The 56,463-nt window shown below is 73.2% G+C and carries 57 protein-coding genes, 1 tRNA gene and 2 pseudogenes (2 of these 60 running past the window's edge); 32 read left to right on the top strand and 28 right to left on the bottom strand.

The window, feature by feature from the left end; genetic code table 11:
* From BLASA_RS06245 to BLASA_RS25815, 3 genes and pseudogenes are all read left to right on the top strand, one after another.
* On the top strand, positions 1-765 hold the end of the coding sequence (locus BLASA_RS06245) for a heavy metal translocating P-type ATPase (RefSeq protein ID WP_014375201.1). It extends 2,511 nt beyond the left edge of the window; the window shows 765 of its 3,276 coding nt (coding positions 2,512-3,276); its start codon lies off the left edge, out of view; its stop codon occupies positions 763-765.
* Between the two features lie 97 nt (positions 766-862).
* A pseudogene (locus BLASA_RS26520) lies at positions 863-970 on the top strand (FAD-binding protein); the annotation flags it as partial.
* A gap of 14 nt (positions 971-984) precedes the next feature.
* On the top strand, positions 985-1,155 hold the full coding sequence (locus BLASA_RS25815; RefSeq protein WP_014375200.1) for a putative flavin-binding monooxygenase involved in arsenic resistance: 171 nt from the start codon (positions 985-987) through the stop codon (positions 1,153-1,155).
* 573 nt (positions 1,156-1,728) lie between these two features.
* On the opposite strand, the gene BLASA_RS06235 is transcribed toward BLASA_RS25815, so the two are convergent.
* The 4 genes from BLASA_RS06235 to BLASA_RS06225 form a co-directional block, all read right to left on the bottom strand.
* Entirely contained in the window at positions 1,729-2,022 is a 294-nt protein-coding gene (locus tag BLASA_RS06235; RefSeq protein ID WP_197536268.1) for a VOC family protein, read from the bottom strand.
* Between the two features lie 298 nt (positions 2,023-2,320).
* Positions 2,321-2,815: a zinc-binding dehydrogenase gene (locus tag BLASA_RS25810; protein WP_269446691.1), complete on the bottom strand. Its 495-nt coding sequence runs from the start codon at positions 2,813-2,815 to the stop codon at positions 2,321-2,323.
* Between the two features lie 39 nt (positions 2,816-2,854).
* On the bottom strand, positions 2,855-3,352 hold the full coding sequence (locus BLASA_RS25805) for an alcohol dehydrogenase catalytic domain-containing protein (protein ID WP_014375196.1): 498 nt from the start codon (positions 3,350-3,352) through the stop codon (positions 2,855-2,857).
* A 62-nt stretch (positions 3,353-3,414) separates the two neighbouring features.
* On the bottom strand, positions 3,415-4,122 hold the full coding sequence (locus BLASA_RS06225) for a DUF4386 domain-containing protein (protein ID WP_014375195.1): 708 nt from the start codon (positions 4,120-4,122) through the stop codon (positions 3,415-3,417).
* Positions 4,123-4,262: 140 nt separating this feature from the next.
* Between BLASA_RS06225 and BLASA_RS06220 the strand changes: the two genes are divergently transcribed.
* From BLASA_RS06220 to BLASA_RS06210, 3 genes are all read left to right on the top strand, one after another.
* Positions 4,263-7,094, top strand: coding sequence for a BTAD domain-containing putative transcriptional regulator (locus BLASA_RS06220; protein WP_041775640.1), 2,832 nt, complete (start codon positions 4,263-4,265; stop codon positions 7,092-7,094).
* A gap of 63 nt (positions 7,095-7,157) precedes the next feature.
* On the top strand, positions 7,158-7,394 hold the full coding sequence (locus tag BLASA_RS06215) for a type II toxin-antitoxin system VapB family antitoxin (protein ID WP_014375193.1): 237 nt from the start codon (positions 7,158-7,160) through the stop codon (positions 7,392-7,394).
* Entirely contained in the window at positions 7,394-7,720 is a 327-nt protein-coding gene (locus tag BLASA_RS06210; protein WP_041775639.1) for a type II toxin-antitoxin system PemK/MazF family toxin, read from the top strand. The genes BLASA_RS06215 and BLASA_RS06210 overlap by 1 nt, the downstream gene beginning before the upstream one ends.
* 617 nt (positions 7,721-8,337) lie before the next feature.
* Here BLASA_RS06210 and BLASA_RS06205 read toward each other — a convergent pair.
* The 5 genes from BLASA_RS06205 to BLASA_RS06185 form a co-directional block, all read right to left on the bottom strand.
* On the bottom strand, positions 8,338-8,856 hold the full coding sequence (locus BLASA_RS06205) for a hemerythrin domain-containing protein (RefSeq protein ID WP_014375191.1): 519 nt from the start codon (positions 8,854-8,856) through the stop codon (positions 8,338-8,340).
* A gap of 318 nt (positions 8,857-9,174) precedes the next feature.
* On the bottom strand, positions 9,175-9,990 hold the full coding sequence (locus BLASA_RS06200) for an FAD binding domain-containing protein (RefSeq protein ID WP_014375190.1): 816 nt from the start codon (positions 9,988-9,990) through the stop codon (positions 9,175-9,177).
* Positions 9,991-10,063: 73 nt separating this feature from the next.
* Positions 10,064-10,558, bottom strand: a complete 495-nt coding sequence (locus BLASA_RS06195) for a (2Fe-2S)-binding protein (RefSeq protein WP_014375189.1) — start codon at positions 10,556-10,558, stop codon at positions 10,064-10,066.
* Positions 10,558-12,837, bottom strand: coding sequence for a xanthine dehydrogenase family protein molybdopterin-binding subunit (locus BLASA_RS06190; protein WP_014375188.1), 2,280 nt, complete (start codon positions 12,835-12,837; stop codon positions 10,558-10,560). Before BLASA_RS06190 ends, BLASA_RS06195 begins: the two co-directional genes overlap by 1 nt.
* 328 nt (positions 12,838-13,165) lie before the next feature.
* The gene (locus tag BLASA_RS06185; RefSeq protein ID WP_014375187.1) at positions 13,166-13,768 is read right to left on the bottom strand and encodes a Crp/Fnr family transcriptional regulator; all 603 of its coding nucleotides are present in this window, start codon (positions 13,766-13,768) and stop codon (positions 13,166-13,168) included.
* A 62-nt stretch (positions 13,769-13,830) separates the two neighbouring features.
* On the opposite strand from BLASA_RS06185, the gene BLASA_RS06180 reads away from it, so the two are divergent.
* The 8 genes and pseudogenes from BLASA_RS06180 to BLASA_RS06145 all read left to right on the top strand — a co-directional run bounded on the left by BLASA_RS06180 (position 13,831) and on the right by BLASA_RS06145 (position 19,828).
* Positions 13,831-14,220: a hypothetical protein gene (locus tag BLASA_RS06180; protein ID WP_014375186.1), complete on the top strand. Its 390-nt coding sequence runs from the start codon at positions 13,831-13,833 to the stop codon at positions 14,218-14,220.
* A gap of 22 nt (positions 14,221-14,242) precedes the next feature.
* Positions 14,243-14,542: a glutaredoxin family protein gene (locus tag BLASA_RS06175; RefSeq protein WP_014375185.1), complete on the top strand. Its 300-nt coding sequence runs from the start codon at positions 14,243-14,245 to the stop codon at positions 14,540-14,542.
* Complete coding sequence (locus BLASA_RS06170; RefSeq protein ID WP_166486484.1) at positions 14,539-15,117, top strand: TlpA family protein disulfide reductase; 579 nt, start codon at positions 14,539-14,541, stop codon at positions 15,115-15,117. The genes BLASA_RS06175 and BLASA_RS06170 overlap by 4 nt, the downstream gene beginning before the upstream one ends.
* 205 nt (positions 15,118-15,322) lie before the next feature.
* Positions 15,323-15,982, top strand: a pseudogene (locus BLASA_RS06165) (hypothetical protein); the annotation flags it as partial.
* Positions 15,979-17,184, top strand: coding sequence for a DUF3179 domain-containing protein (locus BLASA_RS06160; protein WP_014375182.1), 1,206 nt, complete (start codon positions 15,979-15,981; stop codon positions 17,182-17,184). The pseudogene BLASA_RS06165 and the gene BLASA_RS06160, both read left to right, overlap by 4 nt.
* A 60-nt stretch (positions 17,185-17,244) precedes the next feature.
* Complete coding sequence (locus BLASA_RS06155) at positions 17,245-17,877, top strand: hypothetical protein (RefSeq protein WP_014375181.1); 633 nt, start codon at positions 17,245-17,247, stop codon at positions 17,875-17,877.
* 33 nt (positions 17,878-17,910) lie between these two features.
* Positions 17,911-18,210 (top strand): hypothetical protein, encoded by a 300-nt coding sequence (locus BLASA_RS06150; protein WP_041775637.1) that lies wholly within the window; start codon positions 17,911-17,913, stop codon positions 18,208-18,210.
* A 55-nt stretch (positions 18,211-18,265) separates the two neighbouring features.
* The gene (locus tag BLASA_RS06145; RefSeq protein WP_014375179.1) at positions 18,266-19,828 is read left to right on the top strand and encodes an MFS transporter; all 1,563 of its coding nucleotides are present in this window, start codon (positions 18,266-18,268) and stop codon (positions 19,826-19,828) included.
* Between the two features lie 133 nt (positions 19,829-19,961).
* Here BLASA_RS06145 and BLASA_RS24525 read toward each other — a convergent pair whose 3' ends face one another.
* The 3 genes from BLASA_RS24525 to BLASA_RS06130 form a co-directional block, all read right to left on the bottom strand.
* Positions 19,962-20,327: a hypothetical protein gene (locus tag BLASA_RS24525; RefSeq protein ID WP_014375178.1), complete on the bottom strand. Its 366-nt coding sequence runs from the start codon at positions 20,325-20,327 to the stop codon at positions 19,962-19,964.
* 72 nt (positions 20,328-20,399) lie between these two features.
* Positions 20,400-21,383 carry a sigma-70 family RNA polymerase sigma factor gene (locus BLASA_RS06135; RefSeq protein ID WP_014375177.1) on the bottom strand — a complete coding sequence of 328 codons (984 nt, stop codon included), beginning with the start codon at positions 21,381-21,383 and terminating at the stop codon, positions 20,400-20,402.
* A gap of 73 nt (positions 21,384-21,456) precedes the next feature.
* Positions 21,457-23,157, bottom strand: coding sequence for a hypothetical protein (locus tag BLASA_RS06130; RefSeq protein WP_014375176.1), 1,701 nt, complete (start codon positions 23,155-23,157; stop codon positions 21,457-21,459).
* A gap of 323 nt (positions 23,158-23,480) precedes the next feature.
* Here BLASA_RS06130 and BLASA_RS06120 point away from each other — a divergent pair, with 323 nt between their 5' ends.
* On the top strand, positions 23,481-24,725 hold the full coding sequence (locus tag BLASA_RS06120; protein WP_014375175.1) for a GNAT family N-acetyltransferase: 1,245 nt from the start codon (positions 23,481-23,483) through the stop codon (positions 24,723-24,725).
* Positions 24,726-24,729: 4 nt separating this feature from the next.
* Here BLASA_RS06120 and BLASA_RS06115 read toward each other — a convergent pair whose 3' ends face one another.
* A complete protein-coding gene (locus tag BLASA_RS06115) occupies positions 24,730-25,221 on the bottom strand; it encodes a ribose-5-phosphate isomerase (protein WP_014375174.1) in 492 nt (163 codons plus the stop codon).
* 26 nt (positions 25,222-25,247) lie between these two features.
* On the opposite strand from BLASA_RS06115, the gene BLASA_RS06110 reads away from it, so the two are divergent.
* Positions 25,248-25,925 (top strand): DUF429 domain-containing protein, encoded by a 678-nt coding sequence (locus tag BLASA_RS06110; protein WP_014375173.1) that lies wholly within the window; start codon positions 25,248-25,250, stop codon positions 25,923-25,925.
* Between the two features lie 59 nt (positions 25,926-25,984).
* Here BLASA_RS06110 and BLASA_RS06105 read toward each other — a convergent pair whose 3' ends face one another.
* Positions 25,985-26,746, bottom strand: a complete 762-nt coding sequence (locus BLASA_RS06105) for an SDR family oxidoreductase (RefSeq protein WP_014375172.1) — start codon at positions 26,744-26,746, stop codon at positions 25,985-25,987.
* A gap of 58 nt (positions 26,747-26,804) precedes the next feature.
* Positions 26,805-27,467 (bottom strand): DsbA family protein, encoded by a 663-nt coding sequence (locus BLASA_RS06100; protein ID WP_014375171.1) that lies wholly within the window; start codon positions 27,465-27,467, stop codon positions 26,805-26,807.
* Positions 27,468-27,609: 142 nt separating this feature from the next.
* On the opposite strand from BLASA_RS06100, the gene pepN reads away from it, so the two are divergent.
* A complete protein-coding gene (pepN, locus tag BLASA_RS06095; protein WP_014375170.1) occupies positions 27,610-30,168 on the top strand; it encodes an aminopeptidase N in 2,559 nt (852 codons plus the stop codon).
* Between the two features lie 228 nt (positions 30,169-30,396).
* On the opposite strand, the gene BLASA_RS06090 is transcribed toward pepN, so the two are convergent.
* The 6 genes from BLASA_RS06090 to BLASA_RS06065 form a co-directional block, all read right to left on the bottom strand.
* A complete protein-coding gene (locus BLASA_RS06090) occupies positions 30,397-30,855 on the bottom strand; it encodes a DUF5130 family protein (protein ID WP_014375169.1) in 459 nt (152 codons plus the stop codon).
* Positions 30,856-30,907: 52 nt separating this feature from the next.
* Complete coding sequence (locus BLASA_RS06085) at positions 30,908-31,318, bottom strand: hypothetical protein (protein WP_014375168.1); 411 nt, start codon at positions 31,316-31,318, stop codon at positions 30,908-30,910.
* A gap of 29 nt (positions 31,319-31,347) precedes the next feature.
* On the bottom strand, positions 31,348-32,790 hold the full coding sequence (locus tag BLASA_RS06080; RefSeq protein ID WP_014375167.1) for an amidase: 1,443 nt from the start codon (positions 32,788-32,790) through the stop codon (positions 31,348-31,350).
* Between the two features lie 161 nt (positions 32,791-32,951).
* Positions 32,952-33,623 (bottom strand): class F sortase, encoded by a 672-nt coding sequence (locus tag BLASA_RS06075; protein ID WP_014375166.1) that lies wholly within the window; start codon positions 33,621-33,623, stop codon positions 32,952-32,954.
* A complete protein-coding gene (locus tag BLASA_RS06070; protein WP_014375165.1) occupies positions 33,611-34,744 on the bottom strand; it encodes a hypothetical protein in 1,134 nt (377 codons plus the stop codon). The genes BLASA_RS06075 and BLASA_RS06070 overlap by 13 nt, the downstream gene beginning before the upstream one ends.
* A 438-nt stretch (positions 34,745-35,182) precedes the next feature.
* Positions 35,183-35,710: an HNH endonuclease gene (locus BLASA_RS06065; protein ID WP_014375164.1), complete on the bottom strand. Its 528-nt coding sequence runs from the start codon at positions 35,708-35,710 to the stop codon at positions 35,183-35,185.
* A 222-nt stretch (positions 35,711-35,932) separates the two neighbouring features.
* On the opposite strand from BLASA_RS06065, the gene BLASA_RS06060 reads away from it, so the two are divergent.
* The 9 genes from BLASA_RS06060 (at position 35,933) to BLASA_RS06020 (ending at position 45,064) form a co-directional block, all read left to right on the top strand.
* Entirely contained in the window at positions 35,933-38,002 is a 2,070-nt protein-coding gene (locus BLASA_RS06060) for a prolyl oligopeptidase family serine peptidase (protein WP_014375163.1), read from the top strand.
* 78 nt (positions 38,003-38,080) lie between these two features.
* Complete coding sequence (locus tag BLASA_RS06055; RefSeq protein WP_041775635.1) at positions 38,081-39,088, top strand: mechanosensitive ion channel family protein; 1,008 nt, start codon at positions 38,081-38,083, stop codon at positions 39,086-39,088.
* The gene (locus BLASA_RS06050) at positions 39,085-40,395 is read left to right on the top strand and encodes an MFS transporter (protein ID WP_083878137.1); all 1,311 of its coding nucleotides are present in this window, start codon (positions 39,085-39,087) and stop codon (positions 40,393-40,395) included. Before BLASA_RS06055 ends, BLASA_RS06050 begins: the two co-directional genes overlap by 4 nt.
* The gene (locus BLASA_RS06045; protein WP_014375160.1) at positions 40,392-40,790 is read left to right on the top strand and encodes a globin; all 399 of its coding nucleotides are present in this window, start codon (positions 40,392-40,394) and stop codon (positions 40,788-40,790) included. Before BLASA_RS06050 ends, BLASA_RS06045 begins: the two co-directional genes overlap by 4 nt.
* A gap of 89 nt (positions 40,791-40,879) precedes the next feature.
* Positions 40,880-42,466, top strand: a complete 1,587-nt coding sequence (locus tag BLASA_RS06040) for an alpha-amylase family glycosyl hydrolase (protein WP_014375159.1) — start codon at positions 40,880-40,882, stop codon at positions 42,464-42,466.
* Between the two features lie 102 nt (positions 42,467-42,568).
* Positions 42,569-43,132 (top strand): biotin transporter BioY, encoded by a 564-nt coding sequence (locus BLASA_RS06035; RefSeq protein ID WP_014375158.1) that lies wholly within the window; start codon positions 42,569-42,571, stop codon positions 43,130-43,132.
* Positions 43,129-43,863: an energy-coupling factor ABC transporter ATP-binding protein gene (locus BLASA_RS06030; RefSeq protein ID WP_014375157.1), complete on the top strand. Its 735-nt coding sequence runs from the start codon at positions 43,129-43,131 to the stop codon at positions 43,861-43,863. Before BLASA_RS06035 ends, BLASA_RS06030 begins: the two co-directional genes overlap by 4 nt.
* A complete protein-coding gene (locus tag BLASA_RS06025) occupies positions 43,860-44,513 on the top strand; it encodes an energy-coupling factor transporter transmembrane component T family protein (RefSeq protein WP_014375156.1) in 654 nt (217 codons plus the stop codon). The genes BLASA_RS06030 and BLASA_RS06025 overlap by 4 nt, the downstream gene beginning before the upstream one ends.
* Positions 44,514-44,527: 14 nt before the next feature.
* The gene (locus tag BLASA_RS06020) at positions 44,528-45,064 is read left to right on the top strand and encodes an MOSC domain-containing protein (protein WP_014375155.1); all 537 of its coding nucleotides are present in this window, start codon (positions 44,528-44,530) and stop codon (positions 45,062-45,064) included.
* A gap of 138 nt (positions 45,065-45,202) precedes the next feature.
* On the opposite strand, the gene BLASA_RS06015 is transcribed toward BLASA_RS06020, so the two are convergent.
* From BLASA_RS06015 to BLASA_RS06005, 3 genes are all read right to left on the bottom strand, one after another.
* On the bottom strand, positions 45,203-45,619 hold the full coding sequence (locus BLASA_RS06015) for an acyl-CoA thioesterase (RefSeq protein ID WP_014375154.1): 417 nt from the start codon (positions 45,617-45,619) through the stop codon (positions 45,203-45,205).
* A gap of 471 nt (positions 45,620-46,090) precedes the next feature.
* The gene (gene ettA, locus BLASA_RS06010) at positions 46,091-47,761 is read right to left on the bottom strand and encodes an energy-dependent translational throttle protein EttA (protein WP_014375152.1); all 1,671 of its coding nucleotides are present in this window, start codon (positions 47,759-47,761) and stop codon (positions 46,091-46,093) included.
* A gap of 103 nt (positions 47,762-47,864) precedes the next feature.
* On the bottom strand, positions 47,865-48,407 hold the full coding sequence (locus BLASA_RS06005) for a single-stranded DNA-binding protein (protein WP_014375151.1): 543 nt from the start codon (positions 48,405-48,407) through the stop codon (positions 47,865-47,867).
* 187 nt (positions 48,408-48,594) lie between these two features.
* Between BLASA_RS06005 and BLASA_RS06000 the strand changes: the two genes are divergently transcribed.
* Positions 48,595-48,667 (top strand) — tRNA-Arg (locus tag BLASA_RS06000).
* Between the two features lie 520 nt (positions 48,668-49,187).
* Positions 49,188-49,847: a hypothetical protein gene (locus BLASA_RS23340; RefSeq protein WP_014375148.1), complete on the top strand. Its 660-nt coding sequence runs from the start codon at positions 49,188-49,190 to the stop codon at positions 49,845-49,847.
* On the opposite strand, the gene BLASA_RS25505 is transcribed toward BLASA_RS23340, so the two are convergent.
* From BLASA_RS25505 to BLASA_RS25495, 3 genes are read right to left on the bottom strand one after another with little or no spacing between them, the layout of a single operon-like run.
* A complete protein-coding gene (locus BLASA_RS25505; protein WP_014375147.1) occupies positions 49,796-50,641 on the bottom strand; it encodes a hypothetical protein in 846 nt (281 codons plus the stop codon). The genes BLASA_RS23340 and BLASA_RS25505 overlap by 52 nt on opposite strands.
* Positions 50,642-50,647: 6 nt before the next feature.
* A complete protein-coding gene (locus tag BLASA_RS25500; RefSeq protein ID WP_014375146.1) occupies positions 50,648-51,718 on the bottom strand; it encodes a hypothetical protein in 1,071 nt (356 codons plus the stop codon).
* A 15-nt stretch (positions 51,719-51,733) separates the two neighbouring features.
* Entirely contained in the window at positions 51,734-51,928 is a 195-nt protein-coding gene (locus BLASA_RS25495; protein WP_014375145.1) for a hypothetical protein, read from the bottom strand.
* A gap of 147 nt (positions 51,929-52,075) precedes the next feature.
* Between BLASA_RS25495 and BLASA_RS05985 the strand changes: the two genes are divergently transcribed.
* A complete protein-coding gene (locus BLASA_RS05985; RefSeq protein WP_014375144.1) occupies positions 52,076-52,438 on the top strand; it encodes a hypothetical protein in 363 nt (120 codons plus the stop codon).
* A 29-nt stretch (positions 52,439-52,467) separates the two neighbouring features.
* Here the strand turns inward: BLASA_RS05985 and BLASA_RS05980 are convergent, their stop codons facing one another.
* On the bottom strand, positions 52,468-53,187 hold the full coding sequence (locus BLASA_RS05980) for an NrtR DNA-binding winged helix domain-containing protein (protein WP_051004843.1): 720 nt from the start codon (positions 53,185-53,187) through the stop codon (positions 52,468-52,470).
* Between the two features lie 62 nt (positions 53,188-53,249).
* Between BLASA_RS05980 and nadA the strand changes: the two genes are divergently transcribed.
* The 3 genes in view from nadA to nadC are tightly spaced (each overlapping or abutting the next) and all read left to right on the top strand, a layout consistent with a single transcriptional unit that may run on beyond the window.
* Positions 53,250-54,263, top strand: a complete 1,014-nt coding sequence (gene nadA / locus BLASA_RS05975) for a quinolinate synthase NadA (RefSeq protein ID WP_014375141.1) — start codon at positions 53,250-53,252, stop codon at positions 54,261-54,263.
* The gene (locus tag BLASA_RS05970) at positions 54,260-55,966 is read left to right on the top strand and encodes an L-aspartate oxidase (RefSeq protein WP_014375140.1); all 1,707 of its coding nucleotides are present in this window, start codon (positions 54,260-54,262) and stop codon (positions 55,964-55,966) included. Before nadA ends, BLASA_RS05970 begins: the two co-directional genes overlap by 4 nt.
* Positions 55,963-56,463, top strand: the 5' portion of a protein-coding gene (gene nadC, locus BLASA_RS05965) for a carboxylating nicotinate-nucleotide diphosphorylase (RefSeq protein ID WP_014375139.1). The gene runs 399 nt beyond the window's last position; the window shows 501 of its 900 coding nt (coding positions 1-501); the start codon lies at positions 55,963-55,965; its stop codon lies beyond the right edge, outside the window. The genes BLASA_RS05970 and nadC overlap by 4 nt, the downstream gene beginning before the upstream one ends.

Genomic DNA, 56,463 nt, shown 5'->3' with positions numbered 1-56,463 from the left:
ATGACCGCCGAGGTCGACCCGGCCAGCGCCGAGAACGCCGGCATGGACGTGCACCTCGACGTGCCCGACAGCACACGTCCCGGCGTGCCGTCCCGGGTCACGGCCACGGTCGTCGACGCCGAGACCGGCGAGCCGATCGAGGACATCACCCGCAGCCACGAGGCGTGGATGCACCTCATCGCCACCCGCGACGACCTCGGCACGTTCGCCCACGTGCACCCGGAGCCGACCGGCAAGGCGGGCGAGCTCGCCCTCGACATCACCTTCCCGACCGCCGGCCGGTACATAGTCAACACCGAATTCCGGCAGCAGGGCCAGATGAGCGATGTCCACCAGCGCCAGTACGTCACCGTCACCGGCGACGCCCCGGCGCCGGTCGTCCTCACCGAGAGCCCACGGGAGGTCGTCGTCGACGGCGTCCGCGTCGAGCTCGGCGGTGACGCCGTCGTCGGTGGGCCCAGCGACCTGCACTTCGAGTTCACCGACGCGACCAGCGGCGAGCCGATCGACAACCTGCAGCCGTTCCTCGCGGCTGCCGGACACGTCGTCGTCATGCGGGCCGACGGAACGACCTTCGCCCACGAGCACGCCGAGGTCGAGGACGGCGGCGGTCGGCCCGTGTTCGCGATGCCGGGCACCACGTTCGGGCCGGAGCTGAAGGTGCACGCGCAGTTCGACACCGTCGGCACCTACCAGCTGTGGGGCCAGTTCCGCACCGCGGACGGCGACGTGCTCACGGTGCCGTTCACCGTCGACGCCCGCTGACCCACCGCACAAGCTCCCGGCGGCCGGCCGCATCCGCACCGGCCGGCCGGCCGCCGGGCCACCACCCACCCGTCACCGCTGCCCTCTGGGGATCGCCATGCCCGAGTACGACGTCATCGTCATCGGCGCCGGCCAGGCCGGACTGGCCGCCGGTCACGCCCTCCGCACCACCGGCCTCAGCTTCACGCTGCTCGAGGCCGACGAGCAGCCCCGTGGGTCGTGGGCGCCTCCTACGACTCGCTCACCCTGTTCCCCCCGGCCAGGTACTGCGCCCTGCCCGGTCTGCCGTTCCCCGGCGACCCGGCGCGGTATCCGCACCGCGACGAGGCCGCCGCCTACCTGCGGCAGTACGCCGACCACTTCGCACTTCCGGTCCTCACCGGCTCCTGAGTCGCAGCAGTCCGCCGGCACGCCGATGGTCTCGTCGTTGAGCTGACCGGCGGCGAGCAGCTGACCGCCTGAGCGGTCATCGCCGCGACCGGGCCGTTCGGCGCCCCGCAGGCCCCCGACCTGCCCGGCATGGGGATTTACAACGGCGAGCTGCTGCACACAGCCGTGTACCAACGGCCCGAGACATACACCGGACAGCGCGTGGTCGTCGTCGGCGCGGCAACTCCGCCATCCAGATCGCCGTCGAACTCGCCCAGGTGGCTGAGGTGTCGCTCGCGACCCGGTCGCCGCTCAAGACCCGACGTCAGCGGACCAGCTCGGCCACGCCAATATCTCCATGACCAGCGACGCGTACTTCGGGCGCAAAGTGCTGGCCACCGGCGCAGCCGCCATGCTGGAGATCATCGGCACTTGAGGTGCCGTACCGCGCAGTGCCGGGCCGGTATCGCTGGACGTTCGAACAAGCATGCTCATACCACTGTGCCTGCAGCCGTCCCTGTAGCGCGAAGCCCAGGACCTCATACCCGGGAATCACAATGGTGCGCCGCTGGGCTGCTCACTCATTGCCCCGCGCTACAGCCGTTCGACGAGTTCGTACACCTGACCGTCGGGGGCCGTGAAGTGGACGTAACGCTCGCGCTCGTTGCTCGACACATGTGCGTCTACGGTGACTCCCGCCGACGTGAGCTCCGCTACCGCCTGATCAAGATCGTCGACCAGGAAGCCCAGGCTCCTGTCGATGGCGCCCATGCCCTGCGGTGACGCCACTGCGAAAGACGACCCGTCCGGCAGATCGAAAAGGTCTGCCTCGACTCCCTCGACCGAGGCGGGCACCATCCCGAGGACCTCCTGCAGGAACTGCCGCATCTCCGGGCGTGCACTCGTCGCCGTCCCAGCGAAGACGATTCCCTTGACGATCAACGCTCCCCCGTCGTTAGCTGCTCTGCTGACCGTAGTGGCCTGATGCACTGCACGAGAAGCAGCCGGTCGGGGGTCGGGGTCGCCTGCGTCGGCCCTCTCTCGCGTCAGCCGGCTCCGCCGACGAGCAGGCGGACGCGCAGCCTCGAACTCCTCTTGCCGATCGCCCAGGCCCACCAGAGCCCGCTGGACGAACGATTCGGCACCGGCATCCCCAGCCGACAGCGTCCCCTGCGTTGCCGCCGCTTCAGACGACGATGACGACCTTGCCGCGTGCGCGGCCAGCTCGCAGGTGACGGATCGCCTCCGGCACCTCGTCGAGGGTGAACCTCCGGTCTACGACCGGTACCACGCGGCCGTCTGCGAGCATCACCGCGAGGAGTTCGAGGTCGGTGCGGCGCGGGCTGGAGAAGACGACGCCGAGTCTCTGACGGACGAACGGGGACAGCGCGATCGCCTGCAGCTGCCGGGACAGGCCCAGCACCTGACCGCCCCCTTCTCCCCCGACGATCACGATGGTCCCCGTGGAGGTGAGGGCAGCGCGCAGCTGGCCGACGCTCCGGTCCCCTCCGGTGTCGATGACGACGTCGTAGCGGCAGGGCCGATCGGCGATGTCCTCGCGGGTGTAGTCGATGACGTCGTGGGCACCGATGGACCGGACCAGATCGACCTTGGAGGTGCTGCACACACCGGTCACCGTGGCCCCGGACGCTGTCGCGAGCTGGACCGCGAACGTGCCCACCCCGCCTCCGGCGCCGATGACGAGCACCCGCTGGCCGGCCTAAACGCGGCCGGCATCGCGGAGCGCCTGCAGGGCCGCCGTCGCGGACGACGGGGTGGCGGCGGCTTCCTCGAAGGTCACGTCCGGCGGCTTGGCGACCAAACCGCTCTCAGGGGCGGTGGCGTACTCCGCGTACCCCCCGGTGCCTGTGCCGAATACAGGGTCCCCGATCTGGAAGCGCGTCACGTTCCGACCGACGGCCGCCACGGTTCCGGAGACGTCGAGCCCGGGCACGGGGTTCTTCGGTGCGCGCAGGCCGAACCCTGCTGCCCGGATCCCGTAGGGCAGGCCGGTGACGGTGTGCCACACACCCTGGTCGAGTCCTGCGGCGCGGACCCGGACCAGTACGTCCCCCTCCCCGACGGCGGGACGGTCGACGGTCTCGACGGCCAAGAGGTCTGGTGAGCCGTACGAGCGGCCCACGACGGCCCGCATGGTCGCGGCTGGAGGTGCGGGGTTGCTGCTCGAGCTCTGAGTGCTGAGCGGGGTGGTGCGCATGGGAGACCTCTTCACGTGTGGCTGGGACAGCGTGCGGGACGGCGGGTTGGACGGGTTGCGGCTCATGCGTCGACCAGGGCGCGGTCGGCCGGCAGCCGGTTCAGGACCCCCTTGGCGAGCAGGAACACGAGCAGCGAGACCTCGGCGAGGATGAACAGGCCCACGAGTGCGGGGTTGACGGCGTCGGCGGCGGCAGGTGCGAGGAACTGCAGCAGGACGTCGACGAGATAAGACGTGGACGCCGCGACGAGGAGGGCGGCGATGACGCGCGGGAACATCCCCGAGCGCCAGGCGAGCAGGCCGAGGGGGAAGAGCCACAGGCCGAAGAAGATCTGGGCGATGAGGTAGCCGTGGTGCTGCAGGTCCAGCAGGAGCATCACCAGCGCGTCGGCGCCCTCGACGCCGAAAGCCGCGGCGTAGGACGGATCGGTCGCGACGAGCAGCGCACCCAGCTGGTTCACCATGTTGAGCGTGGTGATGGCCACGGCGATCACGACGAAGAGGACCATCGCCCGCGCCAGCCGGGTGTCGACGTGGTGCAGGAGCCGGTGGAGCGTCAGCACGACGAAGACGAGGAACGTCGCCTGCACCAGGTCGGCGACGAGGCTGTACCTGACGAGATCGGCGCTCTCCAGCACTCTGGCGGCCGTGGTCATCGCATCCCCGGGCACGTAGACCTGGCCGCGGACGATGTGCGCGAAGGCGCCGAGCACGGCGACGACGAGGTAGTACAGACCTGCCGTGCGGGCGAGCCGCTGGGTGGGCTTCATGACGTGCTCCTGTGGTCGGTGGGGCCGTGCTGTCCTCCGACCGTGGCAGCCACCGGTTGAGCCCGGGTCGTGCCGTGGTTGAGCGCGGCGAGCACCGACAGGAACCGTGCGAAGATCGGTCCGACCAGGAGGGACCTGCCGTGGTTCGGATCCGGCTCTTCGGTGAGGTCGGCGCCACCGACGACCGTGGTCGGCCGCTCGATCTGGGTCCCGCGAAGTGTCTGGCGGTCCTGGCGGTCCTCGCCCTGGCGCCTCGGTCGGCGATCCCGGTGTCCCGGATTGCCGAGGCTGTCTGGGGTGAGGCCCCGCCGCGGACCGCTGAGAAGACCCTGCAGTCGTACGTCACGCGGCTGCGCAAGGCCCTCGGCAACGACTCGATCGTCCGCGCCGGTGCGGCCTACCGCCTGGACCTGCCCGGCGAGGCGGTCGACGTGGTGCGCTTCCGCAAGCACCTGGACGCCGGGGACGTCGAGGCGGCGTTGGCGGAGTGGACCGGGACGCCGCTCGCCGGCCTGGACGTCCCCGGCCTCACCGCCACGGTCGACGGTCTGGTCGAGCAGCGACTCGGGGCAGTGGAAACGGCGCTCGGGCGTCAGGTGGACGACGATGCCGCCGCCGCGATCGGCGCGCTGACGGAGCTGACGGCGGACCACCCGTTCCGCGAGGGCTTCTGGGCGCTCCTGATGACCGCGCTCTACCGACTGGGCAGGCAGGCGGACGCCCTGGCCGCGTTCCAGCGGGTCCGGAGCCACCTCATCGACGAGCTCGGCGTCGAGCCCGGCCTGCGGCTGTGTGAGCTCGAGACCCGCATCCTCGACCAGAGCCCGTCCCTCGGCGATGTGCAGAGATCGCCCTCAGAGCGGGACGACACCACGCGCCGCGGGAACTTGCCGGTGCGGCTCGACCGCCTGATCGGCCGCGCGTCCCTCGTGCAAACCCTCGCGGCCGCGTTGTCGACCTCGGCGGTCGTGACGCTCGTCGGATCCGGGGGAATCGGCAAGACCCGCCTGGGCCTGGCCGGGGCGCAGGCCTGGGGAGACGGCTCGGGTGAGGCCTGGTTCGTCGAGCTGGCAGGCCTCGCCTCCTCCGCGGACGTGCCGCATGCCGTCGCCGAGGTCATCGGGGTCGCCGAGGGCCCAGGCAGGACGACGACGCAGGCCGTCGTCGCGGCACTGCGTCCCCGACGGGCACTGGTGGTGCTCGACAACTGCGAGCACCTGCTCGACGGCGCGGCCGCGATGGCCACGGCGCTCGCCGAGGGCTGTCCCGACCTCCGCGTCCTCGCCACCTCGCGCGAGAGGCTCGGGGCACGCGGTGAACAGCTGCTGGCGGTGCCCCCGCTGGACACCGCCGGACCGGCCGCCGAGCTGTTCACGGAGCGGGGCCGCGCCGCGTCCCGAACGGTCGACGCCGAAGCCCACCGCGCCGAGATCATCGACATCTGCCGCGCCCTCGACGGGGTGCCGCTCGCGATCGAACTCGCGGCCGCCCGCACCACGACGCTCACCGTCCCGGAGATCGTCGAACGATTGGACGACCGGCTCCGGCTCCTGACGCGGGGCCCACGGACGAACGCGGACCGGCACCGGACCCTGCGCGCGACCATTCAGTGGTCGGTCGACCTCCTCACCCCGGAACTCCGCACGTTCTTCGCCCGGCTCTCCGTCTTCGCCGGCGGGTTCGACCTCCCGGCGGTCCACCGAGTCTGTGCCGAACCAGGCCTCGACGAGGCGCAGGTCGAGGACCTGCTGGAGGACCTCGTCGACCAGTCGATGCTCGGCGTCGAGCCAGGTCCGACCGGGCGTCGCTTCCGGCTGCTCGAGACCCTGCGGGAGTTCGGAGCGGCCGACCTCGCCGCCGCCGGCGCGACGGATCAGGTCGCGCGACGCCACGCCGAGTGGTGCATGGAGGAGGTCGCCCACATCCATCACCGGCTGGTCGGCCGAGCCGAGGTGGAGGGAGTGGCGCAGCTCGGTGCCCTGTGGCCCAACCTGCGGGCGGCCGTCGACCGCGCCTGCCGGATCGGGGACCATCTCCTCGCGGATGCGCTAGTCCGGCCACTCGCCGCCGAGGTGACGCTGCGCCGTCAAGGGGAGATCGGCGAATGGGCCGAACGGATCCTCACCGTCGTCCCGGCCGACGACGTGGACCGGGTCGTGTTCTGGCTGACCTGGGCCGCGCACCGCTACATGCACAGCGGTGACCGGCAAGGCTACGAGCTGGTCGTCGACCGCCACGGCCACCGCGACCACCCGCTGATCGCGTACACACGCGCCTACCTGTACGAGGACAGCACCGCACTGAGCAGCGTCTCACCCGCGGCGGTCGCAGAGCTGAGACGGATGGGCGAGCCGCACCTCGCATCGCTCGTCGAGCTGGCCGGGGTGGCGTCCGGGTTGATGGCCACCGGACAGCTGGCCGCCTTCGACACGTTCGTGGCGCCCCTCGCGGCCCGGTACCGAGCGGACGGCCCACCGGCGATGCTCCACCTCACGCTCCTGGGCCTGGGGTACTCAGCCCTCTTTCAAGGCAGGACGCAGGACGCGGACGACCTCTTCGATCAGATGTCCCACATCGATGTGCCTGAGCGGACCTTCTCGGTGAACCGGCCCGTCGAGGCGCGTGCGGCGTTCCGATGCGGCAACCGGTCGCGCGCCTACGCCATCCTGCGAGACCACGCCGATGACCTGCTCGAGACCGATGTCATGGACACCGCCCGACTCGCAGCCCTGGAGTTCGTCACGATGCTGTCGGCGCTGGGCCGTGCAGGTGACGCGAGGCCGGTCCAGCGCTATCTCGAAACGACCGGTGGCTTCGGTGAACTGGCCGCCCTCGCCGTCGCGGCCGATGGTGACCCGCTCATGACGGCTCCAGCCCGCGAGGCGATCGCGCCGCCGGAGAGCGCGGACACCGGCGCGCGCGGCGCGCTCGAGCACATGCGTGGAGTCCTCACGTCCCTGCTAGCCGGCTGACCGATGAGTCGCGGCGCGAAGTGGCGTGGATGGCAGCATGGACCGTCGTGGCATGATGGTGGCATGAGTAGAACACGGCTCAGCACCACCGTCGACGAGGATCTCCTCCAGGCCGCTCGACGTGTGCGATCCGGTAACACCGACGCCGCCATGATTGATGAAGCGCTCCGCGCGCTGCTGGCGCGCCACCGTTCGGCCGAAGTCGAGGCGAGCTACACCGCGTACGACGAGCACCCGCTCGACGAACCGGACGAATGGGGAGACCTGGCGTCGTTTCGCGAAGCCGCCGGACGGTCGTGATGGCGATGCCCGCGCGCGGTGAGGTCTGGTGGTGCGAGATGGCCGAGATCGGGCGCCGCCCGGTCGTCGTCCTCTCCCGCGACGCAGTGATCCCCCGACATCGGCGCGCACTCGTCGCACCATGCACCACCACGATCCGCGGCCTCGTCAGCGAAGTCGGCCTCGAGCCCGGCGAGGACCCGGTACCCCGCTGCTGCGTGGTCAACATGGACTCGGTCGAGAGCGTCTCTGTCGCGATCCTCGTCGAGCGGCTCGGACGGTTGGCCGACACGCGCATGCGTCAGATCTGCGAAGCCCTCGCCGTCGCGGTCGACTGCGCGGACTGACGCAGTTTCGGTGGAGGAACACCCACCGGAACATCGCAGGACGGAGCACGTGCCCTCTGGCTCCCGTCCCACAAGACCTGTCCGGTGAGCCGTCCCGCACCGGGAGGACAACCGGGACTCCCCCTTCTCGGCCAGCGGGATTGCCATGTCGCGGACCGTGGAGCCGGCGACGGCACAGAGCAGCTCGTCCATCGAATCGCGGCGGTAAGGCACGTGAAAGGCACGACGGTCACATGACACGTCCTTGACCAGGGCATTTGCGGCTGGAGCAACCAAGCCTTCCCAGCTGGCCATGCCGGTTCGATCCCGGTCACCCGCTCCACGCATAACCGCAGGCTGACCGGCTTGTCAGGTTCTCTGGAGGAGTACCGGAGAACGCCCTGGAACGGCGCTTTCTCCGTGCCTGAGACCCCTCGTTCTCCCTACGCGGGCCAGCGGGTTGCGCCCGTAGATGCATCGCCGCGCGCCCGGAGCCCTCTCGCCGGGCGACCGCTGGATCGAAGGCTCGCTCGCGCCGCAGTTGATCTCACCAGCCGCGAAGGAGGTCCCCCCGACCGGCCGCGCCGATCGAGGGGGTCGGACCCGCGCGACCCGCGCAGCCAAGTGGGGCGGCGTCCCTAGAGCGACGGGTCACCCTCCGGCACCTCGGTCGCGACCACCTCGGCCACCTTCGCGTCGTCGCCGGACAGCCCGTCGGCCTCCTCGTGCTTGTCATGGAAGGCCAGCCACTGCATCCCGAGAGCCTCGCGCTGCTCCTCGTCGACCGCCTCCTTGAAGGGAGGGAAGAAGTCCGTCTCCTCCTCGGCCATGTGGTCGGCGTTGACCTGTCGCGCGTTGCGCACCGCCTCCCACCAACCGTCGCTGCCGACCTGCTGCTCCCCGACGGCGGCCGCGGCGTGCCGGATCTCGTTGTGGTCGTGCACGCCCTCCGCCGTCTCCTGCTCGCCGTCCGCCTCCTGGGCGAGCAGCGGGTAGAACAGCTGCTCCTCGGCTACGGCGTGCACCTCGAGCTTGGCGTGCAGCCCCTCCCAGGCCGCGGCGAGCTCCTCGCCGGGCAGGTCATCGAGCGCGGTGAACTCCCGCCGGAAGACTTCGTGCTCGGCCAGGACGAGGGCAGTGATCTCGAAGTCGGACATGGCGGACCTCTTACCCGCAGCTACTGCAGGCACGCTGTGCGCGAGCAGTAGGACCGCCGGGGCCGACATCTGGTCGGCGGGATGTGTGGTGGCGTGACCAAGCGACAGGTGATCGAAGTGATCACGTGGCAGTCCGAGACCGGGGCGCCGTGGCGTGACTTCTCCGAATCGCCGGCCGCCATGGGGGGAGACATTCCCCGCCGTGGGCCGGTGCACGGGTGAGCCCTCAGGTCAGACCGTCATAGAAGTTGTCTCCCGGTCGTTTCTCCAGCTCGCCGGGCATGGTCTCCGGGCTCCTGACCGCGATCCGACCGACGCTCAGGCCGCAGCGGCCCGCTCCAGGGCACGACGGGTGAGCAGCCGGGCCAGGTGCCGGCGGTAGTCGGCGTCGGCGTGCATGTCGGCTCCGGGCGAGGTGCCCTGGTCGGCGAGCTCGGCCGCCTCGGCTATCGAGGCGCCGCGGGCCAGCGCCTCCTCGGTCGCCGTCGCGCGGAGCACCGTGCCGGCCATGTTGGCCAGCGCGACCCGTCCCTCGACGGCGGCCGCGGCCACGATCGGCCAGTCGTTCTCCCGCCGGGTGAACTTCTCGTAGCCCCATCCGGCGGAGCCGGTGCGCGGCACCCGCAGCTCGACGACCATCTCGTCGGGCGACATCGCCGTCTCGAAGAAGCCGGTCCAGAAGTCGGTCACCGGTACCTCGCGGCGTCCACCGGGCCCCTGCAGGACCACGGTGCCACCGAGGGCGAGCAAGGCGGTGGGCAGGTCGGACGCCGGGTCGCTGTGCGCCGTGGTGCCGCCGATCGTGCCGCGGTGCCGGACCTGCGGATCGCCCACCCGGCTGGCCACGCGCGGCAGGAGCGGCACCTCGGCACGGGCGACGTCGTCCCGTTCCAGCTCGTGGTGGCGAGTGCAGGCACCGATCGCCACCTCGTCGCCCTCGACCCGCACGTAGGACAGGTCGGCGATCCCGCCGATGTCGATCAGCACGCTCGGGACGGCGAGCCGCAGCTTCATGATCGGCAGCAACGAGTGGCCACCGGCGAGCAGCTTGGCGTCCTCACCGTGCTCGGCCAGGGCCGCCAGCGCCTCGTCGACCGAGCGGACCTTCACGTAGTCGAACGGGGAGGTGATCACTCCTCCACCTCCCTGCTGCTCGGCGGGCCCGGAACCCGGGATGCAACGCTCGTCGACGACCTGGCGCACCCGGTCATGCCTGCGCCTGCGGGACCTGGCCGGCGGCGGGACCGGCCTGTGCCGCCGCCCGGACGGCGCGGACGATGTTGTGGTAGCCGGTGCAGCGGCAGAGGTTGCCCTCCAGCCCCTCCCGGACCTCCCGGTCGGTGGGGTCGGGGTTGTCGGCCAGCACGCCGACGGCGGCCATCACCATGCCGGAGGTGCAGAAGCCGCACTGCAGCCCGTGCTCGGCCCGGAACGCCGCCTGCACCGGGTGCAGCTCGCCGTCCGGACCGGCCAGGCCTTCCAGCGTCGTGACCTGCGCCCCGTCGGCCTGGGCAGCCAGCACGGTGCAGCTCTTCACGGACAACCCGTCGACGATGACGGTGCAGGCGCCGCAGGACGTGGTGTCGCAGCCGATGTTGGTGGCGGTCAGCCCGCACGCCTCGCGGAGGTAGTGCGCGAGCAGCAATCGCGGCTCCACCTCGTCGGTGCGCTGCGTGCCGTTGACCGTGATCGACACCTGCATCAGTTGCCTCCCTGCTGGGCCCGCTGGATCGCTCGGAACACCCGCATGGGCGTGGTGGGCATGTCGATGTGTCGCACGCCGAGATGGGCCACGGCGTCGATGACGGCGTTCTGCACCGCCGGGGTGGAGCCGATGGTTCCCGCTTCGCCGATGCCCTTGGCACCGAGGGGGTTCATCGGCGTCGGGGTGGCCATGTCGACCAGCTCGAAACTGGGCAGCTCGGTGGCGGAGATGAAGGGGTAGTCGGCCAGCGTGGAGGTGGTCGGGTTGCCGTCCTCGTCGTAGAGCACCTCCTCCAGCAGCGCCTGGGCGACGCCCTGGGCGTAGCCGCCGTGCCGCTGGCCTTCTGCGAGCAGCGGGTTGAGGATCGTGCCGGCGTCGTCGACGGCGATCAGCCTGCTGACCTCGGCCTTGCCGGACTCGACGTCCACCTCGACCACCACCACGTGGGCGCCGAAGGGGAACGTCGGGGCCGCGGCGTCGAACCTTGTCTGCACCAGGAGCTGCTCGTCGGCGGCCAGCTCGGCGAAGGTGACCCCCGCTCCCGGCGTGCCCCGGACGGCGAGCCCCGCGAGACCCAGGTCGACGACGAGGTCCGCGAAGTCGACCTCCAGCTTCTGCGCGGCCCGCGCACGGGCCAGGTCGATCAGCTCATCGGCTGCCTGGTGCACCGCAGCCCCGCCCTGCTGCAGGCTGCGGGACCCCATGGTCCCGCCGCCTTGAGGCACCCGGTCGGTGTCGCCGTGCACCACGGTGATCTTCTCCACCGGGATGCCCAGCTGATCGCTGGCGATCATCGCCCACGCGGTGGCGTGACCCTGGCCGTGCGGCGAGGTTCCGGTGAGGACCGTGGCCGTGCCGTCCGGGTGGACCTCGAGCTCGGCGGCCTCCCCGGTGCCGGCACCGTTGTCGGCCCCGGTGATCTCCACGTAGACCGACATCCCGATGCCCAGCTGACGCACGTCGCCGCGCTCCCGCCGCCGGGCCTGCTCGGCCCGCAGTTCGGCATAGCCGGCCGCCTCCAGCACCTTGTCCAGGGCCACGACGTAGTCGCCGGTGTCGTACCTCGCGCCCATGGGTGTGGTGTGCGGCTCGCTGAACGCCGGCAGCAGGTTCTTCCGGCGCACGTCGGCCGGGTCCATCCCGATCTCGGCGGCGAACCGGTCGACCGCGCGCTCCAGCGCCGCCGTCGCTTCCGGCCGACCGGCGCCGCGGTAGGCGCCGATGGACGTCGTCGTGGTCGCCAGAGCGCGCGCCTTGGCGTGCACCCGCGGAATGCCGTAGACGCCAGGGGCCATCAGCATGGTGAGCCGCGGGAGGGTTGCGCCGATCCGTGGATAGGCGCCGCAGTCCTGGTCCGCCACCAGGCTGTACGCCTCGATGGTGCCGTCCCGGCGACCCCCGATGGTGACCACCTGGTCCTGGCCCCGCCCGTGCAACATGCCGATCAGGTTCTCCGACCGGCTCTCCGACCAGCGGACGGGCCTGCCGACGTGCCGGGCCATCCAGGCGACGAGGGCGTACTCCGGGTCGGCACCGATCTTGGCCCCGAAACCGCCGCCGACGTCGGGGGTGATCAGGTGGATCAGGTCCGGGTCCATCTTCAGCCAGTCCCCGAGCTGTCCCCTGGCCTGCTGGGCGCCCTGGTTGGTGCACCAGACGGTGACCCGGCCGTTCTCGCCCCAGGCGGCCGCGGCGGCGCGGGTCTCCAGCGGTACCGGTGCCACCCGCTGGTTGACCATCGGCTGGGTGACGACGACCTCGCAGCCGTCGAAGAAGTCCGCCGGCGCCGGTTCACCGAAGGTGGCCATGACGTTGGTGCCCGCCTCGGGGAAGAGCAGCACCTCGTCCCTGGCCGCCTCGGCCGTGCCGACCACCGCGGGCAGGGGGTCGATGTCGACCGAGACCAGCTCGGCGGCGTCCTCCCCTTGATACCGCTCCTCGGTGAGGACGACGGCGATCGGGTCGCCGACGAACCGGACCAGGTCCGACGCCAGCCACGGACGGGTCATGGCCGGGTTGACGAAGGGGAAGGGCGGTGGCAGCGGGATCAGCTCGGCGACGTCCTGCGCCGTCACGACCGCCACCACACCCGGCGCCTCGAGTGCTGGGGAGGTGTCGACCGACAGCAGCCGACCGTGCGCGACGGTGGACCGCACGAACGTCGCGTGCAGCGCTCCGGCGAGCCGTTCGTCCACGAGGTCGTCGGTGTAGATCGCGCCGCGGGTGAGGAAGAGCGGGTCCTCGGTGCGGACCACTCGAGTGCCCAGGATGCTCATGCGCCAGCCTTCCGTCGTCCCAACGAGCACACTGAACCAGACTTCGCGAGGGGCGACACGAGGACCCTGGATGGGTCCTGCGCGCCGCCGGCGGAGGTCTCCGGGAGCCTCCCTCGACGGGCCGCAGTCCGCCGACACGTTCCTGATGCTCCGCCGTGGACCACGATCTCTGCTGTTGTGGACCGCGCGCCTGGCCAGCCGGGGGGCGGGCGGGCTGCCCGCCGTCGCCCGGAGAACGAGACCCTGCCACGGGCCCACACGCACGAATCGGACCACAAGGCCGGTTCCTACGGGCCTGCCCCGTGCAGCGAGCGGCGCGCCCGGGTGATCAACCGTGGTCGGCGACGGCGCGCAGCCGGTCCCGGTCGAGGACAACCACCCCGCCACGACGCAGTCCGACCAGACCCGCCTCCCGCAGGTCGCCCAGCAGCTTGGTGGTCGTCGCCCGGGTGGTTCCCACCAGGTCGGCGATCTGCTCGTGGGTCAGCCGGATCTCCGGCCCGCGGTAGGCGAGGAGTCCCGCTCGCGGAGCGGCCTCCACGAGCTGGCACAGGACGGCGGCCAGCCGCTGGGGAGCAGGTTTCAGCACGGTGTCGGCGAGCCGCTGCTCGACCTCGGCCACCCGCCGGCCGAGGCCGCAGATGATCCGGGCGGCGATGCGGCTGTCGGCCAGCAGCATGCTCCGGACGTCGTGCTCGCTCATCAGGCAGAGCACGCTGGGCTCGAGGGCCTCGGCGAACCCGTCCCCCATGCGCTGACCGACGAGCTCCATCTCGCCGAACAGCGCTCCCGGGCCGAGGACAGCCAGCGTCAACCGCCTGCCCTCCGGCGACAAGCGGTAGAGGCCCACCGACCCGGCCTTCACGATGAACAACACCGTGTGCGGGTCGTGCGGCGACCACAGCAGCGTGCCGGCCGGAACCGTCCGCATCGGGGCGGCTGCGGCCAGACCTGCCAACTCCTGAGCGGTCAGGTCCTCGGGGAACGGCGGGGGTGGCCGGTGGACTGGCCGGTGGTCTGGTCTTCGGGCTGATGATGCAGGCCTGGGGCATGATCCCGATGGTCGCGGCGCTGGTGGGGAGCAGCTCCCCTGCGGTGGGCTGGGTCGTGCACCTGCTGATCTCCGCCGTCTCCGGCCTCGCGTTCGCGGTGCTGCTGGGCCCGGTCCTCAAGGGCGTGGTCCTCGCGACGCTGCTGGGGCTCGGCTACGGCGCCGTCCTGTGGGTGGTGGGACCTCTCCTGCTGATGCCGGCCCGCATGGGGATGCCCGTCTTCGTGGTCAACGACATGGCTGTCAACAGTCTGATCGGGCACCTCGTCTTCGGGCTGCTGCTCGGCGCGATCGTCGGGGCGATGCTCCGCCACCGCACCGCGCGACCGTAGGACGGGCCGTTCGGTGAGGGATGTGTCGAGTCCGCGGCGGGAGCCGGAGATCGCCCATCCGCCGCCGGACCCGGTCCTGCAGGTATACGTCGCCGACGGCTGCGGCAGCTGCCGACGGGCCAGGGAGCTCGTCGCGCAACTCCTGCTCAGGCACCCCGGTGCCGCCGTCGAGGTGGTGGACCTCAGCCGGACCCCGCTGGAGCGAGCACTCCCGGCCGGGCTGGTCGGAACCCCGACGTACACGGTCGACGGGCGGGTGCGCTGGCTGGGCAACCCGTCGCCGGCGGAACTGCTCGCCTTGGTGGAGAGGCGCCGAAATTGACCGAGCACAGGGAGGACGTCGTGCGCCACGACCGACGGGTGCGAGGGCGGTTGTTGGCCATTCTCGCGGCACTCGCCGTCGCGTCGGCCGCCTGCTCTCCGGGCACCGGGAGCGGCCCGGCCTCGCCGGCCGGCGGAACGGTGGCGGAGGGGCCGCAGCAGGGGACCGCCCCGGCCCTGGCCCCCTCGGGCACCACGCTGGACGGCGGGAACGTCGACGCCGCCGAGCTGGCCGGCACGCCGGTCGTGCTCTGGTTCTGGGCGCCCTGGTGCACCGTCTGCCGGGCCGAGGCGCCCGAGGTCGCCGAGGTGGCGGCCGAGTACGCGGGCCGCGTCGAGGTGCTGGGCGTGGCCGGCCGGGGCGAGCTCGAGGCGATGCAGGCCTTCGTGGACGAGACGGGCACCGGTGGTCTCCGGCACCTCGTCGACGAGGACGGCAGCCTGTGGCAGCGCTTCGGGGTGATCACCCAGCCGGCGTTCGTCTTCGTGACCGGCGACGGCACGACGGAGAGCTTCATGGGCTCGCTGGGTGGCGAGCAGCTGCGCGCCATGGTCGAGGAACTGGACCGGGAGTAGACCGTCATGGACCCCGGACTGCTCACCCTGGCACTGCTGGCTGGAGCGGTGGCTGCCTTCAACCCGTGCGGGTTCGTGCTGCTGCCCGCCTACCTCGGCCTGCTCGTGGCCGCACCCGAGCCCGACCGCGGCGCAGCCGCAGGCAGAGCGGTGCGATTCGCACTGGGGATGACCACCGGCTTCGTCCTCGTCTTTCGGCACGGTCGGCCTCGTCCTGATGCCCGTCCTGTCCACGCTGCAGCAGTACCTGCCGGTGCTCACGGTGGCGATCGGCGTCGCCCTCGTGCTCATCGGGCTGTGGCTGGCAGCCGGCCGGAGCGTGGCCGTGCCGGGATTGGCCGGCCGCGGCAGGCCACCGACGTCGCGGTGGACGACGCAGGTCGGCTTCGGGGTGTCGTTCGCCCTGGCGTCCCTGTCCTGCACGCTGGCTCCCTTCCTGGCCGTCACCGCCGGTGCCCTGCGGGCCGGCGGTTCGTTCGGTGTCGTCCTCACCTTCGTCGTCTACGCGGTCGGCATGGGCACGGTGGTCCTCGCCCTGAGCGTCGCCGTCGCGCTCGCCCGTACGTCCGTCGTCCGTTCGATGCGCCGTGCCGCGGCGCTGATCAGCCGGGGCAGCGGTCTGCTGCTCGTGCTGGCCGGCGCGTACGTCGCCTGGTACGGGTGGTTCGAGATCCGGGTGCTCTCGGGCCGGTCGACCAGCGACCCGGTCGTGTCGGCCGCCGTCCAGGTGCAGGCCGCGCTCAGCCGCTGGGTCGCCGGCCTCGGTGCGGAAGGGCTGGTCGCCGTCGCTCTGGTCACAGTCGTGGTGCTGGTGCTGCTGCTCCGCCGATCCCGGAGCCGCCGGGCCGTGGAGTCCCTCCGATGAGCCGCCGCGCGTCTTTGCTGGCGACGGCGCTGCTGCTGCTGGCTGCCTGCGGCAGCCCGGCCGACGACCCGACGGATGCGAGCGCCGGCACGGAGACGGGCATCGTGTCCACGAACTCCGTGCTGCTCGAGGAGGTCACCGGCTCCCCGCCGGAGGAGGTCCCCTCCGCACTGGAGCGCATCGACGACCCGGCGCTGCCCGAGCCGCTGGTCGATCCGGCCGAGGTGATCAGCGGAGGTCCACCGCCGGACGGGATACCGCCGATCGACACTCCCCGTTTCGTCCCGGCCGCGAGCGTCAACTGGCTGACCCCCGACGAGCCCGTGCTCGCCCCCGCCATCGGCGAGACGGCCCGGGCCTATCCCGTGCGGATCATGATCTGGCACGAGGTCGTCAACGACAGCATCGACGGCCGGCCCGTCGTCGTCACGTACTGCCCGCTGTGCAACTCGGCGCTGGCGTTCGACCGGCGGCTCGGCGACCGGGTGCTGACGTTCGGCACCTCCGGCCTGCTCTACCGCTCGGACCTGGTGATGTACGACCGGCAGACCGAGTCGCTGTTCTCCCAGATCGAAGGCCGGGCGATCGCCGGGGTGCTCGCGGGCGCCGAGCTCGAGCGGATCCCCGTGCAGACCGTCACCTGGGCCCAGTGGCAGCAGGCCAACCCGGACGGATGGGTGCTCAGCCGGGAGACCGGCGTCTCGCGTGACTACGGCGCCAACCCCTACACCGGCTACGACTCCCCCGACGGATCCCCGTTCCTCTTCGAGGGCGAGCCCGACCCCCGGCTGCCGGCCATGCAACGGGTCGCCGGGCTCGGCGCGGCGGAGGACCCGGTCGCGGTGCCGCTGGCCGATCTGGTCGAGACCGGCGTGGTGGAGCTGACCGTCGGCGGCGGTCCCGTCGTCGTCTGGGCCGTCGAGGGCCTGCGCTCGCCTCTGGACGAACAGCGGGTGCACCAGGGCCGCTCGGTCGGTGCCACCGGGGCGTTCGACCCGGTCGTGGACGGGGACCCCCTGCGGTTCACCCGGGACGGCGACCACTTCGTCGACGCCGGGACCGGCTCCCGGTGGAACGTCCTGGGCCAGGCGGTCGACGGACCCCTGGCCGGCACCCGCCTGGAACCGGTGGACCACCTGGACACGTTCTGGTTCGCCTGGGCCGCCTTCCATCCCACGACCCGGATCGCGGACCTCGGTTGAGGCCGGTGGATCTCCCGCTCCCCTGGTGACCCAGGGGAGCTGTGCGGCAAGGTGTCGCAGGTGGCGTTCGAGCTGACCGGTGCCGGGCTGCCCGTGCCCGACGGGGTCCGGGCTGAGCTGCGCCGCGAGTGGGTACGACTGGCACGGCCCGGGACCTGGCTGTCAGGACGCGAGCGGGTGGCCGTGGCCCGGGAGGCGCGGGCCGCACGCTCGTTCACCGACGCCGACACGGACCTCCCGCCGCTGCTGACCGAGGCCGCGCACTCGGTGTCGGCCGCCGCAGACCTCATCACGCGGGAGTGGGTGTCCGACCTGCGCGCCCGGGGTCTGGAGACCGAGCAGTACGTCGAGGTCGTCGGCGTCGTCAGCAGGCTGGCGGCAGTGGACTCCTACGTCCGAGGAGTCGGATCCGCGGAGGAGCCGCTCCCCGACCCCGTGCCGGGCGAGGCCAGCCGCCGGCGCAACGGGCAGGTCCGGTGGCGAAATGCGTTCGTCCCCACGGACCCCGAGGACGGCGCCCTGTACGCCCTCTCGGCTGTCCCCGCGGAGAACGAGGCCCGGAACCGGCTCCATGCCGCCCTCTACCTGAGCACGGAGCAGATGGCCGATCTCGCGTACCAGGACGGGCTGTCCCGCGCACAGATGGAGCTCCTGGCCGCACGTGTCTCGCTGCTCAACAACTGCTTCTACTAGCTGCTCGCGCACGCCGACATGCTCCGTGCGAGTGTGCAGACGACGACCGGGACCTCCGTGGATCTCCGCGCGGTCGCGGACGCCGGCATCGACCCCGGAATCGCCTGGGGAGCCGAGCTCCGCGATCTCGCGACGGCCATGGCGACCGGTGAACGGCTCGACGAGAGCCGTTCCGCACTGATCCGCGTGGCCGACAGGCGGGTGACCGCCGCTGCGGTTGGCGTGTGCGCGAACTTCGAGATGATGAACCGCATCCTGGATGCGACCGGATGCCCCGTTCCCGCGCGCCTGCGCCACCTGGAAGGACTGCTCGGCATCGCCGGTCCCCAGTGAGCGAGCGGCGACCAACGCGCTGATGCTGTCCGAAGCCGGCGGAGGAGGTGCCCTCATGGCTGTGCCGCCCCCGGTCGGCACGGGTCTGCGCATGGGTACGCCCCAGGCGCGCTGGGTCCTGCTCGCGACCGTCCTGGGCTCGGGCGTGGCCATGCTGGACGCGACGGTCGTGAACGTGGCCCTGGAGCGGATCGGGGCCGATCTCGGTGCCGACTTCTCCGGCCTGCAGTGGACGGTCAACGCCTACACCCTCACGCTCGCCGCGCTGATCCTGCTGGGCGGTTCGCTCAGTGACCGCTACGGGCGCCGCCGGATCTTCCTCATCGGGGTGTGCTGGTTCGCCCTCGCCTCGCTGCTGTGCGGGCTGGCCCCTGACATCGGCACCCTCGTGGCCGCCCGCGCGCTGCAGGGCGTCGGCGGTGCGCTGCTCACCCCGGGCAGCCTGGCCCTCATCTCGGCGTCGTTCTCCGGATCCGACCGGGCCGCCGCCGTCGGCGCGTGGTCCGGCCTGTCCGGCGTGGCCGCCGCGATCGGCCCGTTCGTCGGCGGCTGGCTGGTGGAGTGGAGCTGGCGGGCGGTCTTCCTGATCAACCTCCCGCTGGCTGTCCTCGTCGTCGCCGTCACGGCCCGGTACGTACCCGAATCCCGCGACCCGGCGGCCGCCGCCCGGCTGGACTGGGCCGGGACGGCGCTGGTCGCCGCGGGGCTCGGCGCCCTCACCTACGCCCTCACCGCCGCCGGGGACGACGGCGCCGGAGCGGGGATCTGGCTGTGGGGCGGGGCCGGGCTGCTTGCCCTGACCGCCTTCGTCCAGGTCGAGCGGCGGTCCCGGCATCCCTTGGTGCCGCCGACGTTGTTCGCGAACCGGCAGTTCACCGCCACCAATGCCGCGACGCTGTTCGTCTACGCCGCCCTGGGCGCCGTCTTCGTGCTCCTGGTCCTGCAGTTGCAGGTGGTCTCCGGGTTCAGCCCGCTGCTGGCCGGCACCGCCCTGCTCCCGGTCACCGCGCTGATGCTGCTGTTCTCCGCGCGGGTCGGGGCGCTGGCCCAGCGGATCGGACCGCGTCCGCTGCTCACCGCCGGGCCGCTGGTGGCCGCCGCCGGGGTGCTGCTCATGCTGCGCATCGGCCCGGACGCCTCCTACCTGTTCGACGTGCTGCCCGCCGCCGTCCTCTTCGGTGCGGGTCTCACCCTGCTGGTCGCCCCGCTGACCGCGACCGTGCTGGCCTCCGCCGAGGACCGCTATGCCGGCGTCGCCTCCGGGGTGAACAACGCCGTGGCCCGTGCGGCCGGCCTGCTCGCGGTGGCCGTGGTCCCGGTCGCCGCAGGCCTCGGCGGCGACGACTACACCGACCCGCCGGCGTTCGCCGACGGCTTCCGGACCGCCCTGCTCATCCTGGCCGGGCTCCTGGCCGCCGGGGCGCTGGTCGCCGTGGCCTTCGTCCGGCACCCGCTGGGTGGCGTACCGGCCCCGGCGCCGACGGACCCCGCCGGGTCAGAGCGCACCCCCATGGAGGAGCGCCCGCAGTGCGGCATCACCGGCCCGGCCATGCACCCACCGGCGCAGGCGCCGACGGAGGGACCACCGCCGGACGGCGTCCGCCCGGATGCGTCCTGAGCGGGATCGGGGCGCACCGGGCACATGTCACGGCTTCATCGGTCGAGCCCCCACTGGTGCCCATCGATCTGCTGCACGACCACGTCGCGGTGAACCAGTTGGCCGGACCCCGGTGCCTGAGCGGGGAGTGCGGTCAGCCTTTCGAGCGGACCGCAGCGCGGATCCCCCAGCCGGTGACGGCGTCGGCTGCCCGGCGCCACACCGGCTGCCGCCGGCGCTCGAGAACCGCCAGCCGGGCCTCCAGGTCGGCCACCCGGGTGGCATCCGGGCCGACCACCCGCGGGCGGGCGGCGAGTGTGGCCAGGCCCTCGGTCAGCCCGGTGACCAGACCCGCCACGTCGTCGGGAGCGAGCCGCGCGGTGCCGACACAGGTCTCACCGCGCCACAGGCTGAGGTTGACCAGACCTTGCTCGACGTGGGTCGAGACCCGGACCGCTCGTCCCTCACCACGCGCATCCCACGTCCAACGCCCGTGCACGGGCAGCACCGCAGCCGTCATCACCCCAGGCTGGCCGCGCAGCGGCCCGGGGTCAAGCGGAAGCGGAACGCGGCGGACTCGCCGGTGACCCGTTCAGTCCAGCGCGGTCGGCAGGCCGAGCGCGGCGAACAGCTCGCAGTCGAGGTTGAGGAAGCTGGAGATGTGGACGATCCGGCCGTCCTCGATCTCCAGCACGTGCAGGCCCCACGGCACGTGACCACCGCCCTCCGCAGGCCGGTACTGCGCGAACGCCGGCGTCCCGTTGGCCGAGGTCTGGATCAGCCGTGACCCGCGGCAACCGGCGCCCGGGCCGAGCATCCAGGTGGCCAGGTCGTCCCGGCCGCGCAGCCACATCTCGAACGGCGGCATGTGCTGGGTGGCGTCGTCGTGCAACAGCTGTACGAACGCGTCGATGTCGTAGCGCTCGAAGGCGTCGAGGTAGCGGGCCAGCAGCGCCCGGTCGTCGTCGTCGAGGGTGCGCGGCGCCGGCCGGCCGCCGACGTCGGCGAGCGTGGCCCGCGCCCGCTGCAGCGCGCTGTTCACCGACGCCACCGTGGTCTCGAGCAGCCCGGCGACCTCCTCGGCCTTCCAGCGCAGGACCTCGCGGAGGATCAGCACGGCCCGCTGCTTCGGGGGCAGGTGCTGCAGCGCGGCCACGAACGCCAGCCGCACCGATTCCCGCGCCACCGCCTGGTCGGCCGGGTCGCCGTCCTCGGGCAGGACCTGGCGGTCGAGCACCGGCTCGATCCACGCCGCCGCCGGGCGACGCCCGGCCAGCGACGCCTCGACCGGCGGGTAGGGCGAGCCGGCGAGGTCCATCGGCAGCGCCCGGCGCTGCCGGCCGTTCAGCTGGTCGAGGCAGACGTTCGTGGCGATCCGGTAGAGCCAGGACCGGACCGCCGACCGTCCCTCGAAGTCCGCCAGCCCGCGCCACGCGCGGACCATCGTCTCCTGCACCGCGTCCTCGGCGTCGAACACCGACCCGAGCATCCGGTAGCAGTAGCCGGTCAGCTCGCGGCGGTGTTCGAGCAGGCGCGGGTCCAGTTGGTCGGTCGGGCCGAGCGCGACGCTGGTCACCTGAGTCCCCTCCCGGTCGGTGTGCGCGTCAGCAGACCACAGCCCACCGACAGAACGGGAGGGGGCACGGCGCCTACTGGTAGGTGATCAGCTCCGGGTCGGGCTCCACGTCACTGATCGTCTGCTCCGGGGTGAGCATCGGGATGTCCTCGTCGTAGAAGTTCTTCCATCCCCACCGCAGCCCCTCGGGCGCATCCCGGCGCAGCACCTCCCAGGTGCTCTGCTTGGCACCCTGCCCACCCTGGCCGTCGGCGTGCACCATGATCGCCAGCTCGTCGCGGCTCATGTCCAGCCGCTCGCGGCCGGGGATCATGTCGAGCCGGAACTGGTGCAGCACGAGCAGCTTCTGCGGCAGCCGGTTCTCCCTCGTCAGGTCGGCCAGCCAGTGCACCACCCGGTTGACCTCCTCGATCCCGACCGAGCCGATCTGGACCAGGTGCACCTCGTTCGGCCCCAGCCGCCACTCGGGATCGAGGGCCAGCCCGACGTGCGGCATCTCCAGCAGCGGCCGGTACAGCTCCGCCTGGGTGACGAAGTCGGTGCGCCCGGGCTGGAGGTCCAGGACGACGTACATCCCGGCCTCCCCCGCCGCCTCGACCCAGGGCCGGAGCATCTCGATGTCGGCCTCGTTGGAGTAGTCGCCGTCGGCGCCGGCCGACGACGAGGCGATGGTCGCGATGATCTCGAACGTCGGCACGACGGTCTCGTCGACCAGCGGTTCGTACGGGGCGGCGTGCGCCCGCGCCCGCTCGATGGCCGCCTCCAGGGGCTGCTCCCCCATCAGGCCGAGGGCGCCGGTGCCGGGGTGCCCGTAGAGGGCGACCAGCAGCCGGCCGGGGAAGAGCAGCTGCCCGCCCCCCGGGAGCTCGACCCCGGTGGCGGCCGTGGCCACCTTCCAGTCCAGCCCGTCCTCGGCGGCGAAGCCCGCCCCGAGCGCGACGACCGTTTCCGGCGACTGCTCGGCCATGGCGTCCACGACCGCCTCGGACGCACGCGGGTCGGTCGTCCCCCCGGTCAGCAGCACGCGCGCGCCGGCCGCCCGGGCGGTCGCGATCCCGGCCACCGACTCCGGAAGACCCGTCGCCAGCACCATCGTGTCCTCGAGCGGCTCGGGACGGTCCACCTCCGGCAGGACCTCGTCCGTGGTGGCCGGCTCGGTCTCCTCGGCCTCGGTCGTCTCGGCCTCGGTCTCGGTCTCGGCGTCCGGGGCCCCGGCGTCCGGCTGCAGCGCCACGGGAGCCTCCGCATCGAGCGCCGCCACGGCCCCGGCCGCTCCGTCGGCCGGCACCGGCTCGCCCTCGGCCAGGTCCGTCCCGATCACCGCGGCGACGGCGCCGGCGTCCGCGTCGACCACCACGACCTCCGGGCCACTCTCCGGCACCGCACCGGCGGCCTCGCCGACGGCGAGCAGCGTGTCGACACCGAGCCGCTCGAGCTCGGCGGTCACCGGCTCCGGTGCCGCCTGGCCGGTGGTGACCAGCAACGGGACGCCGAGCGCCACCGCCGCCGAGGCGCCCAGCAGCATCCCGGGACGGTCGTCCTCGGCCGCGAGCACCGCCACGTCGGCGGAGTCGAACAGCGCCCGGCTGGTGCCGATCGCCGAGCCGACCGGATCGGTGTCGGCGACGACGGTCAGGGCCTCGTCGGGCGCGGAGACCGCGACCTCGGCGACCGGGGCCTCGGTCGCGCCCTCGTCCGGCTCCTCTCCGGACGAGGACGTGCAGGCGGCGAGCAGGGTGGCGCTGAGCACGAGCGGGAACGCGCGAGAGCGCACGGGAGCCTCCGTCGGTCGGGCACGCCGACGGTGCGCGGAGCACGGCGACGACGGCGTCGGAGAGTCCGAGCCTAGCGGGCGATGGCAACCGGCCCGGTGGCTGGACACCGCCCCCGCGCGGCGGGGACCATCCGCGCCGAGATGACGACGGAGCGGCAGTCGGGTCAGCCCGACCCGGAACCGGCCGGCCACCGGGATGGGTCCCTCCGCCCGCCGGTGCCAGGCCTCAGCCACCGCCGCTTCCCGGCCACGCTCGCCGATCTCCGGGGCTGACCGCCGGAACTCGTTGGCATCCTGTCGGCCCCGCCAGGTAGACAGCACCCGTGGCCGACGACGTCTTCTCCCAGCTGCGCCCGATCACCGCGGACGAGTGGCCGGCCTTCACCGAGGCCATGCATGCCGTGTTCGCCGAGGATCCGCCCGCCGACTTCGCCGAGCGCCCGTCGCCGGTGGCCGAGCTCGACCGGTCCCTGGCACTGTGGGACGGCGACCGGGTGGCCGCGACCGCCGGCATCTACAGCCGCACCCTCACCGTCCCCGGCGCGGTGGTGCCCTGCGCCGGGGTCACCTGGGTCACGGTCGCGCCGACCCACCGCCGGCGCGGCGTGCTCACCGCGATCATGCGCCGCCAGCTCACCGAGCTGCACGAGCAGCAGCGGGAGCCGGTGGCCGGGCTCTGGGCGGCCGAGTACCCGATCTACGGCCGCTTCGGCTACGCGCCGGCGACCGTGGAGGCCCGCTTCTCCGGCCGCACGGAACGGCTGCGGCTGCGGCCGGACGTCGACCTGGGGACGGGCCGGGTGGAGCAGGTCTCCGTCGAGGAGTACCGGCCCGCCGCCGTGGCCGTGCACCGGGCGGTGCACCGGTTCGTGCCCGGGAACATGGCGCGCGACGAGCGCTGGTGGGACCGGCAGCTGCGCGACGACCCGTCCCAGCGCAAGGGCGCGACGGCCCGCCGGTACCTGCTGCACCGGGAGGCCGACGGCACGGTCACCGGGTACGCCACGTACCGGGTGACGGACTCCTGGACCGACACCGGTGAGCCCGACGGCACGCTGATCGTCGAGGAGGTGCGGGCGACCAGCACCCCGGCCTACGCCGCGCTCTGGCAGCTCCTCCTGTCGGTCGACCTCGTCCGCACGCTGAAGTACCAGGCGTCCTCCCCGGACGACCCGCTGCGCTGGCTGGTGACCGACGGCCGTGCGCTGCACAGCACGCCGGTCGACGGGCTCTGGGTCCGGCTGGTCGACGTCGACCGGGCGCTGGCCACCCGCCGCTACCCGACGCCGATCGACCTGGTGCTCGAGGTGCGGGACCCGTTCTGCCCGTGGAACGACGGCCGCTGGCGGCTGTCCGGCCACCCGGCCGGCGGGTACTGCGGCCGCACCGACCGCGACCCCGACATCGTGCTCGGGATCGAGGAGCTGTCGGCCGCCTACCTGGGTGGCGTCTCGCTGGCCACGCTGCAGGCGGCCGGCCGCGTCACCGAGGTCAGCCCGGGCGCGGTCACGCTGGCCAGCGCGGCGTTCGGCTGGCCGGTCACGCCGTGGTGCCCGGACTCGTTCTGACGGGTCAGGGGTGCGCGGAGCGGGTGGGCAGGCCGCCGGCCGGGCGGTGCCGGTCGCGCTCGTAGTCGCTGATGATGCCGATCCGGCGGACGTGCCGCTCGTCCCCGCTGAACGGGGTCTTCAGGAACTCCAGCACCAGCGCCGCGGCCTCCTCGTCGCTGTGCTGACGAGCGCCGATGGAGACCACGTTGGCGTCGTTGTGCTCCCGGGCCAGCTGTGCGGTGGCGGTGTTCCACACCAGCGCGGCGCGGACCCCGGGCACCTTGTTGGCGGCCATCTGCTCGCCGTTGCCCGACCCGCCGATGACGACGCCGAGCGAGCCCGGCTCGGCGACCGTCCGCTCCCCCACCTCGAAGCAGAACGGCGGGTAGTCGTCCTGTGCGTCGTACTCGAAGGCGCCGCAGTCGACCGGCTCGTGACCGGCCTCGGCGAGCACCTGCTTCAGGTGCTCCTTGAACTCCAGGCCGGCGTGGTCGGTGCCGATGAAGACGCGCATGCCGGCGAGTCTGACAGGCTCCCGCCGTGGCGGTCCTGGGGGTCGACGGTTGGCGGGGACGCTGGGTGGGAGCGCTGCTGCGGGAGCGGTCGGTGCGCTTGCTGGTCCTGGACGACGTCGCCGCGGTGCTCGGCGTCCCCGACGTCGAGCTGATCGCGATCGACATGCCGATCGGGCTCTCGGACGACGGGGTCCGTGCGTGCGACGTGGCGGCGGCTGACCGCCTCAAGGGCCTGGGCGCGGCCGGCTCGGTCTTCCCGACGCCGGTGCGCGCGGTGCTGGCCACCGACGACTACGCCGAGGCGCGCCGGCTGTCGCGGGCGGCGACGGTTCCCCCCCGCGCGCCCTCCGCCCAGGCCTTCCAGCTGGTGAAGGCCATCCGCGACCTCGACGACGCACTCGGTGACCCGCCCACCGACCGGGTGGTCGAGGTGCACCCGGAGCTGGCCTTCCGCGCCCTCGATCGCGCCGTCCGGGACCGGAAGGGCAGTGCGCGCGGCACGATGCAGCGGCTGCACGCGCTGCGTGCGGTGATGGACGTCGAGACCGCACTCGCCGGGGCCCCCGTCGGCGTCCCGGTGATCGATGCCCTGGACGCCTGCGCCGCTGCCTGGTCGGCACACCGGCTGGCCCGCGATGCGGGCGAGTGCATCGGGGACGGCACGACCGACAGCCGGGGCCGGCCGATGCGCATCTGCTGGTAGTCAGGCTCCATCCGGAGGCTCGCCGCGAGCCTGCGCGGGGTGAGGAGGACGGGGTCCCTCTAGGAGCCGGTGACCCGCCGGACGACCGACAGCGGCAGCACCCGGAGCAGGCGGGCCACCGGGCGCCAGGGGAACGGGGGCACGTAGCCGCGCACCGGCTCCCGCTCGATCACCTCGGTGAGCGCGTCGACGCCCTTGTCCAGGCCCACGGTGAGCGGTCCGCGCCGGCCGACGTTGATGTCGGTGGCGATGTAGCCGGGCAGGATCGTGGAGACCTCGATCTGCGACCCGTAGACGTCGGAGCGGATGCCCTCGGCCAGTGCGTTGAGTGCCGCCTTGCTCGCCCCGTAGGCGGTCCGGCTGCCGGGCATGCCGCGGACCGAGGCCACCGACGAGATGAGCACCAGGTGACCCATCCCCTGGCGGCGGAACAGCTCCATCGCCGCCTCGCACTGGGCGTGCGAGCCCAGCACGTTCGTGTGCAGGACGGCGCGGTTGGCCGCCTCTCCCCCGGTGCCCACCGAGGCGCCCTTGCCGATGCCGGCGTTGACGATCACCCGGTCGAAGCCGCCGAGCCGGTCGGCCAGCTCGGAGAAGACGGTGGCCACCGATCGCGGGTCGTCGACGTCCATGGCCGCGACCTCGACCCGGATTCCCGGGTGGGCGGACCGCAGCTCGGCCTGGAGCGCCTCGAGCCGCTCGAGGCGGCGGGCGCAGAGGGCGAGGTCGCGGCCCATGGCCGCGAACCGGCGGGCCATGCCCTCGCCCAGGCCGGAGCTGGCCCCGGAGATGAAGATGCGCTGGCGGGTGGGGTGCGGCACCCCGACAGCATGCCGCACCCCACCGGACCCGCACTCATGTCCATGAGTGCGGGAGGGGTCAGCGGCGGGTGAGCTCCAGGGCATCGGCCGGGACGGAGTCCATGTCGGGGCCGGAGAGCCGGGTGCGCTTGAGCTCCCAGAAGTCGGGCAGGTTCGCCAGCAGGACCGCGCCGTCGAACGCCCTGCCGGCCTCCTCCCCGGTGGGCACCTTGCTGATGACCGGGCCGAAGAAGGCGACCCCGTCGATGTGCATGACCGGCGTGCCGACGTCGTCGCCGACCGGGTCCATGCCCGCGTGGTGGCTCTTCTCCAGCACCTCGTCGTACTCCGTCGAGGTGGCGGCCTCGGCCAGCGACGCCGGCAGACCGACCCGCTCGAGCGCGGGGGCGATGATCTCCTCCAGCTCGCGGCCCTCGTGGTGCCGCAGCGTGCCCATGGCGGTGTAGAGGTCCCCGAGCACCTCGTCGCCGTGCTGCTGGGCGGCGGCGGTCGCGACCCGGACCGGCCCGATCGCCTGCTTCATCATCTCCTGGTAGTCCTCGGACAAGTCCCGTCCGCGGTTGAGGACGGCGAGGGACATGACGTGCCAGTGCAGGTCGATGTCGCGCACCTTGGCCGCCTCCAGCACCCAGCGGCTGGTCAGCCAGGCCCACGGGCACAGCGGGTCGAACCAGAAGTCCACGCGGGCCTTGGTGGGGGCGCTCTGCACTGCGTCGGTCATGCGTTCTCCTCGTTCCGTGGCCCGGGCAGGCGCGCCCGGGGCCGTCTCTGCTGGTGGCAAGCCAGGTGGGGGTGGGCTTGTTCCCCGGGGAGGCCCGCGTACGGGCGGGCGGACCGTCGTCCCCGCATGACAAGCTGCGGCTGTGGCTGTACCCAACCTGACCCGCACCGATGCCGCCGCGCGCGCCGAGCTGCTCGCCGTCCAGAGCTACGACATCTCCCTCGACGTCACCGACGGCGCCGGGCATCCCGGCGAGCACACCTTCCGGTCGACGACGACCGTCGAGTTCACCTGCCGACGGCCGGGCGCCGACACCTTCATCGACCTGGTGGCCGAGACGGTCGACTCGGCGACGCTGAACGGCACCGAGCTCGACATCAGCACCTACACCGAGGAGGGCGGGCTGCCGCTGCCCGGCCTGGCGGAGCAGAACACCCTCGTGGTGACGGCGGACTGCCGCTACACCAACAGCGGCGAGGGGCTGCACCGCTTCCTCGACCCGGTCGACGGCCAGGTGTACCTGTACACCCAGTTCGAGCCGGCGGACGCCAAGCGGATGTTCACCTGCTTCGACCAGCCGGACCTGAAGTCGACGTTCACCCTGCACGTCACCGCGCCGTTCGACTGGCAGGTCATCTCCAACACCGGCGGCCGCACCATCGAGGCCGGCGAGGGCGGGTCGCAGCTGGCGCACTTCGCGCCCACCAAACGGATCTCCACCTACCTGGTGGCGCTGATCGCCGGTCCGTACGCCAAGGTCACCGATCTGCACGAGGGCATCCCGCTGGGCCTGTACTGCCGCGCCTCGCTGGCGGAATTCCTGGACCCCGACGAGATCTTCCGGGTGACCAAGCAGGGCTTCGACTTCTACCACCGGGTGTTCGACTACCCGTACCCGTTCGACAAGTACGACCAGCTCTTCGTGCCGGAGTTCAACGCCGGTGCCATGGAGAACGCCGGGGCCGTGACCTTCCTGGAGGACTACGTCTTCCGGTCGAAGGTCAGCCGGGCGCGCTACGAGCGCCGGGCGGAGACGATCCTGCACGAGCTCGGGCACATGTGGTTCGGCGACCTGGTGACCATGCGCTGGTGGGACGACCTGTGGCTCAACGAGTCCTTCGCCACCTACATCAGCACGCTGGCCCAGGCCGAGGCGACCGAGTACACGACGGCGTGGACGACGTTCGCGAACACCGAGAAGGCGTGGGCGTACGCGCAGGACCAGCTGCCCTCGACCCACCCGATCGCCGCCGACATCCCCGACGTCGCCGCGGTCGAGGTCAACTTCGACGGCATCACCTACGCCAAGGGCGCCTCGGTGCTCAAGCAGCTGGTCGCCTACGTCGGACGCGAGGAGTTCCTCACCGGCGTGCAGCGGTACTTCCGCCGGCACGAGTACGGCAACACCACGCTCGCCGACCTGCTCGGCCCGCTGTCGGAGAGCTCCGGGCGCGACCTCTCCGAGTGGGCCGACCAGTGGCTGCGCACCAGCCAGGTCAACACCCTGCGGCCGGTGTACGAGATCACCGACGACGGCCGGTACGCCTCCTTCGCCATCGAGCAGACCGCCGTCGCCGAGCACCCGGTGCTGCGCAACCACCGGCTCGCGGTGGGTCTCTACAGCGAGGGCCCCGACGGGCTCACCCGCAGCCACCGGGTGGAGCTCGACGTCGCCGGAGCGCGCACCGAGGTCCCGGAGCTGGTCGGGCACCCGGCCGCGGACCTGGTGCTGGTCAACGACGATGACCTCACCTACGCCAAGCTGCGGCTCGACGAGCGGTCGCTGGCCACGCTGCGCACCCGCATCGGCGCCATCCCCGACCCGCTGGCCCGTGCGCTGTGCTGGTCGGCGGCCTGGGACATGACCCGCGACGCCGAGCTGCCCGCCCGCGAGTGGGTGCGGCTGGTGCTGGCCGGCATCGGCGCGGAGACCGAGAGCAGCGTTCTCCAGTCGCTGCTGGCCCGGGTGCAGAGCGCGCTCTCCTCGTTCGCCGACCCGGCCTGGGCGCCGACCGGCTGGGCGCAGCTGGCCGACCACGCGCTGGCCGCTCTGGACGCGGCGCCGGCCGGGAGCGACCAGCAGCTGCTGTGGTCGCGCACCCTGGCCAGCGCCGCCCGCACCGACGAGCACGCCGCCGCGCTGCGCGGCCTGCTCGACGGCTCACGGGTCGTCGAGGGCCTCGAGGTGGACACCGACGCCCGGTGGGCGTTCCTGCACGGGCTGGTGTCCATCGGGGCGGCCGGCGATGCGGAGATCGACGCCGAGGCCGGGCGGGACGCCACGGCCACCGGCGCCCGGCGAACGGCCACCGCGCGGGCGCTGCGGCCGACGCCGGAGTCGAAAGAGACGACCTGGCGGCAGGCCTTTCACGACGAGACCATCCCGAACGCCGTCCACGAGGCCGTGGTGGCCGGCTTCTGGCACCCCGCGCAGCGCGAGCTCACCGCGGGGTACGTGGACCGCTACTTCGCCGAGGTGCGGCCGGTCTGGGAGCGCCGTCCGGGCGAGATCGCCAAGAACACCGTGCAGTACCTGTTCCCGCCCGTCGTCGAGCCGCGGACGATCGCGGCCGCGGACGCGTGGCTGGCCGACGCCGAGCAGCCCCCCGCGCTGCGCCGGCTGGTGTTCGAGGGCCGGGACGGCATCGCCCGGGCGCTGCGCGCCCGCGAGCGGGACGGCGACGCCCACACCTCGCAGTAGCAGCACGCACCGGACGACGGAGCCCCGCCCACCTGCTGGTGGGCGGGGCTCCGTCGTTCCCACCCCCGCCGCCCATCGTGATCAGGTCACCTGATCACCAGGGGTCCTGGCTCAGCACCGGTGGTGAGCCAGGACCCGAAATGATCAGGTCACCTGATCATTCCGCCGAGCGGGGTGGAAGGACGAAGGCGCCGCACTCCCGAGGGGGTGCGGCGCCTTCGTCGTCGCTCAGTGAGCGCGCAGCGCCGCCGGGTGGCCGGCCTGGTCGGACAGCTGGCGCAGCCCGTTGACGATGCCGCCCACGAGGTCACCGGCGGTGAAGGCGCTGGTCATGGAAAGGACGGCGAGGGCGCAGGCGCGGTCGGGCAACCGGCGGGCGGCGCCCGCACCGGTGACGACCTCCACCACCCGCTGCCCCGGCGCGACGGCGATCAGCACCGCATCGGCCGGATCGGCGCCGGAGCGGGCGTGCAACCCCTCGGCGTGCGCGCGGGTGGGCGTGCTCAGCTCACCGACGTAGAGGGTGAACCGCAGCCCCGTCTCGCGGGAGGACATGGTCAGCGCCTCGTCCAGCCGGGCCAGCTCCTGGTAGCTGAACACCCGGTCGACGGGCGGCTCCTCGTTGCGGGAAGGCGCCGTCGACTTGGTGGCGGTGTCGTAGGAGGAAGTGTCGAGCGCGGTGCTCATCGCCGGTCTCCGGAGGGGGTCGTCGGGAGGTCAGGAAAAATCACGGGGCTGGTCACCAGGTGCCACGCGCGCCGCCCAGCGGGCCCGCGGGCGACGGCATGCGGGCGGCGGTGGCGCCACCGTGCGGCCGGTCGGCACCGGCGTCGGCGACGGCCGGGCCGGCCCCGGTCTCGGCGTCCAGCGCCCGCTCCCCCGGCTGCTCGGGGTACATGGAAGAACCCAGCGCGGAGGTACCGCTGCCGGGGACGGCCGCCGGCCCGTGCGTCGGCGCCGGACCGTGCTCGGAGTCCCCGCCGACGTGCGCCGGGTGCGGCTCGTACCAGACCGGGGCGTAGTTCCAGGGCTGGCCCGGCTTGTACCGGGGGCGCCGGTCCTTGCCCGGCCGGAGGGTCAGCAGCGCCAGCACCGCGGTGATGGCCAGGGGGATGCCGGCGAAGACGAGGTACCACTCAGCGTCGAACACGGGGACAACCTACCGGCAGCTGCTCGTGATCATCGGGTGTCGCCCCACACGGCGGGGCGGCGGTGCGCCCATGGCCGGGCGGCCTCCAGCTGTGCCGAGAGGGAGACCAGCGTCGCCTCGTTCGCCGGGCGGCCGACCAGCATCGTCCCGACCGGCAGGTCGTCGGCCGTCCAGTGCAGCGGCACGCTGACCGCGGGCTGGCCGGTGACGTTGAACAGCGCGGTGAAGGCGGCGTAGCGCTTCTGCCGCTCGAAGTCCGGCGCACCCTCCCCGTCGGCCTGGAACCAGCCGATCGGCCGCGGGGTCATGGTGAGCACCGGTGCTAGCAGGACGTCGAAGCCCGCGGTGGCGCGGATGAATTGCCGGGAGAACAGCCGCAGGGCGAACATCGCCTCCATCGCGTCCTGGGCCGACATCGCCAGCCCACGGTCCCGCATCCACCGGGTGAGCGGCCGCAGCTGGTCGACCCGGTCGGGGGGCACCGGCAGCGTCGTCGCGCTCAGCGCCCACACCCGCTCGAAGGACGGCAGCACCGTGGGGTCCAGCAGGCCGGCTGGGGCGTCCTCGACGGTGTGGCCCAGGCTCTCCAGCAGCCGGGCGGCGGCGTCGAGCGCCTCGGCGACCTCCGGCTCCAGCTCCACCCCGGGTACCGCCGACTCCAGGTACCGGCCGATCCGCAGCCGGCCCGGCTCCCTGTCGGCCCACCCGAGGAACGTCTCACCCGGGGGCAGCGGCGGCGCCCAGAAGGGATCGCCGATCTCCGGGCCGGCCATCGCGTCGAGCATCGCGGCGGCGTCGCGCACCGTCCGCGCCAGCGGGCCGTTGATGCCCAGCCCCGTCGTCTCGCTGGCGTAGGGGGCGTTGCTGATCCGCCCGCGGGTGGGCTTGATGCCGAACAACCCGTTGATGCTCGCCGGGATCCGGACGGAGCCGCCCCCGTCGCTGCCCTGGGCGAACGGCACGAACCCGGCCGCGACGGCGACCGCGGCGCCGCCGCTGGAGCCACCGGCCAGCCGGGAGGTGTCCCAGGGTGAGCGGGCCGGCCCGACGAGGTCGTTGTCGGTCCAGCAGGGGAAGCCGAACTCCGGCGTGTTCGTCTTGCCGACGCTGATCGTCCCGGCGTCGGCCAGCCGCGTGACGACGGCGTCGTCGACCCGCGGCACGAAGTCGGCCATGGTCGACGAACCGAACGTCGTCCGGACGCCGGCGGTGTTGTTGAGGTCCTTGATCGCGGTCGGGACGCCCAGCAACGGAGGCAGCTCCCCGCCCTCGCGCAGCCGGGCCTCGGCGGCCGACGCGGCGGCGCGGGCGCGCTCGGGGGTCACGGTGATGAACGCGCCGAGGCCGGCATCGAGCGCGTCGATCCGGCGCAGCGCGTGCTCCACCAGCTCCGTCGGGCTGACCTCCTTCGCGCGGACGGCGGCAGCCTGCTCGAGCGCGGTGAGGTCGTGCAGCTGGGTGTAGGAGGTCACGTACGGGACGCTAGCGCGCAGTGCGGAGTGCTTGCTCGCCTGCCGAGGCACTCGACGCCGGCGGCGCACTGACCCCGGGCGGACCCGTCGGTCGCCTCGGCGAGGTGCCGGCGAGCGGGGCGCACGAGGGGTTCCCCGGCGTGCGCACCCGCGTCACCTGATCAGGACTCGGCGAACACCACGAGGTTCTCGGTGGAGGCCCGGCCACCACCGCGCTGGAAGCAGGTGATCAGCACCAGCCGCCCCGGCGAGGCCTCCCACACCTCGGTGGCGCCGGGCAGCTCGCCCTTGGCGTAGCGCTTCGTTCGCTCGACGGTGTAGCTGACCGTGCCCCTGGGAGTGCTGACCTCGACGACGTCCCCCGCGGCGAGCTTGCTGCCCCCGCCGTCGGACTCCATCAACGGGTCGAAGCCGTACTCGCCGGTCCCTGTCGAATGCGCGGCGAGGTAGAGCGTGTTGTCGCTTTCCCCCGCCGCGCCGACCGGGTCGCCGTACGGCTCGATCCAGTAGGCAGCGGTCAGCGTCGGCGGGTTGATGGCGCCGCCACGCGGGGTCAGCGGCAGCACGGGCAGGTCCAGGTCGGCCGCCGGGACGGTCACGTGCACGTCCGAGGAGGGCGTCGGCAGCGTCACCCCCTCGGGCGGCAGGGTCGGCGGGACCTCCTCGGGAGGCGGAGCCGAGGTGGCCGCCACCATCGGGGCGGGCCCGATGGCGGCGACCGGCTGCTCGCCATCAGCCAGGCCGATGGCGAGCAGCGCAGCCCCGGCGAGCCCGACGGCGGCGACCGCGGTGACGGCGCCGGCGCGCGGACTCGTGGCCGTCAGTCGGCGCACGTGCCGCCCACCGCCGCACGGCGACGGGTGCGGGCGGCGGTCACGCCACCCACGCCCGCGGCGACCAGCAGCCCGGCGCCCGCGGCGACCGCGAGGATGCCGGTGGAGCCCGCCTCGACCGCCTCGACGCCGGTGTTCGAGCGCAGGCCGTCGTTGACCACCGGCGCGGCCGTCGGCGGCGCCGTCGGCGGGGCGACCACGGCCTCCGCGGCCACGGTGAGCTCCACGGCGACGATCGAGATGCCGCCGGACGGGGTCTGCTGCGCGACCACGAGGCCGTAGGAGCCGGCCGTCGTGTCAGCCGGCAGCACGAAGGTCGCCGTCGAGCCGCTGACCTGGACCGTCAGCGGCACTGCCGCACCCGTGGCGTCGCCGTTGGCGTCGAGCGCTTGCAGGCCGACCAGAACGCCGGTCAGGTCGGTGAGGTCGAGCTCCCGCAGCACCGAAGCGGCGGTCAGGTCCAGCGTGACGGTCGAGCCGGCCGTCACCGGCACCGGGCAGGACGTGGCGGACGAGAGCGCGCAGGGCACCTGCGACACCGCGACCAGCTCGGGCGCAACGTTCTCCGCGGGAAGCGCGGAGGGGTCGAACGCGAGCTCGTAGAACACCGGGTCGTAGTAGGTGAACGCCGGGCCCAGGGTCGAGGTGAGCGGCTCGAGGAACAGGCTGGCGGCATCAACGCCCACGCTGTCGTCGGCAGGCAGGGTGACCGTGATGCTGCCGGTGCCCGCGCCGCTGATCGTGAGGGGCAGCTCGGCGCCCGTGGGGTTGGAGGCGTACACCACGTCGGGGGTGCCGTCGCCGTCGTCGTCGAAGGTCAGCGCGGCCTCGACGGCGGAGTCGTCGAGCTCCGCGGGCAGGTCGACGGTGATCGTGCCGCTGTACTGCACCAGCACGGGCGTCACGACGGGCCCGGTGGCCGGGTCGGCCATGGGGTCCATCGCGCCGACGTTCTCGACCGGGAAGGCATCCAGCGCGACCTCGGCGGGCTCGAGCGGGATGGTGACGTCGGTCGCGGCGCCGGCGGGAGGCGTGATGCCGACGAGGAGGACGGCGGCGCCGATGCCGACGAGGCCGAGGCGCTGCATCTGCGGCCGGCGGGACAGGGAGGGGCTGGACATGGAGGGACACCTTCCGGCGACCGCAGCGCCCCAGCGGCGCTGACTGCTGCGGAAACGTAATGTCACCGGTCAGTTCACGTGCGTGCATGACACGCATGCCGATACGCGTGGGGCAGGGCGTCATCAGAGTGTGACGTGCAATATGGCTGCACCTACCAAGTCTCGCCGACGATCGGGCATTCGTTGTGGCGATGTGTGTCAAGAGCCACCTTCAGCACGCACATGGCAGGCATATTCTTGCCCTCGTTCGCTCGCACGTCGGCCCGGCTCGGGACGCCGATCGGATCGGCGTCCGGCCATAGGCGCAGAACCGCAGGCTCGGGCGGAACACCGCAGGAACGCGTCGCCGGAACCGGCGAGCTGCCGACGGTGCTCGTGCGCTACACCACCTTCTCGCCGGCGTTCGCCGGCCGGGCCACCGCCCGGCGGCCGGTGACGTCAGGCGCTGACGCTCTCCGGCACGCCGAGCCACTCCCGCCAGCGGGGATCGACCGTCCGGTGGCCGAGCAGCCGCCAGGCCGCACCGCTGGGTGTGCTCGGCGGGTGCGGCAGCTTCCAGCCCAGCTCGGCCAGGGAGCGGTCGGCCTTGGTGTGGTTGCACCGACGGCAGGCCGCCACCACGTTGTCCCAGGTGTGGGTCCCGCCCCGGCTGCGCGGCACCACGTGGTCGATGCTCGTGGCCGAGCCGCCGCAGTAGACGCAGGTCTGCCCGTCGCGGGTGAACACCGCCCGCCGCGACAGCGGCACCGACGCCGGGTACGGCACCCGGACGTAGCGGGTCAACCGGACCACCACGGGGACGGGGACGCTCAGGGTCGCGGCGCGCACCAGCTCGGCGGTGACGTCGACCGACTCGGCCTTCTCGGCGAGGACGAGCACGATCGCCCGCCGGCTGGAGACGACGCACAGCGGCTCGTACGTGGCGTTGAGCAGCAGGGTGGCGCCCGTGGTGGCGGGTGAGGGCACGGGGACGAGCGGCGGGACGGGGTCGCGCCGCGGGCCTGGGTGACCCGCCGACGTCGACCCGGGCGCGGAACGCGGCACGGATCACCTCCGGACGCCCCGGACCGCCGGGTGCTGCACGACCCGCGGGCAGGCCCATTCTGACCCGTGATCGCGCCGTCGGCGCACTCGAGTTTCGCGCACTGCGCCCGGCAGGCCCCCCGGACCGCCACTAGCGTGCCGGGAATGCGCTACCCGGAGGCCCCGCGCCTGGACCTCGTCGACGACCTGCACGGCCACCGCGTCGCCGATCCCTACCGCTGGCTGGAGGACCCGGACGATCCCCGCACGCAGGAGTGGTCGCGGGCGCAGGATGAGCTCACCGCCCAGGTGCTCTCCGCCCTGCCGCTGCGCGAACGGTTCGCCGCGAGCCTCGGCGACCTGGTGCGGTCGGGCGCCGTCGGCGTGCCCGTGTGGCGCGGGGAGCGCGCCTTCTCGACCCGCCGCGACCCCGGTCAGGAGCACGCCGTCCTGCGGGTGCGCGAGGCCGACGGCGCGGTCCGGGTGCTGGTCGACCCGATGGCCCTCGACCCCGCGGGGACGACGACGCTCGACGCCTGGTCGCCGTCCTGGGAGGGCGACCGGCTGGCGTACCAGGTCTCCACCGGCGGCGACGAGGAGTCGCAGCTGTTCGTCCTCGACGTCGCCAACGGCGAGCTGCTCGACGGGCCGGTCGACCGGTGCCGCTACTCCCCCGTCGGGTGGCTGCCCGGCGGGAAGGAGCTGTTCTACGTGCGGCGCCTGGCCCCTGACCTGGTGCCCGCCGGGGAGGAGCAGTTCCACCGCCGCGTCTGGCGCCACCGGGTGGGCGCACCGGCCGACGACGACGTCCTCGTGCACGGGGAGGGCAGCGATCCGGCCAGCTACTTCGGCGTGCGCACCAGCCGGGACGGCCGCTGGCTGGTCGTCTCCCGGTCGGTGGGCACCGCGCCGCGGGACGACGTCTGGCTGGCCGACCTGGGCGGGGACGGCGTCCTGCGGGAGCTGCAGCTCGGCGTCGACGCCCAGACCGCCGCCTGGGTGGCGCGGGACGGGCGGCTCTGGCTGATGAGCGACCGGGACGCCCCGCGCTGGCGGCTGGCGGTCGCCGACCCCGCCGATCCCGCGACCTGGGCCCCGGAGCGCTGGCAGGACGTGATCCCGCAGCAGGAGGGCGCGGTCCTCTCCGACGTCGCGCTCGTCGACGGGCCGGACGGCGCGCTGCAGGTGCTCGCCGTGCACGCGGTGGACGCCACCGACCGGCTGTCGCTGTGGGCCGGGGACGGCGGCGGCCGGCTCGCCGAGGTGGCCGCTCCGGGCGCCGGCAGCATCTCCGGCGTCAGCGCGCCGCCCGAGGGCGGCACCAGCGCGTGGGTGGGCTACACCGACTACGCGACCCCGCCGTCGGTGCTGCGCTGGGACGCCGGCCCGTCCGCCGACCTGGTCCCCTGGGAGCAGGCCGACGTGGCCGGCGAGGTGCCGGCGCTGACCGTCGTGGAGACGCACGCGACGTCGAAGGACGGCACCGCGGTGCACCTGTTCGTGCTCTCGGGGACGGGCCAACCCGACCGCCCGCGTCCGGCGGTCCTGTACGGCTACGGCGGGTTCAACGTCTCCCTCACCCCCGCCTACTCGGCGCAGGCGCTGGCCTGGGTCGCCGCGGGCGGCGTCTGGGTGGTGGCGAACCTGCGCGGCGGCTCCGAGCACGGTGAGGAGTGGCACCGCGCCGGGATGCGCGAGCGCAAGCAGAACGTCTTCGACGACTTCGCCGCCGCCGGGAAGCACCTGGTGGCCGGCGGCTGGACGACGCACCAGCAGCTGGCGGTCATGGGTGGCTCGAACGGCGGCCTGCTGGTCGGTGCCACGCTGACCCAGCGCCCGGACCTGGCCGCCGCCGTCGTCTGCAGCGCGCCGCTGCTGGACATGGTCCGGTACGAGCTGTTCGGTCTGGGCCGCACCTGGAACGACGAGTACGGCACCGCGGAGGACCCGGTGGAGCTGGGCTGGCTGCTGGGCTACTCGCCGTACCACGCGGTGCGCGCGGGCACGGCCTACCCGGCGGTGCTGGTCACGACGTTCGAGTCCGACACCCGGGTGGACCCGCTGCACGGGCGGAAGCTGGCCGCCGCGCTGCAGCACGCCACCGCCTCCGACGCCCCGGTCGTGCTGCGCCGGGAGACGTCGGTCGGGCACGGCGCACGGGCGGTGAGCCGGACCGTGGGCCTGGCCGCCGACCAGTTGGCGTTCCTCGCGGCGCACACGGGGCTTCCCGGCTGACAGTGCGTTCGGTCAGCCTCCGGACACGCAGCGTGGCGTCCACCGGCACTGTCACCAGCACCTGAGAAGATTCCGGTAATGACCGGATCACCCGCCGTGCTCGCCGTGGACGACGACGCGTCCGTACCCGACTGCGCCGACTACTGGCTCTGCCAGAAGGTCTACGACTGGTTCGGCCTGGACTGGCTCGCCGAGAACGCCGGCACGCTCATCGTCACCCCGGGGCGCATCCTGCTCGTCGTCGTGCTCGCCGCGGTCGCCCGGGCGCTCGCCCACCGGGCCATCCAGCGGCTGACCGACCGGACGGCGACCGGGGCGATGCCCACGATCCTGCGCCCGCTGCGCAACCGGGTCCCGCAGCCGGGCGACGCGGTCGACCAGATCACCGCCCGGCGCACCCAGCGGGCGGCGGCCATCGGCTCGGTCCTGCGCAGTTTCGCCTCGATCGTGATCCTCGGAATCGCCGTCGTGCTCGTGCTGGGTGAGCTCGGCCTCAACCTGGCGCCGATCGTGGCCAGCGCCGGCGTCGTGGGCGTCGCGCTCGGTTTCGGTGCGCAGAACCTGATCAAGGACTTCATCGCCGGCATCGGGATCATCCTCGAGGACCAGTACGGCGTCGGTGACGTCGTCGACCTCGGCGAGGCCATCGGCACCGTGGAAGCGGTCGGCCTCCGGATCACCCGGCTCCGCGACGTCAACGGCGTCGTCTGGTACGTGCGCAACGGCGAGGTCCTCCGCGTCGGCAACAAGAGCCAGGGCTATGCCCAGGTGGTGATCGACATGCCCGTCGCGCACGACACCGACCTGGAACGCGCCCGGACGGTGATGCAGGAGGTCGCCGACGCGATGTACGCCGAGGAGGAGTGGATCGGCGTGCTGCTGGCCGAGCCGGAGTCGCTGGGCGTCGAGCAGATCACCACCGAGGGTGTCTTCCTGCGGCTGATGGTCCGCACCACCAACACCGACCAGTGGCGGGTCGGGCGGGAGCTGCGGATGCGGCTCAAGGAGCGGTTCGTCGCCGAGGGCATCCGCACGCCCTTGCCGCTGCTGGGCAGCGTCTCCGGCGCCGGAACGGGGCCCCGCTGACCGCTGGGGCGCCGGAGGGACCCCCCGAGGGCGCGACACTGCGGCAGGCGACGTTCCGCGAGGTCTTCGCCGTCCGCGAGTTCCGCCCGTTGTTCGGCACCTTCCTGCTGTCCGCGGCCGGTGACGAACTGGCCCGTGTGGCCCTGACCGTCCTCGTCTACGACCGCACCTCCTCCCCGCTGCTGGCGGCGCTGACCTTCGCGATCAGCCACCTGCCCTGGCTGGTCGGCGGTCCGCTGCTGTCCACCCTCGCCGACCGGCTGCCCCGGCACCGCGTGCTGATCGCCACCGACGCCGCCCGCGCCGGTCTGGTCGCGATCATGGCCATCCCGGGCACGCCCCTGCCGGTGCTGCTGGCGCTGCTGTTCGTGGTGGGCATGTGCGCGCCGCCGTTCGAATCGGCCCGCTCGGCGCTCATGGCCGACGTCCTCGACGGCGACCGGTACGCCGTGGCGACCTCGCTGACCGGCATCACCCTGCAGCTCGCCCAGGTCGCCGGCTTCCTCGCCGGTGGGGCGCTGGTGGCGGTGCTGAACCCCTCGGCGGCACTGCTCGTCGACGCGGCCACGTTCGTGGTCTCGGCCATCTGGCTGTGGGCCCGGTTGCAGCCGCGCCCGGCGCCGATCGCCGAGGGCGGCGGGCACCGCGGATCCCTGTGGCGCGACACCGCCCTCGGCCTGCGGTTCATCCGCCGCAGCCCCCGGCTGCTGGCCATCGTCGGCGTGCTCTGGGTGACCACCGGGTTCGTCTACGCCTCGGAGGGCATCGCCGCCCCGCTGGTCGACTCGCTCGGCCAGGGCGCGACGGCGGTCGGCGTGCTGCTGGCCGCGAACCCGCTGGGCGTCACGATCGGTGGGCTGGTCATCGCCCGGCTGGTCCCCCCGGCCCGGCGGGAACGGCTGGTCGTCCCGCTGGTCGTGCTGTCGCTCATCCCGGTGCTCGTCGGCGGGCTGGTCGCGGCGGTGACCGGACCGGGCGCGCTGCCGTTCTGGGTGCTGGTCGGGATGCTGTTCCTCTCCGGGCTGGGAGCGGCCTGGTCCATCCCGCTCAACGTGGCCTTCGTGCAGGCGGTCCCGAGCGCCTACCGCGGGCGGGCGTTCGGCGTCGCGGCCAGCGGTCTGGCCGGCGTGCAGGGCCTCGGCGCCCTGGCCGCCGGGCTCGCGGCCGAGGGGCTCTCGCCGGGCTACGTGGTCGCGCTCTCCGGCGGGCTCGGAATGATCGCCGTCGCCCCGGCGCTGTCGGCCTATCGGCGGACGCGGACAGGAACGGACGCCACGGTCGGCAGCGAGGGAGGATCCGGGGCATGAGCGAGTCGAGGCGGTCGCTGCCGTCGGCGCGGACCTTCTACGACGAGGTCGGCGGCGAGCCCACGTTCCGTCGCCTGGTCAGCCGCTTCTACGCGGGCGTGCGCACCGATCCGGTGCTCGTCCCGATGTACCCCCAGGACGACTGGGAGGGCGCCGAGACGCGGCTGCGCGGCTTCCTCCAGCAGTACTGGGGCGGGCCGACGACCTACTCCCAGGAGCGTGGGCACCCGCGGCTGCGGATGCGGCACGCGCCGTTCGCCATCGGCCCGGCCGAGCGGGACGCGTGGCTGGCACACATGCGCGACGCCGTCGACTCCCTGCAACTGCCGCCCGAGCAGGACGCCACGCTGTGGGGTTACCTGGAGATGGCGGCGCACAGCATGCAGAACCGCTGAGCCGCCCGCCTCCCTCGACCGCCCGCCGACGCAGCAGCGCCGGCCGTGGTCGCACGCCTGCACATCCACGAGAACACCTGAGGAGCCCGGTGAGCCCGGCGACGTCCACCCCGTCCACCATCGACGCCGACTGGTGGCGGGACGCGGTCTTCTACCAGATCTACATCCGCAGCTTCGCCGACGGCAACGGCGACGGGGTGGGTGATCTGGCCGGCATCCGGGCACGGCTCCCCTACCTCGCCGATCTCGGCATCGACGCGCTGTGGATCACACCGTTCTACCCCTCGCCGATGGCCGACCACGGCTACGACGTCGCCGACCCGCGCGACGTCGAGCCGGTCTTCGGCGATCTCGCCGAGTTCGACGCCCTGCTCGCCGAGGCCCACGCCCGCGGGATCCGGGTGACCGTCGACCTGGTGCCCAACCACAGCTCGCACGACCACGAGTGGTTCCAGGCGGCCCTGGCCGCCGCCCCGGGCTCCCCCGAGCGGGCGCGCTACCACTTCCAGGACGGCCACGGAGCCGACGGCAGCCGGCCGCCCAACAACTGGCCGTCGGTGTTCGGCGGACCGGCGTGGACCCGGCTGCCCGACGGCCAGTGGTACCTGCACCTGTTCGCACCGGAGCAGCCGGACCTGAACTTCGCCAACCCCGAGGTGGTGGCCGACCTCGAGGAGACGATGCGCTTCTGGCTCGACCGAGGGGTCGACGGGTTCCGCATCGACGTCGCCCACGGGATGGCGAAGCCGGACGGGCTGCCGGACATGGTGCCGCTCGACGACACCGGCCTGCTGGCCGACCACGCGCCGGGCGACGAGCGGTTCGACTCCGAGGGCGTGCACGCGATGCACCGGCGGATCCGCCGGGTCGTCGAGGAGTACCCCGGCCGGATGGCCGTCGGCGAGGTGTGGCTGCGCGACGACCAGCGACTGGCCCGGTACCTGCGCGCCGACGAGCTGCAGCTCGCGTTCAACTTCAAGCTGGTCACGGCCGGGTGGACGGCGAAGGAGATCCGCACCGCCGTCGAGGACTCGCTCGCCACCGTGGCCGGCACGCCGGCGCCCGCCTGCTGGGTGCTGTCCAACCACGACGTCTCCCGGCACGTCACCCGCTACGGCGGCGGCGAGCTGGGCATCCGGCGGGCGCGGGCCGCGGCGCTGCTGCAGCTGGCGCTGCCCGGGGCGGCGTACCTCTACAACGGGGACGAGCTCGGCATGCCGGACGTCGAGCTGCCCGACGAGGCGCTCCAGGACCCCATCTGGGAACGGTCCGGGCGCGCCGAGCGCGGCCGCGACGCCTGCCGCATCCCGATGCCGTGGTCGGGCGCCGAGCCCCCCTACGGCTTCTCGTCCCGTGCGGACACCTGGCTGCCCATGCCCGAGGGCTGGGGGCCGCTGACCGCCGACGCCCAGCGCGCCGACGGCAACTCGATGCAGTCGCTGTACCGAGCCGCTCTCGCTCTGCGCTCCACTTCCCCGCTGTTCGCGGGGGAACAGGTCGAGTGGTTGCAGTCACCCGACGGTTGTGTCGCCTTCTGCCGTCCCGGCGGGCTGGTCTGCGTGCTCAACCTCTCGGGCGCTCCGACCCCGCTCCCCGAGGGGCGCGTGCTAGTGAGCAGCGCACCGGTCGAGGACGGGCTGCTGCCCGACGACGCCGCGGTGTGGCTCCAGCCCTGAGCCGACCGGCCGGTACCCGGGCGCCCCTGGGCGCTCGGGTACCTTGCCGCAGGTGACGCCGGGCCGGCGACGCCCCACCACCGGCGCATCGCAGGAGCTGACATGAAGACCCGGGACCTGGCCTACATCGCCCTCTTCGCGGCCGTCATCGCCGTGCTGGGGACCCTGCCGGCGGTCGCCATCGGCCCGGTGCCCATCACCGCGCAGACCCTCGGCGTGATGCTGGCCGGCAGCGTCCTGGGTGCTCGCCGCGGCTTCCTGTCCGTGCTGCTGTTCCTCGTGCTGGTGGCGATCGGGCTGCCGCTGCTGGCCAGCGGCTCCGGTGGGCTCGCGGTCTTCGCCGGGCCGACCGCCGGCTACCTGTTCAGCTGGCCGATCGCGGCGTTCGTCATCGGGTGGCTGACGGAGCGGTTCTGGGCCCGCTACAACGTGGCGTGGGGCGTGCTGTCCAACGTCGTCGGCGGGATGGTCGTCATCTACCTGATCGGCGTGCCGGTGCTCGCCGCCGTCGCCAACCTCTCGCTGGGCGCGGCGATCGTGTCCGGGGCCCTGCCCTTTCTGATCGGGGACGCGATCAAGGCCTTTCTCGCCGCCGCGATCGCCGCCCAGGTCCGCCGCAGCTACCCGGTGATCGAGCGACCGCGGCAGGCGCTCGCCACCCGGTGAGGTTCGGCCGGCCGCAGCCGCGGTCCGCTGCGGTCGCCGACCCCGCGCGCGGCATCGAGCTGCGCGGGGTGTCGCACCGCTACGGCGACCGTGCGGTGCTCGACGACATCGACCTGCACCTGACCGAGGCGCGCATCGGCGTCATCGGCGCGAACGGCTCGGGCAAGAGCACCTTCGCCCGGCTGCTCAACGGCCTGGTGCCGCCCACCACGGGCCAGGTGCTGGTCGACGGGCTGGACACCGCCACGCAGCTGCGCGAGGTGCGCCGGCGGGTCGGCTTCGTGTTCCAGGACCCCGACGCGCAGATCGTGTACCCGACGGTGGCCGAGGACGCCGCCTACGGGCTGGAGAACCAGGGCGTGCCGGCCGACGAACGCGCCGAGCGGGTGGCCGAGGTGCTGGACCGCTACGGGCTCTCCGGACATGCCGACCACCCGGCGCACCTGCTCTCGGGCGGCCAGAAACAGCTGCTGGCCATCGCGGGGGTGCTGGTGATGCGGCCGGCCCGCGTCGTGTTCGACGAGCCGACGACGCTGCTCGACCTGGTGAACGCGCGGCGGGTCGCGCGGGTGATCGACGAGCTGGAGCAGCAGGTGATCGTGGTGACCCACCAGCTGGACCTGCTCGACGGCTTCGACCGCGTGCTCGTGGTGGACGGCGGCCGGTTAGTGGAGGACGCCGCGCCCGGCCCTGCGGTCGCGGCCTACCGCGCGCTGATGGAGCGACGGTGACCCTCTCCCTCTACGTGCCGCGGCGCAGCCTCGTCCACCGGTTGCCTGCGGGGGCCAAGCTGCTGGCGCTCGCCGTGCTGGCCGTCGTGCTCTTCGCTGCGCCGAGCCTCCCCGTGGTCGGCGGCGCGCTCGTCGGTGTGCTCGCCGTCGGGCTCGTGCTCGCCCGGTTGCCGGTGGCCACGCTGGCCCGGCAGGCCCGGACCGTGTCGTGGTGGCTCGCGGGCCTGTTCGTGTTCCACGCGCTCTTCAGCGACGTGGCCACCGCCGCGCTGACCGTGCTGCGGCTGCTCGCGCTGGTGCTGGCCGCGGCGGTGGTCACCTCGACGACCCGGGTGACGGAGATGGTCGCCGTCATCGAGCGGCTGTGCGCGCCGCTGCGGCTGGTCGGCGTGCGGCCCGCCCGGATCGGGCTGGTGATCTCGATGGCGCTGCGGTTCATCCCGGTGCTGGCCGAGCGGACCGACCGGATCCGCCAGGCACAGGCCGCCCGCGGGGGCTCGGCCCGGGGCGTGCGCGGGCTCCGCACCACGGTGACCCCGCTGCTGGTGCAGCTGCTGCAGATGGCGCACACGATCAGCGAGGCGCTGGACGCCCGTGGCACCGACGACGTTCCTCCGGCCCGGGTCCGCCGCGCCCCGGCCGCCGGCTGACCGTGGAGGCTCCGATGGACACCGGTTCGCTGCTGGAGATCTGGACGACGTCCGAGGCCGCAACACCGATGTGTCGCCGGCCGTCGGCGCGGCTGCTCCCCGGGATCGGGCTGGAGGGCGACCGCTACGCCCTGGGCGGCGGGACGTGGGCGCAGTACCCCGACCTGGAGAAGCAGCTCACGCTGATCGACCGGGACGGCGTCGCCGCCGTCGCCACGGAGGTGGGCGCGGCGTTCACGACCGCGGACGCCCGGCGGAACCTGGTGACCACCGGGGTCGACCTGCCCTCTCTGGTGGGCCGCTGGTTCGCCGTCGGAGACGCGCTGCTGTTCGGGATGAAGCGCTGCCCGCCGTGCACCCACCTGGAGCGACTGACCGGGTTGAAGCTGGTCAAGGCGATGGTGCACCGGGGCGGGATCAACGCGGCGGTGTTCGGCGGAGGGCTGGTGACCGAGGGTGCGGTGGTCCGGCCGGTGTCGGACGAGGAGGCCGCCCGCCGCGGCGCGCCCACCGGCGCCGCCCGGCCGGTGCCGCGGATCGTCACCGGCTGACCACCTGACCACGACCGCTGCGCCGCCGGCCTGCACTACAGGTGTTCCGGGGAAGTCCGACTCTGCCCACCCGTGCTGGGCAGAGTCGGACTTCCCTCGGGTCTGCATCCCTGCCGCGCCGTCCGGGACCGGACACGCTCACACGCCGGCCGGTACGTCGGCCCAGCGGGCGAGGAACTCCTTCTCCTCGGGGGTGATCCGGCGCGGCCGGTTCAGCGCGAAGTCGAAGGGCACGAGCAAGGTGCTGCCGGTGACCGCGAGCACGCCGTGGTCGAACAGCTCGTAGTTGCAGGTGAACGCCGCGGCGCGGATGCCCGACACCCACACCTGCACCTCGAGTGGCTCGGCGTCGTAGACGACCGACCGCTTGTAGGCGATCTCGTGCGAGGCGACGACCAGGCCACGGCGCATGCCGGTCCGCTCATCGTGCGTGGGCTGCTCGAAGAAGAGGTTCACCCGCGCCATCTCGAAGTAGCCGAGGAAGGCGACGTTGTTGATGTGCTGGTAGGCGTCCATGTCCGACCACCGCATGGGGACCTGCACCGTGTGCCTCACGCCGCCACCCTGCCGTATCCGGCTCGGAGGACGTGACGGGCCCCGGGCCGCGCGCTCTGGCCTCGGCGCGTGAGCGACCCCTGGGACGCCGCGGCACCGGGTGTGCTGACGCTGCCGTCGGCCGTCTGATCTGCGGACGCGGGCTCCGGGCCGGGCGTCCGCCGGATGCCCAGCCCGAGTTCGGCGTCTACCTCCTGGGCCGGCCACCGGAGCCGATGCCCTGGGACAGCCGGTGGGTCCGACGGCCGGACTTCCGGCTGCCGCGTGATCCGGCGGGACTGCGCCGGGCCCTGTCGGAGGCCTGGGAGCGGGCGGCGCTGGAGCGGGTGGAGGTGGCGTGCGGGGGCGGTCGAGACCCGCGGGCAGCGCCGGTTCGTCACCGCCTTCGGCGGCTGAGGGATTCACGGACAGCGACGACCGGCACGGAGCGGATGCTCCGGCCGGCCGTCGGTGGTGACGCTCTGGGGCCTGCTAGTCCCGGCTGAGCTTGCGGTACGTCGCGCGGTGCGGCCGCGTCGCCTCCTGGCCGAGCCGCTCCACCTTGTTCTTCTCGTAGTCCTGGAAGTTGCCCTCGAACCAGAACCACTTGGAGTCGCCCTCGTAGGCGAGGATGTGCGTCGCGACGCGGTCGAGGAACCACCGGTCGTGGCTGACGACGACGGCGCAGCCGGGGAACTCCAGCAGGGCGCCTTCGAGGCTGGTCAGCGTCTCGGTGTCCAGGTCGTTCGTCGGCTCGTCGAGCAGCAGCAGGTTGCCGCCCTGCTTGAGGGTCAAGGCCAGGTTGAGGCGGTTGCGCTCGCCACCGGACAGCACGCCGGCCGGCTTCTGCTGGTCCGGGCCCTTGAACCCGAAGGCGGCGATGTAGGCGCGCGAGGGCATCTCGACGTTGCCCACCTTGATGTGGTCGAGGCCGTCGGACACGACCTCCCACAGGGTCTTCTTCGGGTCGATGCCGCTGCGGTTCTGCTCGACGTAGGAGAGCTTCACGGTCTCGCCGACCTTGATCTCGCCGTCGTCGGGCTTCTCCTCGCCGACCAGCATCTTGAACAGCGTGGTCTTGCCGACGCCGTTCGGGCCGACGACGCCCACGATGCCGTTGCGCGGAAGCGTGAACGACAGGTCGTCGATCAGCACGCGGTCGCCGAAACCCTTGGTCAGCTTGTTCGTCTCGACGACGACGCTGCCCAGCCGCGGGCCCGGTGGGATCTGGATCTCCTCGAAATCCAGCTTGCGGAACTTGTCCGCCTCCGCGGCCATCTCCTCGTACCGGGCCAGCCGCGCCTTGCTCTTGGCCTGACGCGCCTTGGCGCCCGAGCGGACCCACTCGAGCTCGTCCTTGAGCCGCTTGGCGCGCTTGGCGTCCTTGGCTCCCTCGACCTGGAGCCGGGCGGCCTTGGTCTCCAGGTAGGTGGAGTAGTTCCCCTCGTAGGGGTAGGCCCGGCCACGGTCGAGCTCGAGGATCCACTGGGCGACGTTGTCGAGGAAGTACCGGTCGTGGGTGACGGCGACGACGGTGCCGGCGTACTTCTCCAGGTGCTGCTCCAGCCAGGCCACGCTCTCGGCGTCCAGGTGGTTGGTGGGCTCGTCGAGCAGCAGCAGGTCCGGCGCCTCGAGCAGCAGTCGGCACAGCGCGACGCGGCGGCGCTCACCACCGGAGAGGACGGTGACGTCGGCGTCGCCGGGCGGGCAGCGCAGGGCGTCCATGGCCTGCTCGATGCGGGCGTCGAGCTCCCAGCCGTCCTGGTTCTCGATGGTCTCCATGAGCTCGCCCTGCTCCGCCATGAGCGCGTCGAAGTCGGCGTCCGGCTCACCCATCGCAGCGCTGACCTCTTCGAACCGGGTCAGCGCATCGCGCAGCGGCTTGACCGCCTCCTCGACGTTGCCGCGCACGTCGAGGTTCTCGTTGAGCGGCGGCTCCTGCAGCAGGATGCCGACCGTCGCCTCCGGCGCCAGCGTGGCGTCGCCGTTGGAGGGCTGCTGCATGCCGGCCATGATCTGGAGCACGGTCGACTTGCCGGCGCCGTTCGGCCCGACCACACCGATCTTCGCACCGGGCAGGAAGGACAGGGTGACGTTGTCGAGGATCACCTTGTCGCCGTGCGCCTTGCGCGCGCGGACCATCGTGTAGATGTACTGAGCCACTGGGCTTCGGAGCCTTCCGTCGTCTTGCGAGCGGGGGGTGGGGCCGCGGGCTCGCGGCCCCACCCCGTACGTGCTGGCCTCCGATCCTCCCAGCCCGGGGCAACTACGCGTGCGCAGGCTCCGGCGAGAGGTCGGGGTCCTCCACCGAGGTCAACGTCTCCTCCTCCCCCACGTAGTCCCGGCCGGCCCGCAACTCCTCGGCCGACGGGGTGTCGTCGAGCCCGGCCGCACCGTCCGACGGGCTCTGCTCAGCGGTTCCGGCGGCGTCGATGCCGTCAGGCGCGCGCTCGGAACGGTCCCGCTTGAACACCGACCGGCCGCGGGTGAGGTCGGGGCCCACCGCGAAGGCCTTGAGCCGGTCCTTGTACCGGCGCCCGGTCTCGGACTCCCAGCTGTGCGTGGTGATCACGCCGTGCACGATCACCGGGTCGCCCTTGCTGATGGAGGCGGAGACGTTGCCGGCGAGCGTGTTCCAGCACTCGACGTCGACCCAGTACGTGCCGGAGTCGACGAACGTCTGGCTGGCCGCGTCGAAGCGCCGGGCGGTCGAGGCCAGGCGGAAGTTGGTGACCACCCCGTTCTGCGTGGGGGTGCGGCGGGGGGAGTCGGCGACGTTGCCGACGACGGTCATGATCGTGTCGTTCACGGTGCTCCTCGGGGAGTGTGGCGCCGGTCGGCGCGGCCGGCGAGGTGCCGGTGTGCCGTCGACCCTCGCCGTTCCACCCGCCCGGGAGCGGACCGTTCCCCGATCTGTGGATGCACCTCCCCCCTGTGGACGACGCAACGGCCGGCGACGGCGCCTCGGCGGGGAGCGATGCGATGATCGAGCCCGAGCGCCCGTAGCTCAGCGGATAGAGCAGGTGCCTTCTAAGCACTTGGTCGCAGGTTCGATCCCTGCCGGGCGCGCTTCCCATGGCATCGGGCTGCGCTTCCGCTCGGGCGCCGATTTCTGGCCAGACGGCGGTCACCGGAACAGGAGCCGGGCGCCGTGACCGCCCGGGTCAGCACGTCCGGGCACATCGGCGAAGCGGCACCTGGCGCATCGAGTGGGCCGCTCACGACCATCTGCCGGGATTGACCGGTCGGCCTGGCCTTGCGACTGACGGGCCCAGCGGGACGTCACCGATGGTGTCCCGGACCGATGGCGTCCCGGTCGGGCACATCCGTGCGGCCACGGTGCGGACAGCTGCGGCGGTCATGCTATCGCGGACCCGCGAGAGCAGCATTTCGGTTGTGTGACGAAAGTCCATCCGCCCAGCGGGCTGTTACGGGCTCTGCTGTCCTGACCAGGGAACTCGCGGCGCGAGTAACGCGGATGTCGATCGGCCTCCCGTCGTACGGAAGCTGATTCCACCGGTCCGGCTCGCTCGGAGGACCAGCCGAACCACACAAGCTCTTCCCAGTCCGGACAACAGAGGAGAACACCATGAGCACAGGGAACTGGCCGCGGATCGGCGTCGCCGCACTGGGCGCGGCCGCCGTCGCGTTGGCGACACCACTGCCGGCCTGGGGCGCGGGCGACGTCACCGATACCGCGACCGAGACCTTCGAGGTGCGCCTGACGCCGCTGAACGGCTCGGGCGTCCACGGCACCGGCACCCTGATCCTCGACGAGAGCGGGCACGAGCCCGTGCTCACCGTGCGGCTGGACGTGAACAACGTCATCCCCGGACAGCTGCACCCCCAGCACATCCACGGCTTCACCGCGGATGGCCCGGTGGAAGGCAAGGGTCCGCAGGACGACGCGACCTGCCCGACCGGTGGCAGCCGCAACCAGATCGAGGGTCTGCCCGAAGAGGCGCAGCGACCCGACCGCTCCCTGGCGCTCGAGGAAGGCCTCGACGAGTACGGACCGGTGCTCCTTCCGCTCCAGCCCTTCCCCGTGCCGGAGGACCGCGACTACCTGTTCGTCGAGACGTACACCGGCGACGAGCTCGACGCACTGAACCTCGACGAGGTCGCGCTCACCAACCGGCACATCGTGATCCACGGCGGACTGGTCGACGGATTCGACCGCGACGGCCGGCCGGACACCTACGTCGCTTCGCTTCCCGTGGCGTGCGGCGAAATCGAGATGAGCCGCTGACCACGGACAAGCCCTCCGCCGGCAGACGAGCCATCGCTGTGACAGGTGCCGGCGGACAGCACGGCGCGGCATCGGCATAGCGGCAGGCGCGAGACCAACCATCGCAGAGCCCCAGGCTCTGGTCGTCGGTCTCGCGCCTGCTCCCGTCTCGACCTCCATCTCTGTGCGTCGAGGAAAGAGCACGCTGCTCGGCCCGCTCGGCCGACCGCTCCTGCCTGACTTGCGGGCCTGCCCGTGACCGGCGGCCAGGTCGTCAGAGTTCCCAGGAGGTCGACATCCGCGGGTCCGGGGCGTAGCAGCAGTAGGTCCCGGTGCAGGACCGTCCGCTCCAGATGGTCGGCCATCGCCGGGTGGTGCTCGGCGATGCGAGAGAGGGCGTAGCGCAGGGACCGCGTGACGCTGGCCCGGGTCCGTTCGGACGGCGATCCCGCGATGCGGTTCCGCCCGCCGAGCCCGAAGGCGCCGGCGAGTTCCCGGATGAGGTAGTCGCGGTCGGCCCGGGCGAGCCCGAGCCGCACGTCGTCACCCACCGCCGTGGCCTCGTCCATGTCCTCGTCGATCTCGGCCAGGCGGCGCTTGTAGGCCGCCCGCGCCTGGCCGTCGAGGACCGGGCCGAGGTCTGCCCCCGACCGCGCGACCTCGCCGATCTCGCCCCCGACCAGGTCGAGGACGTGGAACTCCCGGTCCGGCGCCGCGAGCAGCCGCGCGAGGTAACGCATGCCCTTGAGGTCCCGCAGGGCGACGGCCCGGCCCGCGAAGGCGATGGTCCGGACATCCCCGTCGAGGCGGAACACGCACGCCTATCCGGAGGGCGCGTGCTGTGCCGGGACCGGGCCCCGCGTCGGGAGCAGGGCACCGATGCGGTCGGCCGTCGCGAGAGCGGCCTGCTCCTGCACCTGGGCCTGCTCCGTCCGCCCCCGGAGCCGCTCGCCGTCGGCCAGGACCAGCCGCGCGACGGCGGCTTCGTACGGGGCGCCCACCTCGCTCCAGCCGGTCAGTGCCTCCGTGGACTCCCGGACGGCGACCTCGGCATCTCCCTCGGCGAGGGCGACGCGGCCACGCGACAGGGCAGCCGCGGCGGTCAGGGCCCGGCTGGGAAAGGTCTCCGCGATGCCCGACAGCTGTGCAGTCGCCGTCCGCGCCGTCCCGACGTCCGCTGCCGCGATGCCGATCTCGACCTGAGCCGCCAGCAACGGCGCCCGGCGCAGGGCACCCAGCTCGGTGAGCGGCCGGCCGAACTCCCGGCGCATCCACGGCCACAGCTCGCGGCAGGGCTTGAGCGCTTCCTCCTCGGCCGCCGAGCACGACCCGCGCAGCCGCAGGATCTCGGCCCGGTGCACGCGGCAGCGGCCGTTGATGCCTCCGTACGCGTGGCCCACCCGCCAGCGCTCCATGACCTCGGTCCACTGCTCCGCGCGGTCGTACTGCGCCAGCCCCTGCATCGCGCAGATCAGTTCGCAGTAGACCATCCCGGCACCGAGCGGATCGAGCTCACCGGACACCACGCTCACGGCCGCCTCGTCCAGCAGCTCCAGTCCGCGTTCGACCGAGCCATCCAGGATGACCAGCCGCGCAGCCGCCACCCGGCTGAGCGCGGCCGCCAACGGGACGCCCTGGCGTCCGCCGAGCTCGATGGCCCGCTCGGCCCAGCGCACGGCGGACTCCGCGTCCCCGCACATGAACCGCTCGTAGGTGCGTGCCATCGCGACGGGGGCGTGGGTCGGCGACTCCGGCCGGTTGCCCAGCAGCCGCTCCGTCCGGGCCAGCCAGCCACGGACCGGCGCCATGAGCCCGGTGTCCATCATCAGGTAGATGGCGACCGTCGCGGCCGCTGCCGCCGCGCCCGCGTCGTCCCGGAGCGACTGGCACACCGCGCACTGCTGCTCCTAGGCGGTGATCGCGGCCTCGGACTCACCGGCCCCGTAGGCGGCGCGGCCCAGCAGCTCAAGTTCCGCCGGCGTCAGCGGCTGCTGCTGCTGGAGTGCGCGCAGCAGCGCCAGGGCCGCCGACCACTCCCCTCGCTCCAGGGCCGCGTCGACTCGCCCGTCCGCCACGACCTGGCCGAGTTCGCCCAACGTCATCGCACCTCCGCCGCCGAGGTCCACGCGAGCGTAGGGGCGGGACCGACGCGGCGACAGCGGGGCGACCTCCCCGCCGTCACAGCGTTTGTTCCGCCTCTCCCTACGACCGGCCGGACGGCCGGCCCCGGACGAGGAGAGGAGACGACCATGAACGGCGCGCTCGAAGAACTCCCCATCGAGGTGCAGCAAGGCGGCATCGTCACCCGGTACACGGAGTGGGGTGACATGGCGGTGCGCTTCGCGCGCGTTCCCGCGGGAACGGACATGAGCCCGGTGCTCGAGGGGCTGCCCGGTGACCGGTGCCCGAGCCCGCACTGGGGGCTCGTCCTGGAGGGGGCGGTGCGGCTCACCGGCGCGGACGGCGAGGAAGAGGTCACCCGGGCCGGCCACGCCTACTACTGGCCGGCCGGTCACACCGCACGGATGGACGAGGACACCGCGGTCATGGAGATCGGGCCGGTGGCGGCGATGCGGCAGTTCAGCGAGCACGCGAAGGCCAAGTTCGCCTGACCCGACGCCGTCGGCCCGGGAGGAAGCGCTCAGCTCCGCCGGGACGACGGCGGCCGGAGGACGGCGAAGGGGTCGGTGACCTCCAGCCCCGTCGTGCAGAACCGGTAGAGCGTCGCGGGACGGCCACCGGACCGGCCGGACGCGGCCATCTCCCCCGTCGGCTCCAGCGCGCCGCGGCGCAGCAGCACCCGCTGCAGGTTGGTGGCGGTGACCTCGTAGCCGAGGGCGGCCACGTAGATCTCGCGCAGCTCGGCGATGGAGAACGCCGGCGGCGCGAGGGCGAAGGCGACGTTGGTGTACGACAGCTTCGCCCGCAGCCGCTCGAGCGCCGAGCCGACGATGGAGCCGTGGTCGAACGCCGTCTCCGGCGGGGCGTCGACCGGGTGCCAGGCGGTGTCCTCGGGGAGCACGGGATCCAGGTCGCTGGGGATCAGCCCCAGGTAGGCGGTGGCCACCGTGCGACTGCGCGGATCGCGGTGCGGATCACTGCGGGTCTCCAGCTGCTCGAGGTGCGCGAGCTGCGCCACCTCGACCTTGGACGCCAGTTGCCGGCCCACCGAGGCCCCGAGCGTCTCCTCCGGCAGCAGCGGACCGCCCGGCAGCGCCCAGGCGCCGGCGAACGGCTCACCGGCGCGCCGCCAGAGCATGACGTGCAGCCGCGCATCCTTGACCTGCAGCACCACCGCCAGCGCCTGGTGCGGATAGGCCGGTCGCTCGGGCGAGGACCACACGGATGTCACGGAACCCATGCTAGATTTCGCGGCAGAGGTTTTCGCCTTTGAGTACGAAACCAACTCCTCCGGAGGTCCCGGTGACCGCGACGCTCCCCGCCCCCACCACCAGCGCGTGGACGCCGGAGCAGTGGCAGGACTGGCGCGCCGAGGTGCGCCGGCTGGCCGCCGAACGCGACGCCGTCGTCCTGGCGCACAACTACCAGGCCGCGCAGATCCAGGACGTCGCCGACCACGTGGGCGACTCGCTGGCCCTGTCCCGTATCGCCGCGGCCAGCACCGCGAGCACGATCGTCTTCGCCGGCGTCCACTTCATGGCCGAGACGGCGAAGATCCTGGCGCCCGAGAAGACCGTCCTGGTGCCCGACGCCGCCGCCGGCTGCTCACTGGCCGACACGATCACCGCCGACCAGCTGCGCGCCTGGAAGGCCGAGCACCCGGGCGCCGCCGTCGTCTCCTACGTGAACACCACCGCGGAGGTGAAGGCCGAGACCGACATCTGCTGCACCTCCTCCAACGCCGTCGAGGTGGTCGAGTCGATCCCGGCCGACCGCGAGGTGCTCTTCCTCCCCGACCAGTTCCTCGGCGCGCACGTCCAGCGGGTCACCGGCCGCACGAACATGCGGATCTGGATGGGCGAGTGCCACGTGCACGCCGGCATCTCCCCCACCGACCTGCGGCGAAGCATCGAGGACGCCCCGGACGCCGAGGTGCTGGTCCACCCCGAGTGCGGCTGCGCCACCAGCGCGCTGTGGATGGTCGGCCAGGGCGACCTCCCCGAGGACCGGGTGCACGTCCTCTCCACCGGCGCGATGCTCGACCAGGCCAGGCGGACGACGGCGAAGCGCGTGCTGGTCGCCACCGAGATCGGCATGCTGCACCAGCTCCGCCAGGCCAACCCCGCGGCCGCCTTCGAGGCGGTGAACCCGCGCGCCGAGTGCCCCTACATGAAGATGTCGACGCCGGAGAAGCTGCTGCGCGCGCTGCGCGAGGGCCGCGACGAGGTCACCGTCGACGCGGGCGTCGCCGCCCGGGCACGCTCCGCGGTCGAGGCGATGATCACCCTCGGCACGCCGTCGCTGGTCGGCGAGTGACCGTGGGGCCCCGCCGCACCGCGCCGGTCGCCCCCGCCGTCGTCCCTGCCCTGCCCCTTCCCGCGGCGGGCTGGTCCACCGACGTCGACGCCATCGTCGTCGGCAGCGGCGCCGCCGGCCTGATGACCGCGCTCGCGCTGGCGGAAGCCGGTCGGCGGGTCACCGTCGTCACGAAGGGTGCGCTGGGTGACGGGAGCACCCGCTGGGCCCAGGGCGGGCTCGCCGCCGTCCTCGGTGCCGACGACGACGCCGAACTCCACCTGCAGGACACGCTCACCGCCGGCGCCGGGCTCTGCGACGAGGCCGCGGTGGCCACGCTGGTCACCGAGGCGCCGGCCGCGATCGGGCTGCTGCAGGACCTGGGGGCGCGCCTGGACCTGGACCCGCACGGCCGGCCCGCGCTCACCCGCGAGGGCGGGCACAGCCGGGACCGGATCGTGCACGCCGGCGGGGACGCCAGCGGTGCGGAGGTCACCCGCACCCTCACCGAGGCGCTGCGTTCCGCGGGAATCGAGGTGCTCGAGCAGACCGTGGCGCTCGAGGCGCTGCGCGGCCGGCTCGGGGAGGTGGTCGGCCTGCGGGTCGCCCGCGTCGCCGTCGACGGCACGCTGACCGACGCCGGCGACCTGCGGGCGCACGCCGTCGTCCTCGCCACCGGGGGTTACGGGCAGGCCTACGCGGCCGCGACCAGCCCCGCGGGCACGACCGGTGACGGGCTGGCGCTCGCGCTGCGCGCCGGCGCCGAGGTCGCCGACGTGGAGATGGTCCAGTTCCACCCGACCGTGCTCTGGCAGGGCCCGGGCGCCACCGGCCAGCAGGCGCTGATCTCCGAGGCCGTGCGCGGTGAGGGAGCCGTCCTGGTCGACGGCGACGGACGGCGGATCATGCCCGGGGCCCACCCGCTGGCCGACCTCGCCCCGCGCGACGTCGTCTCCGCCACGATCGCCGCGCACCTGGCCGCGACCGGGGCGGACTTCGTCTTCCTCGACGCCACCGGGCTCGGGGCCGACTTCCTGGAGAACCGCTTCCCCGGCATCCTGCGCGCCTGCCGCGCGGCCGGGTTCGACCCGGCGACGGAGCCGGTGCCCGTCGCGCCGGGCGCGCACTACACCTGCGGCGGGGTGCTCGCCGACCTGGACGGCCGCACCGGCGTGCCGGGGCTGTTCGCCGTCGGCGAGGTCGCCTGCACCGGCGTGCACGGCGCGAACCGGCTGGCCTCCAACTCGGTCACCGAGGGCCTGGTGGCCGCCCGGCGGTGCGCCGCGGTCGTCGACGCCGAACTGCCGCCCGGCGCTCCCGCGGAGCCGGCCCGCACGTCCTCCTTCGCCGGCGGGGCGATCGATCCCGCCGCGCGGCCGGGCGTCAGCGCCGCCACCAGCCGCTACGCCGGCGTGGTGCGCACCGCGGACGGCCTGGCCGAGCTCACCACGACGCTCGCGAGGGCGGACCGGTTGCCCGCCGGCCGCCCGCTGGACCTGGCCGCCGTCGAGGCGACCGCCGTGCACACCGTCGCCACCCTGCTCGCCACCGCGGCGCTCGCCCGCCCGGAGAGCCGCGGCTGCCACCGGCGCGCCGACGCCCCCGGCCCGCGGCCCGAGTGGCAGGTACGGCTGGCGCACCGCATCGACGTGTCGGGCCACCTGCACACCCGCACCGTGCCGCTGACCGCGCCGCGCACCGACCAGAAGCAGGGAGTGGCATGACCGGCCCCGAGTGGTTCCCGCTCCGCGCGGAGCTCGCCGACGTCCTGGCCGACGGCGGTCTGGATCCCGCGGCGGTGGAGCGGGTGATCCGCCGGGCCCTGGACGAGGACCTCGCGCTCGGCCCCGACGTCACCACCCTGGCCACCGTTCCCGACGGCGCCCGTGCCGGCGGGGACATCGTGCCCCGGTCCCCCGGCGTGCTCGCCGGCGTCCCGGTGGCCGCGGCGGTCTTCGAGCTGGTGGGCGGGCCGGAGGTGACCGTGGCGCTGCATGCCGCCGACGGCATGGCGGCCCGCCCCTCCGCGCCGGTGCTCAGCGTGTCCGGACCCACCCGCGCGCTGCTGACGGCGGAGCGCAGCGCGCTGAACCTGGTGAGCCGGCTGTCCGGCGTGGCCACGCTGACCCGCCGCTGGGTGGACGCGGTGGCCGGCACGGGCGCCGCCGTCCGGGACACCCGCAAGACCACCCCCGGGCTGCGCGCCCTGGAGAAGTACGCG

Source organism: Blastococcus saxobsidens DD2, from assembly GCF_000284015.1.
In the GTDB taxonomy this organism is placed as follows: Bacteria; Actinomycetota; Actinomycetes; order Mycobacteriales; family Geodermatophilaceae; genus Blastococcus; species Blastococcus saxobsidens_A.
The sequence above is the reverse complement of the archived record's forward strand: the minus strand, read 5'-3'. Positions and strand labels throughout refer to the sequence as shown.

Excerpts from the sequence above, each read along its gene's own strand:
- BLASA_RS06235 (WP_197536268.1), bottom strand. The coding sequence starts at position 2,022 with ATGCGGCAGTTCCTGCAGGAGGTCCTCGGGATGGTGCCCGCCTCGGTC.
- BLASA_RS25805 (WP_014375196.1), bottom strand. The coding sequence starts at position 3,352 with ATGCGCACCACCCCGCTCAGCACTCAGAGCTCGAGCAGCAACCCCGCA.
- BLASA_RS06225 (WP_014375195.1), bottom strand. The coding sequence starts at position 4,122 with ATGAAGCCCACCCAGCGGCTCGCCCGCACGGCAGGTCTGTACTACCTC.
- BLASA_RS06215 (WP_014375193.1), top strand. The coding sequence starts at position 7,158 with ATGAGTAGAACACGGCTCAGCACCACCGTCGACGAGGATCTCCTCCAG.
- BLASA_RS06210 (WP_041775639.1), top strand. The coding sequence starts at position 7,394 with ATGGCGATGCCCGCGCGCGGTGAGGTCTGGTGGTGCGAGATGGCCGAG.
- BLASA_RS06205 (WP_014375191.1), bottom strand. The coding sequence starts at position 8,856 with ATGTCCGACTTCGAGATCACTGCCCTCGTCCTGGCCGAGCACGAAGTC.
- BLASA_RS06195 (WP_014375189.1), bottom strand. The coding sequence starts at position 10,558 with ATGCAGGTGTCGATCACGGTCAACGGCACGCAGCGCACCGACGAGGTG.
- BLASA_RS06190 (WP_014375188.1), bottom strand. The coding sequence starts at position 12,837 with ATGAGCATCCTGGGCACTCGAGTGGTCCGCACCGAGGACCCGCTCTTC.
- BLASA_RS06185 (WP_014375187.1), bottom strand. The coding sequence starts at position 13,768 with ATGCGGACGGTTCCGGCCGGCACGCTGCTGTGGTCGCCGCACGACCCG.
- BLASA_RS06160 (WP_014375182.1), top strand. The coding sequence starts at position 15,979 with ATGAGCCGCCGCGCGTCTTTGCTGGCGACGGCGCTGCTGCTGCTGGCT.
- BLASA_RS06145 (WP_014375179.1), top strand. The coding sequence starts at position 18,266 with ATGGCTGTGCCGCCCCCGGTCGGCACGGGTCTGCGCATGGGTACGCCC.
- BLASA_RS24525 (WP_014375178.1), bottom strand. The coding sequence starts at position 20,327 with ATGACGGCTGCGGTGCTGCCCGTGCACGGGCGTTGGACGTGGGATGCG.
- BLASA_RS06115 (WP_014375174.1), bottom strand. The coding sequence starts at position 25,221 with ATGCGCGTCTTCATCGGCACCGACCACGCCGGCCTGGAGTTCAAGGAG.
- BLASA_RS06100 (WP_014375171.1), bottom strand. The coding sequence starts at position 27,467 with ATGACCGACGCAGTGCAGAGCGCCCCCACCAAGGCCCGCGTGGACTTC.
- BLASA_RS06090 (WP_014375169.1), bottom strand. The coding sequence starts at position 30,855 with ATGAGCACCGCGCTCGACACTTCCTCCTACGACACCGCCACCAAGTCG.
- BLASA_RS06070 (WP_014375165.1), bottom strand. The coding sequence starts at position 34,744 with ATGTCCAGCCCCTCCCTGTCCCGCCGGCCGCAGATGCAGCGCCTCGGC.
- BLASA_RS06060 (WP_014375163.1), top strand. The coding sequence starts at position 35,933 with ATGCGCTACCCGGAGGCCCCGCGCCTGGACCTCGTCGACGACCTGCAC.
- BLASA_RS06055 (WP_041775635.1), top strand. The coding sequence starts at position 38,081 with ATGACCGGATCACCCGCCGTGCTCGCCGTGGACGACGACGCGTCCGTA.
- BLASA_RS06045 (WP_014375160.1), top strand. The coding sequence starts at position 40,392 with ATGAGCGAGTCGAGGCGGTCGCTGCCGTCGGCGCGGACCTTCTACGAC.
- BLASA_RS06035 (WP_014375158.1), top strand. The coding sequence starts at position 42,569 with ATGAAGACCCGGGACCTGGCCTACATCGCCCTCTTCGCGGCCGTCATC.
- BLASA_RS06020 (WP_014375155.1), top strand. The coding sequence starts at position 44,528 with ATGGACACCGGTTCGCTGCTGGAGATCTGGACGACGTCCGAGGCCGCA.
- BLASA_RS23340 (WP_014375148.1), top strand. The coding sequence starts at position 49,188 with ATGAGCACAGGGAACTGGCCGCGGATCGGCGTCGCCGCACTGGGCGCG.
- BLASA_RS25495 (WP_014375145.1), bottom strand. The coding sequence starts at position 51,928 with ATGACGTTGGGCGAACTCGGCCAGGTCGTGGCGGACGGGCGAGTCGAC.
- BLASA_RS05985 (WP_014375144.1), top strand. The coding sequence starts at position 52,076 with ATGAACGGCGCGCTCGAAGAACTCCCCATCGAGGTGCAGCAAGGCGGC.
- BLASA_RS05980 (WP_051004843.1), bottom strand. The coding sequence starts at position 53,187 with ATGGGTTCCGTGACATCCGTGTGGTCCTCGCCCGAGCGACCGGCCTAT.